This is a genomic window from Streptomyces sp. NPDC104581, from assembly GCF_055583685.1.
The window spans coordinates 1-57,671 of the sequence record NZ_JBVJNN010000037.1 but is presented as its reverse complement, the minus strand read 5'-3'; the positions used below and the strand labels follow the sequence as shown (position 1 = coordinate 57,671).

At 71.8% G+C, this 57,671-nt stretch carries 49 protein-coding genes and 1 pseudogene (1 of these 50 running past the window's edge); 25 read left to right on the top strand and 25 right to left on the bottom strand.

Translation table 11 applies throughout. The features are described 5' to 3' along the window. The 3 genes in view from ACZ61E_RS25565 to ACZ61E_RS25555 are tightly spaced (at most 1 nt apart) and all read left to right on the top strand, a layout consistent with a single transcriptional unit that may run on beyond the window. Positions 1–114 carry the end of a sulfite oxidase-like oxidoreductase gene (locus ACZ61E_RS25565; protein WP_469702202.1) on the top strand. The gene continues 486 nt to the left of window position 1, outside the view, so the window shows 114 of its 600 coding nt (coding positions 487–600); its start codon lies beyond the left edge, outside the window; its stop codon occupies positions 112–114. After that, entirely contained in the window at positions 84–848 is a 765-nt protein-coding gene (locus tag ACZ61E_RS25560; RefSeq protein ID WP_469702201.1) for a ferredoxin reductase, read from the top strand. The genes ACZ61E_RS25565 and ACZ61E_RS25560 overlap by 31 nt, the downstream gene beginning before the upstream one ends. A 1-nt stretch (position 849) precedes the next feature. After that, positions 850–1,140 carry a DUF6510 family protein gene (locus ACZ61E_RS25555; RefSeq protein WP_469702200.1) on the top strand — a complete coding sequence of 97 codons (291 nt, stop codon included), beginning with the start codon at positions 850–852 and terminating at the stop codon, positions 1,138–1,140. Between the two features lie 39 nt (positions 1,141–1,179). On the opposite strand, the gene mmsB is transcribed toward ACZ61E_RS25555, so the two are convergent. The 6 genes from mmsB to ACZ61E_RS25525 all read right to left on the bottom strand — a co-directional run bounded on the left by mmsB (position 1,180) and on the right by ACZ61E_RS25525 (position 8,343). Then, positions 1,180–2,424 (bottom strand): multiple monosaccharide ABC transporter permease, encoded by a 1,245-nt coding sequence (gene mmsB / locus ACZ61E_RS25550; RefSeq protein ID WP_469702199.1) that lies wholly within the window; start codon positions 2,422–2,424, stop codon positions 1,180–1,182. A gap of 5 nt (positions 2,425–2,429) precedes the next feature. Then, positions 2,430–3,971, bottom strand: coding sequence for a multiple monosaccharide ABC transporter ATP-binding protein (mmsA, locus tag ACZ61E_RS25545; protein ID WP_469702198.1), 1,542 nt, complete (start codon positions 3,969–3,971; stop codon positions 2,430–2,432). Continuing rightward, the gene (gene chvE, locus ACZ61E_RS25540) at positions 3,968–5,077 is read right to left on the bottom strand and encodes a multiple monosaccharide ABC transporter substrate-binding protein (protein WP_469702214.1); all 1,110 of its coding nucleotides are present in this window, start codon (positions 5,075–5,077) and stop codon (positions 3,968–3,970) included. The genes mmsA and chvE overlap by 4 nt, the downstream gene beginning before the upstream one ends. An 18-nt stretch (positions 5,078–5,095) precedes the next feature. Next, a complete protein-coding gene (locus ACZ61E_RS25535; protein WP_469702197.1) occupies positions 5,096–6,061 on the bottom strand; it encodes a hypothetical protein in 966 nt (321 codons plus the stop codon). Positions 6,062–6,169: 108 nt separating this feature from the next. Beyond that, the gene (locus ACZ61E_RS25530) at positions 6,170–7,183 is read right to left on the bottom strand and encodes a zinc-dependent alcohol dehydrogenase (protein WP_469702196.1); all 1,014 of its coding nucleotides are present in this window, start codon (positions 7,181–7,183) and stop codon (positions 6,170–6,172) included. After that, positions 7,180–8,343: a mandelate racemase/muconate lactonizing enzyme family protein gene (locus tag ACZ61E_RS25525; protein ID WP_469702195.1), complete on the bottom strand. Its 1,164-nt coding sequence runs from the start codon at positions 8,341–8,343 to the stop codon at positions 7,180–7,182. Before ACZ61E_RS25525 ends, ACZ61E_RS25530 begins: the two co-directional genes overlap by 4 nt. Before the next feature lie 166 nt (positions 8,344–8,509). Between ACZ61E_RS25525 and ACZ61E_RS25520 the strand changes: the two genes are divergently transcribed. From ACZ61E_RS25520 to ACZ61E_RS25505, 4 genes are all read left to right on the top strand, one after another. Next, the gene (locus ACZ61E_RS25520; protein WP_469702194.1) at positions 8,510–9,277 is read left to right on the top strand and encodes an IclR family transcriptional regulator; all 768 of its coding nucleotides are present in this window, start codon (positions 8,510–8,512) and stop codon (positions 9,275–9,277) included. A gap of 1,256 nt (positions 9,278–10,533) precedes the next feature. Next, positions 10,534–13,560, top strand: a complete 3,027-nt coding sequence (locus ACZ61E_RS25515) for a 3-keto-alpha-glucoside-1,2-lyase-like domain-containing protein (protein WP_469702193.1) — start codon at positions 10,534–10,536, stop codon at positions 13,558–13,560. Between the two features lie 116 nt (positions 13,561–13,676). After that, a complete protein-coding gene (locus ACZ61E_RS25510; RefSeq protein WP_469702192.1) occupies positions 13,677–14,687 on the top strand; it encodes an SPFH domain-containing protein in 1,011 nt (336 codons plus the stop codon). Then, a complete protein-coding gene (locus ACZ61E_RS25505; RefSeq protein ID WP_469702191.1) occupies positions 14,684–15,586 on the top strand; it encodes a hypothetical protein in 903 nt (300 codons plus the stop codon). The genes ACZ61E_RS25510 and ACZ61E_RS25505 overlap by 4 nt, the downstream gene beginning before the upstream one ends. 103 nt (positions 15,587–15,689) lie before the next feature. Here ACZ61E_RS25505 and ACZ61E_RS25500 read toward each other — a convergent pair whose 3' ends face one another. The 4 genes from ACZ61E_RS25500 to ACZ61E_RS25485 form a co-directional block, all read right to left on the bottom strand. Next, complete coding sequence (locus ACZ61E_RS25500; RefSeq protein ID WP_469702190.1) at positions 15,690–17,375, bottom strand: glycoside hydrolase family 99 protein; 1,686 nt, start codon at positions 17,373–17,375, stop codon at positions 15,690–15,692. 345 nt (positions 17,376–17,720) lie between these two features. After that, positions 17,721–18,002 (bottom strand): hypothetical protein, encoded by a 282-nt coding sequence (locus ACZ61E_RS25495; RefSeq protein WP_469702189.1) that lies wholly within the window; start codon positions 18,000–18,002, stop codon positions 17,721–17,723. 113 nt (positions 18,003–18,115) lie between these two features. Next, positions 18,116–18,487 (bottom strand): hypothetical protein, encoded by a 372-nt coding sequence (locus tag ACZ61E_RS25490; protein WP_469702188.1) that lies wholly within the window; start codon positions 18,485–18,487, stop codon positions 18,116–18,118. 95 nt (positions 18,488–18,582) lie between these two features. Further along, complete coding sequence (locus ACZ61E_RS25485) at positions 18,583–19,455, bottom strand: SDR family oxidoreductase (protein WP_469702187.1); 873 nt, start codon at positions 19,453–19,455, stop codon at positions 18,583–18,585. Between the two features lie 413 nt (positions 19,456–19,868). Here ACZ61E_RS25485 and fusA point away from each other — a divergent pair, with 413 nt between their 5' ends. Beyond that, positions 19,869–21,992 carry an elongation factor G gene (fusA, locus tag ACZ61E_RS25480; protein ID WP_469702186.1) on the top strand — a complete coding sequence of 708 codons (2,124 nt, stop codon included), beginning with the start codon at positions 19,869–19,871 and terminating at the stop codon, positions 21,990–21,992. Positions 21,993–22,109: 117 nt separating this feature from the next. Here fusA and ACZ61E_RS25475 read toward each other — a convergent pair whose 3' ends face one another. The 5 genes from ACZ61E_RS25475 to ACZ61E_RS25455 form a co-directional block, all read right to left on the bottom strand. Beyond that, a complete protein-coding gene (locus ACZ61E_RS25475) occupies positions 22,110–23,696 on the bottom strand; it encodes an AbgT family transporter (protein WP_469702185.1) in 1,587 nt (528 codons plus the stop codon). Between the two features lie 28 nt (positions 23,697–23,724). Further along, positions 23,725–24,735, bottom strand: a complete 1,011-nt coding sequence (locus tag ACZ61E_RS25470) for a CE1 family esterase (RefSeq protein WP_469702184.1) — start codon at positions 24,733–24,735, stop codon at positions 23,725–23,727. Positions 24,736–24,929: 194 nt separating this feature from the next. After that, positions 24,930–25,730: a creatininase family protein gene (locus tag ACZ61E_RS25465; RefSeq protein ID WP_469702183.1), complete on the bottom strand. Its 801-nt coding sequence runs from the start codon at positions 25,728–25,730 to the stop codon at positions 24,930–24,932. Continuing rightward, positions 25,727–26,554 carry a FadR/GntR family transcriptional regulator gene (locus ACZ61E_RS25460; RefSeq protein WP_469702182.1) on the bottom strand — a complete coding sequence of 276 codons (828 nt, stop codon included), beginning with the start codon at positions 26,552–26,554 and terminating at the stop codon, positions 25,727–25,729. Before ACZ61E_RS25460 ends, ACZ61E_RS25465 begins: the two co-directional genes overlap by 4 nt. Positions 26,555–26,871: 317 nt before the next feature. After that, positions 26,872–27,360: a hemerythrin domain-containing protein gene (locus tag ACZ61E_RS25455; protein ID WP_469702181.1), complete on the bottom strand. Its 489-nt coding sequence runs from the start codon at positions 27,358–27,360 to the stop codon at positions 26,872–26,874. A 271-nt stretch (positions 27,361–27,631) separates the two neighbouring features. On the opposite strand from ACZ61E_RS25455, the gene ACZ61E_RS25450 reads away from it, so the two are divergent. The 4 genes from ACZ61E_RS25450 (at position 27,632) to ACZ61E_RS25435 (ending at position 30,185) form a co-directional block, all read left to right on the top strand. Further along, positions 27,632–28,096: a DUF5709 domain-containing protein gene (locus ACZ61E_RS25450; RefSeq protein ID WP_469702180.1), complete on the top strand. Its 465-nt coding sequence runs from the start codon at positions 27,632–27,634 to the stop codon at positions 28,094–28,096. 21 nt (positions 28,097–28,117) lie between these two features. Next, a complete protein-coding gene (locus ACZ61E_RS25445) occupies positions 28,118–28,789 on the top strand; it encodes a DNA polymerase ligase N-terminal domain-containing protein (protein ID WP_469702179.1) in 672 nt (223 codons plus the stop codon). After that, a complete protein-coding gene (locus ACZ61E_RS25440; protein ID WP_469702178.1) occupies positions 28,782–29,156 on the top strand; it encodes an MmcQ/YjbR family DNA-binding protein in 375 nt (124 codons plus the stop codon). Before ACZ61E_RS25445 ends, ACZ61E_RS25440 begins: the two co-directional genes overlap by 8 nt. Before the next feature lie 84 nt (positions 29,157–29,240). Continuing rightward, positions 29,241–30,185 (top strand): alpha/beta fold hydrolase, encoded by a 945-nt coding sequence (locus ACZ61E_RS25435; protein ID WP_469702177.1) that lies wholly within the window; start codon positions 29,241–29,243, stop codon positions 30,183–30,185. Positions 30,186–30,237: 52 nt separating this feature from the next. On the opposite strand, the gene ACZ61E_RS25430 is transcribed toward ACZ61E_RS25435, so the two are convergent. Beyond that, the gene (locus tag ACZ61E_RS25430; protein WP_469702176.1) at positions 30,238–30,843 is read right to left on the bottom strand and encodes a DJ-1/PfpI family protein; all 606 of its coding nucleotides are present in this window, start codon (positions 30,841–30,843) and stop codon (positions 30,238–30,240) included. A gap of 50 nt (positions 30,844–30,893) precedes the next feature. Next, the gene (locus ACZ61E_RS25425) at positions 30,894–31,865 is read right to left on the bottom strand and encodes a GlxA family transcriptional regulator (protein WP_469702175.1); all 972 of its coding nucleotides are present in this window, start codon (positions 31,863–31,865) and stop codon (positions 30,894–30,896) included. A 181-nt stretch (positions 31,866–32,046) separates the two neighbouring features. Between ACZ61E_RS25425 and ACZ61E_RS25420 the strand changes: the two genes are divergently transcribed. Next, positions 32,047–33,234, top strand: a complete 1,188-nt coding sequence (locus ACZ61E_RS25420) for a S8 family peptidase (RefSeq protein WP_469702174.1) — start codon at positions 32,047–32,049, stop codon at positions 33,232–33,234. A gap of 165 nt (positions 33,235–33,399) precedes the next feature. Further along, positions 33,400–33,744: a hypothetical protein gene (locus ACZ61E_RS25415; RefSeq protein ID WP_469702173.1), complete on the top strand. Its 345-nt coding sequence runs from the start codon at positions 33,400–33,402 to the stop codon at positions 33,742–33,744. 182 nt (positions 33,745–33,926) lie between these two features. On the opposite strand, the gene ACZ61E_RS25410 is transcribed toward ACZ61E_RS25415, so the two are convergent. Continuing rightward, positions 33,927–34,874 (bottom strand): FkbM family methyltransferase, encoded by a 948-nt coding sequence (locus ACZ61E_RS25410; protein WP_469702172.1) that lies wholly within the window; start codon positions 34,872–34,874, stop codon positions 33,927–33,929. Positions 34,875–35,087: 213 nt separating this feature from the next. Between ACZ61E_RS25410 and ACZ61E_RS25405 the strand changes: the two genes are divergently transcribed. After that, positions 35,088–35,975 (top strand): LLM class F420-dependent oxidoreductase, encoded by an 888-nt coding sequence (locus tag ACZ61E_RS25405; protein WP_469702171.1) that lies wholly within the window; start codon positions 35,088–35,090, stop codon positions 35,973–35,975. Between the two features lie 195 nt (positions 35,976–36,170). Here the strand turns inward: ACZ61E_RS25405 and ACZ61E_RS25400 are convergent, their stop codons facing one another. Together ACZ61E_RS25400 and ACZ61E_RS25395 are read right to left on the bottom strand one after the other, a co-directional pair. Beyond that, a complete protein-coding gene (locus ACZ61E_RS25400; RefSeq protein WP_469702170.1) occupies positions 36,171–36,575 on the bottom strand; it encodes a nitroreductase family deazaflavin-dependent oxidoreductase in 405 nt (134 codons plus the stop codon). 396 nt (positions 36,576–36,971) lie between these two features. Next, positions 36,972–37,367 (bottom strand): annotated as a pseudogene (locus ACZ61E_RS25395) (hypothetical protein); the annotation flags it as partial. A 618-nt stretch (positions 37,368–37,985) separates the two neighbouring features. Here ACZ61E_RS25395 and ACZ61E_RS25390 point away from each other — a divergent pair. Beyond that, complete coding sequence (locus ACZ61E_RS25390; RefSeq protein WP_469702169.1) at positions 37,986–39,539, top strand: hypothetical protein; 1,554 nt, start codon at positions 37,986–37,988, stop codon at positions 39,537–39,539. Between the two features lie 52 nt (positions 39,540–39,591). Here ACZ61E_RS25390 and ACZ61E_RS25385 read toward each other — a convergent pair whose 3' ends face one another. The 4 genes from ACZ61E_RS25385 to ACZ61E_RS25370 are packed head-to-tail and all read right to left on the bottom strand — an operon-like array spanning position 39,592 to position 44,904. Then, positions 39,592–41,553 carry an amylo-alpha-1,6-glucosidase gene (locus ACZ61E_RS25385; RefSeq protein ID WP_469702168.1) on the bottom strand — a complete coding sequence of 654 codons (1,962 nt, stop codon included), beginning with the start codon at positions 41,551–41,553 and terminating at the stop codon, positions 39,592–39,594. After that, positions 41,550–43,025, bottom strand: a complete 1,476-nt coding sequence (locus tag ACZ61E_RS25380; RefSeq protein ID WP_469702167.1) for an MGH1-like glycoside hydrolase domain-containing protein — start codon at positions 43,023–43,025, stop codon at positions 41,550–41,552. The genes ACZ61E_RS25385 and ACZ61E_RS25380 overlap by 4 nt, the downstream gene beginning before the upstream one ends. After that, positions 43,022–43,822, bottom strand: a complete 801-nt coding sequence (locus ACZ61E_RS25375; RefSeq protein ID WP_469702166.1) for a sugar phosphate isomerase/epimerase family protein — start codon at positions 43,820–43,822, stop codon at positions 43,022–43,024. The genes ACZ61E_RS25380 and ACZ61E_RS25375 overlap by 4 nt, the downstream gene beginning before the upstream one ends. A gap of 11 nt (positions 43,823–43,833) precedes the next feature. After that, complete coding sequence (locus ACZ61E_RS25370; protein WP_469702165.1) at positions 43,834–44,904, bottom strand: zinc-dependent alcohol dehydrogenase; 1,071 nt, start codon at positions 44,902–44,904, stop codon at positions 43,834–43,836. A 193-nt stretch (positions 44,905–45,097) separates the two neighbouring features. Here ACZ61E_RS25370 and ACZ61E_RS25365 point away from each other — a divergent pair, with 193 nt between their 5' ends. From ACZ61E_RS25365 to ACZ61E_RS25330, 8 genes are all read left to right on the top strand, one after another. Beyond that, positions 45,098–46,498, top strand: a complete 1,401-nt coding sequence (locus tag ACZ61E_RS25365) for an ABC transporter substrate-binding protein (RefSeq protein WP_469702164.1) — start codon at positions 45,098–45,100, stop codon at positions 46,496–46,498. A gap of 31 nt (positions 46,499–46,529) precedes the next feature. Further along, entirely contained in the window at positions 46,530–47,558 is a 1,029-nt protein-coding gene (locus tag ACZ61E_RS25360; protein ID WP_469702163.1) for a carbohydrate ABC transporter permease, read from the top strand. Next, positions 47,558–48,439 carry a carbohydrate ABC transporter permease gene (locus ACZ61E_RS25355; protein WP_469702162.1) on the top strand — a complete coding sequence of 294 codons (882 nt, stop codon included), beginning with the start codon at positions 47,558–47,560 and terminating at the stop codon, positions 48,437–48,439. Before ACZ61E_RS25360 ends, ACZ61E_RS25355 begins: the two co-directional genes overlap by 1 nt. Positions 48,440–48,471: 32 nt before the next feature. After that, the gene (locus tag ACZ61E_RS25350; RefSeq protein ID WP_469702161.1) at positions 48,472–49,668 is read left to right on the top strand and encodes an ROK family protein; all 1,197 of its coding nucleotides are present in this window, start codon (positions 48,472–48,474) and stop codon (positions 49,666–49,668) included. Positions 49,669–49,736: 68 nt separating this feature from the next. Then, a complete protein-coding gene (locus ACZ61E_RS25345) occupies positions 49,737–50,636 on the top strand; it encodes a Gfo/Idh/MocA family protein (RefSeq protein WP_469702160.1) in 900 nt (299 codons plus the stop codon). A gap of 85 nt (positions 50,637–50,721) precedes the next feature. Beyond that, positions 50,722–52,779: a bifunctional aldolase/short-chain dehydrogenase gene (locus ACZ61E_RS25340; RefSeq protein ID WP_469702159.1), complete on the top strand. Its 2,058-nt coding sequence runs from the start codon at positions 50,722–50,724 to the stop codon at positions 52,777–52,779. A gap of 112 nt (positions 52,780–52,891) precedes the next feature. Next, the gene (locus tag ACZ61E_RS25335) at positions 52,892–54,364 is read left to right on the top strand and encodes a rhamnulokinase (protein WP_469702158.1); all 1,473 of its coding nucleotides are present in this window, start codon (positions 52,892–52,894) and stop codon (positions 54,362–54,364) included. A 522-nt stretch (positions 54,365–54,886) separates the two neighbouring features. Further along, complete coding sequence (locus ACZ61E_RS25330) at positions 54,887–55,852, top strand: TauD/TfdA dioxygenase family protein (protein ID WP_469702157.1); 966 nt, start codon at positions 54,887–54,889, stop codon at positions 55,850–55,852. A gap of 40 nt (positions 55,853–55,892) precedes the next feature. Here ACZ61E_RS25330 and ACZ61E_RS25325 read toward each other — a convergent pair whose 3' ends face one another. Further along, a complete protein-coding gene (locus ACZ61E_RS25325; RefSeq protein ID WP_469702156.1) occupies positions 55,893–56,177 on the bottom strand; it encodes a hypothetical protein in 285 nt (94 codons plus the stop codon). A gap of 176 nt (positions 56,178–56,353) precedes the next feature. Between ACZ61E_RS25325 and ACZ61E_RS25320 the strand changes: the two genes are divergently transcribed. Beyond that, positions 56,354–57,553, top strand: coding sequence for a PP2C family protein-serine/threonine phosphatase (locus ACZ61E_RS25320; RefSeq protein WP_469702155.1), 1,200 nt, complete (start codon positions 56,354–56,356; stop codon positions 57,551–57,553). Positions 57,554–57,671: the final 118 nt, after the last annotated feature.

Sequence of the window (57,671 nt, the reverse complement as noted above, 5' to 3'; positions counted from 1 at the left end):
AAGTGGGTGCGCGGGATCGATCTGCTGCTCGACGACGAGCCCGGGTTCTGGGAGGGCCTGGGCTATCACTCCTACGGTGACCCGTGGCGCGAACAGCGGTACCAGGGCGACTAGGGCATGTCCCCGGACGGCTTCGCTGGCTGGTGGCGGAGCTGGTGGAGCGGCGTGCCGAGTCGCCGACGGCCCGGACGCTGGTGTTCGACGTGCCCGGCTGGCCGGGACATCTGGCGGGCCAGCACGTCGACGTGCGGCTGACGGCCGAGGACGGGTACAGCACACAGCGCAGCTACTCGCTGGCGTCCGCTCCCGACGGGCGGCGTGTCGAGCTCACCGTCCAGCGGGTGCCGGACGGTGAGGTGTCGCCGTATCTGCTGGACGGGCTGGAGCCCGGGGACCCGGTGGAGCTGCGCGGTCCGGTCGGCGGCTGGTTCGTCTGGCGGCCGGAGCAGCGCGAGCCGGTGCTGCTGGTGGCCGGCGGCTCCGGACTGGTGCCGCTGATGTCGATGGTGCGGGTACGCGGCGCCGTGGGCGGGGTGGCGCCGTTCCGGCTGCTGTACTCCGTACGCGAACCGGACGATCGGCTCTATGGGCCCGAACTGCGCCACGCGGCTCCCGGGCTCGGCACCGCGTATCTCTACACGCGCGCCGCTCCGCCCGGACACCCCAGGCCGGTCGGGCGGTTGAGCGCGGACGACCTGGTGCGTTCGGGCTGGCCGGCCGATCTGCGGCCGACGTGTTACGTGTGCGGGCCGACCGGCTTCGTGGAGTCGGCCGCCTCGCTGCTCATCGGCCTCGGCCACGCACCCGACCGGATCAGGACCGAACGCTTCGGCCCCAGTGGAGGTTGAGATGAACGCCGACGGAAATCTCGATCAGGCGTACGAGGACGGCAACGCGCTGGGCGGCCCGCTGTCCGAGATCTTCGCGGTCGACCTGACCGCCGCCGTCGGCCGGTGCGCCGGGTGCGGGGCCACGGGCCCGATGGCGCGGCTGCGCGTCTACGACCGGGCACCGGGTCTGGTGGCCCGGTGCCCGGACTGCGGGCGGGTGGTGCTGCGACTGGTCCGGGGGCCCGACACCGCGTGGCTGGACCTCCAGGGGGCCTCCTCGCTCGCTATCCCCCTCGGCCCGCCGTCCTGACCGCCCCGGCAACGTTGTTGACGCCTCGTCAGCAACCGGTCAGGCACCCACCCTGCGTTTGTTCCAGACGTCGAACCCGACGGCGGCCAGCAGCACCAGACCCTTGATGACCTGCTGGTAGTCCGTGCCGATGCCGACCAGCGACATGCCGTTGTTGAGCACACCGAGGACCAGTCCGCCGATGATCGCGCCGAACACCGTGCCGACGCCGCCGCTCATCGACGCGCCGCCGATGAACGCCGCCGCGATGGCCTCCAGTTCGAAGTTGACGCCGGCCTGCGGGGTGCCCGCGTTGAGGCGCGCCGCGTAGACGATCCCGGCCAGTGCGGCCAGCACGCCCATGTTGACGAAGACCAGGAAGGTGACGCGCCGGTCCTTGACCCCGGAGAGTTTCGCCGCAGCGCGGTTGCCGCCGAGCGCGTACACATGGCGGCCGACGACCGCGTTGCGCATCACATAGCCGAAGCCGATGAGGAGCGCGGCGAGCAGCAGCAGGACGACCGGGACACCGCGGTAGCTCGCGAGGGTCATGGTGAAGGCGAGGACCGCCGCGGCGAGCGCCGCGCACTTGGCGAGGAAGAGGTTGCGGGGCAGGACCTCCAGCTCGTACTCCTTCTGGCGGCGGCGGTCGCGGACCTCCTGGACGAGTGCGAAGGCGAGCAGTACCAGCCCCAGCAGAAGGGTCAGGTTGTGGTAGTTGGTGGCAGGCCCGATCTCCGGGAGATAGCCGGTGGAGATCTTCTGGAAGCCCTCGGGGAACGGGCCGAGCGAGCGCGAGCCGAGGAAGATCTGCGTGCCGCCGCGGAAGAGCAGCATCCCGGCGAGGGTGACGATGAACGACGGGATGCCGACGTACGCGATCCAGAAGCCCTGCCAGGCCCCGGCCACCGCGCCGATGGCCAGGCCGAGCACGAGTGCGAGCACCCAGGGGATGTCGTGTTCGACCATCATCACGGCGCAGGCAGCCGAGACGAAGGCGGCCAGGGAGCCGACGGAGAGATCGATGTGACCGGCGATGATGACGATCATCATGCCGATGCCCAGCACGAGGATGTAGCTGTTCTGGAGGACCAGATTGGTGACGTTGTTGGGCTTGAGGAGTACGCCGTCGGTCCATATCTGGAACAGCACGACGATCAGCGCGAGCGCGATGAGCATGCCGTACTGGCGCATGTTGCGCCGCGCCGCGTCCAGCAGCAGTTCCCGGGTCGCCGAGGGGCGCGGGCGGGCGGGCTTCGGCGGTTCGCCCTGGGGCTTGGAGAGGTCGGTGGTGGCCGGACCCATGTCTGCTACCTCGTGTTCCTGGTCATGTGGCGCATCAGCACTTCCTGGGTCGCGTCCGCGCGCCGGATCTCACCGGTGAGCCGGCCGGCGGCCATCGTGTAGACGCGGTCGCACATCCCCAGCAGCTCCGGGAGTTCGGAGGAGATGAAGACGACGGCCTTGCCCTGCGCGGCGAGCCGGTCGATGACGGTGTAGATCTCGTACTTGGCGCCGACGTCGATCCCGCGTGTGGGCTCGTCGAGCAGCAGCACATCGGGCCCGGCGAAGATCCACTTGCTGAGGACGACCTTCTGCTGGTTGCCGCCCGAGAGCCGGCCGGCCTGTTCGAAGACGGTCGGTGCCTTGATGTTCATGCCGGTGCGGTACGACTCGGCGACACGGGTCTCCTCGTGCTCGTCCACGATCCCGCGCCGCGCGACCTTCGGCAGGGCGCTCAGGGTGATGTTGCGGCCGATGGTGTCGATGAGGTTGAGCCCGTACTGCTTGCGGTCCTCGGTGACGTACGCGATGCCGTGCCCCACCGCCTGGGGCACGGTCCTCGTGACGATCTCCCGGCCGTCCTTGAACACCGTCCCGCTGATGTTGCGGCCGTAGGAGCGCCCGAAGACGCTCATGGCGAGTTCGGTACGGCCGGCGCCCATCAGACCGGCGATGCCGACGATCTCGCCGCGGCGCACATGGATCGAGACGTCGTCGACCACCTTGCGCTGCTGGTCGATCGGGTGGTGCACGGTCCAGTCGCGGATCTCCAGTGCGGGCCGCGCCCCGGGGTCACCGTCGTACGGGGTGCGTTCGGGGAAACGGTGGTCGAGGTCACGGCCCACCATTCCCCGGATGATGCGGTCCTCGGTGGTCGAATCGGCTCGCACGTCGAGGGTCTCGATGGTGCGTCCGTCGCGGAGGATGGTGACGGAGTCCGCGACCTCGGCGATCTCGTTGAGCTTGTGCGAGATGATGATGGAGGTGATGCCCTGCGCCCGCAATTCCTTGATCAGAAGCAGGAGTTGGGCGCTGTCCCCGTCGTTGAGCGCGGCGGTCGGCTCGTCGAGGATGAGCAGCTTCACCTCCTTGGCGAGGGCCTTGGCGATCTCCACCAGCTGCTGTTTGCCCACGCCGATGTCGGCGACCCGGGTCTGCGGGTGCTCGGCGAGTCCCACCCTCTTCAGCAGCGCGGCGGCGTGCCTGAGCGTCTCGTTCCAGCTGATGATCCCGCGCCGTGCGTGCTCGTTGCCGAGGAAGATGTTCTCCGCGATCGACAGGTACGGGACGAGGGCCAGCTCCTGATGGATGATCACGATGCCGCGCGCCTCACTGGCACCGATGTCCTTGAAGGCGCACGGGGCGCCCTGGAAGAGGATCTCGCCCTGGTAACTGCCGTGCGGATGGACCCCGCTGAGGACTTTCATCAGCGTGGACTTGCCCGCGCCGTTCTCGCCGCAGATGGCGTGCACCTCCCCCGGGGCGACGTTGAGCGTGACGTCGGAGAGCGCCCTGACCCCGGGGAAGGTCTTGACGATGGAGCGCATCTCCAGGACGGGTGCGGTCACTTCAGGTCACTCGCCTTGATGTAGCCGGAGTCGACCAGGACGGACTGGTAGTTGGCCTTGTCGACGCTGACCGGGTCCAGGAGGTAGGACGGGACGACCTTCTTCTCGTTGTCGTACGTCGTCTCGTCGTTGACCTCGGGCTTCTTGTCGTTGAGTACCGCGTCGGCCATCTGCACGGCCTGTTTGGCCAGCGCCCTGGTGTCCTTGTACACGGTCTGCGTCTGCCGTCCGGCGACGATCGACTTGACCGAGGCGACCTCGGCGTCCTGGCCGGTGACGACCGGGTACGGCTTGGCGGCGGTGCCGTAGCCGTCGGACTTCAGAGCGGAGAGGATGCCGATGGAGATGCCGTCGTAGGGCGAGAGCACGGCGTCCACGTCCTCTGAGCCGTACGACTTGGTGAGCAGGTCGTCCATCCGCCGCTGCGCGGTGCCGCCGTCCCAGCGCAGGGTGGTGATCTGGTCGAGCTGTGTCTGGCCGCTCCTCACGACGATCTTCTTGTCGTCGATGTACGGCTTGAGGGTCTTCCAGGCGCCCTGGAAGAAGTAGCGGGTGTTGTTGTCGTCCGGCGAACCGGCGAACAGCTCGACGTTGAACGGGCCTTCGTCGCCTCCACCGGCCTTCAGACCGAGCTTGTCGACGATGTACGTCGCCTGGAGGACGCCGACCTTCTCGTTGTCGAACGACGCGTAGTAGTCGACGTCGGGGCTGCCGAGGATGAGCCGGTCGTAGGAGATGACCTTGATGCCCTGGTCGGCGGCCTGACCGAGTACGTCGCCGAGGGCCCGGCCGTCGATGGAGGCGACGACGAGGACGTCGACCCCCTTGGTGATCATGTTCTCGATCTGGGAGACCTGCTGGTCGACGTCGTCCTCGCCGTACTGGAGGTCGGTCTTGTAACCGAGCTTCTTGAACTCGGCGACCATGTTGCGGCCGTCGGCGATCCAGCGTTCGGAGGATTTGGTCGGCATCGCGATGCCGACGGTGGAGCCCTTGCCGCCCTTCTTCTCCTCCTTGCTCCCGCCCTCGCTGCTCTGACCGCAGGCGGTCAGCGCGAGGGCGAGCGAGGTGACGACGACGGTGAGTGCGGCGCGGCTGGTGCGCATGGTCATCAGTCCTTGTCCTTAAGGAAGCGGGAATCGGTTGAGCGTTCCGGGGTGGCGGGAGCCGAGCGGCGACATGCCGCCGCCGGCGCCGTGCCGGGCGAGCAGATCGAGGACGAGCCGGCCGCGCCGTACGCGTTCGCGGGCGGTGGCCAGGGTGATCTCGCGCAGATGGCCGCCGTACGGGTAGATACCGGGGGCCTTGGCGAGACCGAACTTCAGATACAGGGGCGCGCCGCGCCGGATCAGTTCGGCGGTCTCGTACATGCGGACGTAGCCGCCGAGGTCGTCGGGTGCCTCGATGTAGAGGTCCATCGGGGCGCGGCTGGCCCGGCGGATCTCGGTGATGTGGGCCAGCGCGAGATCCGAGGGGATGTTCAGGGAGTCGGCGCCGAGGCGCTCGTAGACCGTGTACGAGGCGGGGTTGACCGGTCCGATGAGCGCCGACACCTTCAGGGTGGTGTCGGCGGGCAGGACGCCCCGGGTACGGAGCCGGTGCAGCGACCAGAGCACGCCCTCGTCGGCGACGAGCAGGCACTTGACGCCCAACTCGGCGGCGCGCAGGGCGTCTTCGACACAGCCGGCGACGGCGTCGTGGCCCCGGGCGCGCAGACCGGCGCCGCCGGAGTCGGTACGGGTGGCGGCTCCGGTGTCCCAGGTGCCGCGCGGCCCGGTGAACAGGCACAGTTCGATGTCGCGCGCCGCGCAGGCGCCGGCCATCTCGGTGATCTCGTCGTCGGTGAGCATCCAGACGCCGCTGCCCTGGCTGATCCGGTGGATCGGCACATCGAGGCGGGAGGACTGCTTGAGGACTTCGGTGAGGGCCTCGGGGCCTTCGACGGAGGGGATCTCGGTGCGCCAGGTGCCGCCGTCGGGGAAGGCGTGCGGGGACGCGTCGGCGGGGTGGTCGTCGGGAGCGGCGAGGTCGAGCGCGGCGAGCGCCCGCTCACCTGGGCGGCGGGGGGCGGGGGCGGGTGCGTCGGTCAACGGACATGTCCTTCGGTCGCTGCCTGTCGGCGCTTTCGATGTTCGGTACTTCGAACCGCGTTCGGCTCTCGCGGTGCGGTGACACCGCGGGGGCGTCCGTCCGGCGGGTCAGGGGCGCAGCAGCACCTTCCCCGTGCCGGGGTCGCCGCCGCCGACGAGCTCGACCGCCTCGGCGTACCGCTCCAGCGGGAACTCGTGGGTGATCAGCGGACCGGGATCGAGCAGTCCCGCAGTGAAGGCGCGCACGGCGAAGGACCAGGCGGCGGACGGGGCGCCGAAGACACTGCGTACGGTCAGCTGGCTCAGCGACAGATGGACCGGGTCGATCCCGGTCGCACCGGCCGCGAACATCCCGGTGAGTACGACCCTGCCGCCGCGCCGCGCCAGCAGGCAGGAGGAGGCCGCGGTGGTGGGCGCGCCCGCCGTCTCCAGCACCAGGTCGTAGTGGCCTCGCCGGTGTTCGGCCGCCGTGGGGCTGATCACCTCGTGCGCGCCGGACTCGGGGGCCAGGGCGGCGCGGGCCGTACGCGGTTCGACCACGGTCAGCTCCCCGGGCGCGTACGCGGCGAGGAACTGTACGGCGAGCAGGCCGAGCGTGCCGGCGCCGACCACGGCGACCCGCTCACCGGGCTCCGGGCACCCGGCCCGTACGGCTCCGGCGACGACGGCGGCGGGCTCCAGGAGCGCGGCGGCCCGCAGGTCGGCGTCGTCGGCCAGAAGGTGCAACAGCCGTGCGGGGACGGCGACATGGTCGGCGAAGGCGCCGGGCCGGGTGAAGCCCGTCTCGTCGTAGCCGCCGGCGCAGAGCGACGTGTCGCCGGCCCGGCACCGGTCGCAGACGCCGCAGGCGCGGAAGCCCTCGGCGACGGTACGTCTGCCGACGAGCGCCGGGTCGACGCCCTCGCCCACGGACTCGACCGTGCCGGACCATTCGTGGCCGGGGGTGACGGGGTAGCGCACATACCCGGGGGCACGGCGGCCCGCGTACACCTCGCGGTCGCTCAGACAGATCCCGGCGGCGGCGACCCGTACCAGCACCTCGCCGGGACCGGGCACCGGCCGCTCGCCGACGGCGAGCCGATGGGTCCCGGGCCGGTCCACGACGATGGCCCGGCCGCTCACCGGGACCCCTTGGGGTCCCGCTTCTCCCAGCCCTCGGCCCAGAGGTCGAACCGGGCCTGCTGCTGGGGGAATTCGGCCGCCGCGTCCGCGTCGAACCCGATACCGAGACCGGGCGCGTGGGAGATCTCGAAGCAGCCCGTCTCCGGGTCGACCTCGGGCGCGCCCGTCACGATCTTCTTGATCTCCGCGTCCGCGAAGTCGTTGAAGTGCTCAAGGATCTTGAAGTTCGGTGTGCAGGCGGCCAGCTGGAGACTGGCCGCCGTCAGCACGGAGCCGCCGACGTTGTGCGGGGCCAGCAGCACGTAGTGCGTCTCGGCGGTGGCGGCGAGCTTCCGCGCCTCCAGGATGCCGCCGATGTGGCCGACGTCCGGCTGGATGATGTCGGCCGCCTGGGACTCGAACAGCTCACGGAACTCGATGCGGTCGTGGACGCGTTCGCCGGTCGCGACCGGGATGTCGACCTTCCCGGCGACCTTGCTCAGCGCCCGGAGGTTCTCCGGCGGTACGGGCTCCTCCAGCCAGGCCGGGTCGTACGGGGCCAGTTCGCGCGCCAGCCGTACCGCCGTCGCCGGACTGAACCGCCCGTGCATCTCCAGCATCAGCTCGGTGTCGGGGCCGATCGCGTCCCGTACGGCCTCGATGAGCGAGACCGCGTAACCGGTCCCGGCCCGGTCCAGTTCGTAGTGACCGGTACCGAAGGGGTCTATCTTCAGGGCGCGGTAGCCGCGCGCGACGACGGCTTTCGCGGCCTGGTGGTACGCCTCCGGGGTGCGTTCCGTGGTGTACCAGCCGTTCGCGTACGCCTTGACGCGGTCGGTGACCTTGCCGCCGAGCAGCTGCCAGACCGGAACCCCGAGGGCCTTGCCCTTGATGTCCCAACAGGCCATCTCCACCACGGCGATGCCCGACATCACGATCTCGCCGGCCCGCCCGTAGTCGCCGTACTTCATCCGGCGGACCAGGTCCTCGACGGCGAACGGATCGGAGCCGGCGATGTGGTTGGCCTCGGCCTCCCGCAAATAGCCGACCAGCGCGTCGGTCCGGCCCAGCATCCGCGTCTCACCGACACCGGTCAGCCCCTCGTCGGTGTGGACGAGAACGTAGGTGAGGTTACGCCAGGGCGTACCGACGACATGGGTGCTGATTCCCGTGATGCGCACTGCGTTACCCCTGACGTCTGTCTGTTCGATATTTCGTCACGCGTTCGAAATGCTGGCGTGACCGTAAACAGGTAGCCGAGGGGTGTCAATGGGTCACGCGACCGTTAGCCTGTTCGTCATTCCGGTCGTTGGCCGGAGTACCGAACAAGAGGGCGGGTGGACGGAGATGGGGCGACTGGTCCCCGCGGTGACGCGGGCGTTCGACATTCTCGAACTGTTCCTGGAGGGCGACGGGAAACTCTCCGCGCCCGATGTCATCCGCCGGCTCGGCCTGCCGCGCACCACGGTGCACGAACTGCTCACCACCCTCGCCGCGCGCTCCTATCTGGAGGCGATCCCGGAGCAGCCCGGCCGGTACCGGCTCGGGGTACGGGCCTACCAGCTCGGCAGCCGGTACGCGGAACAGCTCGACCTGGCCGCCGAGGGCGGGCTGGTGGCCCGGGACATCGCGGAGACCTGCGACGAGACGGTGCATGTCGCGATCCTGGAGGACCTCGACGTCATCTACATCGCGAAGGTGGACTCGACGCACACGGTCCGGATGGTGTCGGCCGCGGGCCGCCGGCTGCCGGCGCACTGCACCTCGGTGGGCAAGATGCTCCTGGCGTCGCTGCCGGAGCCGGAACTCGACGCGCGACTTGCGGACGGGGAGCTGTCCGCGATGACGCCGAACAGCATCACCGACCCGGCTGTGCTGCGGGTGGCGCTCGCCGAGATCCGGCGGCGGGGTGTCGCGGTCGAGCACCGGGAGTCCAACTCGGACGTGAGCTGCGTCGCCGCGCCGGTCCGGGACCGGCGGGGGCAGGTGGTGGCCGCGCTGTCCATCTCGGTCCCGATGATCCGCTGGACGGAGTCCCGTGAGGCGGAGCTGGGGCACTTGGCGTCGAAGGGCGCGGAAGCGCTGTCGGCCCGGCTGGGCCACCGCTCGGCCTGACGCGGAGGTCCCTCCGGGGGGGGTTGCGGGTGGGCTTGCGGGTGGGGCCCGGTCCGGGGGGCGGGGTTTGCGGTTGTGGTTGCGGTTGCGGTTGCGGTTGCCGGTGAGGGTCGGGGTGCGGGGCCTCCGGAGGCGCATGTCCGGACGGCGTGATTTACGGCGCGTGCCCCGTTCGTTGGACCCGCTGACCCATCTTGTCCACGCACCACAAATCAGCCTGAGTGTCCGAACACGCACCTCCTCCGACCCCGCCCCCCTCCCGCCGCCACCCGCGACGGTCACCGACCTCCGGGTCCCGTTCCTGCGGCGTCACGAGGCCGGTACGGCCCGGGGCCGCCTCCTGCGGGCAATCCTGGCGGTCGCCTGCCCCGGCCCCCGCGAGGGGACTCGCAGGGGCCGCCCCGGGGTCCGCCGCCGTCACCCGTAACGGTCACCGTCCCCCGGGTGCCCCTCCTGCGGGGCGATCCCGGCGTTCACCGGCCCCCGGGTCCCGCTCCTGCGGCGCCACGACACCGGCACGGCCCGGGGTCGCCTCCGGCGTGGTGATTCCGGCGGTCACCGACCCCGGCCCCCGGCTCCAGCGGGTGATCCTGGCGGTCGCCTGCCCCGATCCGCCTCGCGCCGCGAGGGCACCGGCACGGGCCGACCCCGTCTCCACCTCCCGCAGGTGACCCCGCCTCCCGCAGAGACAGGTCGTCCCCTTCCCGCGGGAGGGAAGGGGGACGCGCAGGGGTCGTGGCCGGACACTTGGGCTGATTTGTGGTGCGTGGACAACCCGGGTCGTCGGGTCCAACGAACCCTGCACGCGCCGTAAATCACGCCGTCCGGGCATGACCCCGGAGCGGCACCCGGCAACCGGCCCGCACCACCCAAGCCCGGCCGGCGATTGAGGCCACCCCACCGGCACCCCACCCCGGCCCGCAGGGACAGCACCCCGGCCCCGGGCGCCAGCCCGCAGACGCAGCCCGGCCGGCGATTGAGGCCGAACCCCGGCCCGCCACCCAACCGCACCGCGAGGACTTTTCACTCGTGCGTGACAAAGTATTTACGATCTCGACAGAAGTCTCTACTGTTTCGCTCAACGCGTTGATTGGTGGCGTACATGACAGGCCATCAGCCAACCCCGCACCGCCCGAACGCAGCATCCGCATCCGTTTTCAGACCTCCGTATCCGGATCGAAGGGCTCGCGCCCGGCGGTGAACGCCGCCCACGGGCCAGGGTGTTCTTCCCGGTGCGCGAAGTGCCAGGAGGAAGAATGGATCAAAGACCGAGCCGCCGGCTGCGCAGATGTCTGCTCAGCCTGCTCGCCGTCTCGTTCCTCACCACCGGACTCGTGTCGACCCCGGCCACCGCCGCCGACCCCGACGCCGTCGCGGCCGATCCCGTCGCCCGCGAACTCCCCCCGCAGGAGCCGGGCGTCACGCTGCGCGTCTTCGACGTGCAGGTGCCGCTGGACAAAATCTGCACCCTGAAACCCGGTCAGACCCCGAACGTGGACAAGCTGATGCCCACGATCGACTGGTCGTCGACCGAGGACTTCGGCGGGATCGGGGACAACTTCGTCTCCCAGGTCATCGGCAACGTAAACGTCCCGCAGGACGGCGACTACACGTTCCGGCTGACCAGTGACGACGGCTCACGTCTGCTGATCGACGACAAGGTCGTCATCGACCACGACGGTCTGCACGGCGCCGACCCCAAGGACGGTGCCGTCACCCTGACGGCAGGTCACCACGCTCTGCGTATCGACCACTTCGACCGTACCGGCGGTCAGAACATCACTCTCTCCTGGCAGCCCCCCGGCGCCTCCGGCTTCGCCGTCGTGCCCAACTCCGTGCTCAGCACGGACGCCGACGTCGTACGGGTGACGGCTCCCGGACGCAAGGAGTGCGAGGGTGTCAAGGACTCCCCCGGCGACGGTCTGCCCCTGACCGACGTGCACCCCAACTACACGCTCACCGATCTGCGGCCCAGCGGCTTCGAGCCGCAGGTCACGGCGATGGACTGGCTGCCCGACGGCCGCCTCGCGGTCACCACCTGGGGCGGCACGGACAACGAGACCGGCGAGGTCTACCTCCTCAGTGACGTCACGGGCAGCACCGGGCCGGAGAAGGTCAAGGCCAAGAAGGTGGCCGAGGGCCTCAAGGAGCCGCAGGGCATCAAGTACGTCGACGGCTCGCTGTACGTGTCGCAGAAGGACGAGCTGACGGAGCTTCAGGACACGGACGGCGACGACGTCACGGACACCTACCGGAAGGTCGCGACCTGGCCGTTCGGCGGGAACTTCCACGAGTTCGCGTTCGGGCTGCTCTACAAGGACGGCTTCTTCTATCTGAACCTGTCGGTCTCGATCAACCTCGGCGGGGCGACCACGGACCCGCAGCCCGCCAAGAACCGCGGCTCCACCATCAAGGTGAACAAGGAGACCGGCGAGGTCGGTTACGTCGCCGGTGGCCTCCGTACCCCCAACGGCATCGGCTGGGGTCCCGAGGGCGACATCTTCGTGACCGACAACCAGGGCGGCTGGCTGCCCTCGTCGAAGCTCGTGCACATCAAGCAGGACCGCTTCTTCAACCACTACACGAACCCCGCCGGCCCGTTCGACAACCAGCCGGTCACCAAGCCCGTGCTGTGGCTGCCGCAGAACGAGATCGCCAACTCCCCCAGCACACCGCTGCTGTTGGAGGAGGGACCGTTCGCCGGACAGATGGTCTTCGGTGACGTCACCTACGGCGGTCTCCAGCGCGGCTACCTGGAGAAGGTCAAGGGCGAGTACCAGGGCGCCGTCTTCCGTATGACCCAGGGCCTGGAAGCGGGAGTCAACCGCATCAGCATGGGCCCGGACGGTGCCATCTACGCGGGCGGTCTGGGCGCCGGCGGCAACTGGGGCCAGGAGGGCAAGCTCTCCTACGGCCTCCAGAAGCTGACGCCCAACGGCGACGACGCGTTCGACATCCTGGCGATGCGCGCGAAGCCGGGCGGCTTCGAGCTGGAGTACACCAAGCCGCTCTCCGCCGAGACCATCGCCGAACTGGTCGACCGCTACGAGGTCGAGCAGTGGTACTACGCCCCGACGCCCGACTACGGCGGCCCCAAGATCGACGAGGAGACGCTCGAGGTCCGGTCGGCCACCGTCTCCGCCGACGGCAAGAAGGTCACCCTCGCCATCGACGGACTCAAGTCCAACCGCGTGGTGCACGTGCGTTCGCCCCGGCCGTTCAGCGCCGAGGGCGGCGAGACGCTGTGGAGCACCGAGGCCTGGTACACCCTCAACTCGCTCGCCGGGGCCGATGAGCCGGTGAAGACGCTGTACGAGGCGGAGGAGGCCGCGCTGACCGGCGGTGCGCGGGTCGACACCGAGCACGCGGGCCACTCGGGCGGCGGTTTCGTCGACAGTTACGGCGAACAGGGCGCCATCACCACGTTCGACGTGCGGACGGAGCGGGCGGGCAAGTACGACGTGGCGCTGCGCTATGCCAACGGCCCGAATCCGTTCGTCGGCGACAAGACGGTGAGTCTCTATCTCAACGGCCGCAAGATGAAACAGACGGTCCTGCCGAGCACCGGGAAGTGGGACGGCTGGGCGACGGTGACCGAGTCACTGCCGCTGAGCCGTGGCGCCAACACCATCGCGTACCGCTACGACAGCGGTGACACCGGTCATGTCAATCTCGACCTGATCACCGTCCATCCCAAGGACAGCCGCATCACGCTGTTCGACGGGAAGGACCGGTCGCAGTGGCAGCACACCGATGGCAGCAACGTCCGCTGGCCGCTGGCCGACGACGGCGCGATGGAGGTCTGCTGCGGTGACATCCGCACCAAACAGGCGTTCAAGGACTTCAAGTTGCACGTCGAGTTCCGGGTGCCGCAACTGCCGCCGGATGTGACCGGCCAGGACCGCGGGAACAGCGGGGTGTATCTCCAGGACCGCTACGAGGTCCAGATCCTGGACTCGTTCGGCAAGGAGCCGCTGGCCGACAACGACGCGGCGGCGATCTATCTGAAGAAGGCCGCGGATCTCAACGCGTCGACGGCGCCCGAGACATGGCAGACGTACGAGATCACGTTCCGTGCCGCCCGCTTCGGCGCCGACGGGAAGAAGACCGAGGACGCCCGGATCAGCGTGGTGTGGAACGGCAAGACCGTCCACGACGACGTGGCCGTCGACGGTCCGACGGGTGCCGGCGCTCCGGAGTCCACCGCCACGGGCGCCATCCGGCTCCAGGACCACGGGAACAAGGTGCGTTACCGCAACATCTGGATCGAGCCGACGGCCTAGCCGGTCCGGACGCTCACCGCTGCGCCCTCCCCCGGTCGGGGAGGGCGCAGCGCTTTCGTCATGTTGACGATATGACGGGTTCTTCGATATCGTCATTACGACGAGAAGAGGTCATCATGGCTGACATCACCAAGCGCCTCGGCCGGCGCCATCTCCGCTCCGCCCCCACCGCCCACATCCGTCACCACCGGCGGGGCCGGCTCGTCCACGACGGTCCGGGGCTGAGCTTCTGGTTCCGTGCGCTGTCCGCCGCGCTCTCCGAAGTGCCGGTCAACGACCGGGAACTGGCGATGGCCTTCCACGCCCGCACCGCCGACTTCCAGGACGTCACCGTCCAGGCGACCGTCACGTACCGGATCAGCGACCCCGCGCTCGCCTCCGCGCGGCTGGACTTCTCCCTCGACCCCGACACCGGCTCCTGGCGCGGCGCCCCGCTCGAACAGATCTCGACCCTGCTCACCGGGACGGCCCAGCAGCACGCGCTGGACGTGCTGGCCCGTACGCCCCTGGCCGCCGCCCTCTCCGACGGCGTCGCCGCCGTACGCGACCGGATCGACGCCGGGCTCGCCGCCGAGCCCCGGCTGCCGGCCACCGGGCTGGAGGTGGTGACCGTGCGGGTCGTCGCCGTCCGGCCGGAGGCCGAGGTGGAGCGCGCGCTGCGCACACCGGCGCGCGAGCAGATCCAGCAGGAGGCGGACCGGGCGACATACGAACGACGCGCCGTCGCCGTGCAGCGGGAGCGCGCCATCGCCGAGAACGAACTCGCCAGCCAGATCGAACTGGCCCGCCAGGAGGAGCAGTTGGTCGAGCAGCGCGGCACCAACGCCCGCCGCGAGGCCGAGGAGAGCGCGGCGGCCGACGCCGTACGCACGGAGGCCGAGGCGGAGCGTCGGGTCCGGCTGGCCACCGCGGACGCCGAGGCGGCCCGCCGGACCGGTGAGGCACGGGCGGCGGCCCAGGCGCAGTGGCTGCGGGTGCACGGCGAGGCGGACGCGGCGACGCTGCGCGCGCTGGCCGTCGACCGGCTCGCGGAGAATCTGCCCCGCGTCGACAGCGTCACCGTCTCGCCCGATGTGCTGACCGGTCTGCTGGCGACGCTCGGACGGCGGGACGGGGAGCGGGCGTGACGCTCGCGCCGCGGGCGGTGCTCGTCCACCGCACCACCGAGTACGAGGAGTTGCTCGCCCGGCACGGCACCCACGGCCAGGCCGCGTTCTTCCTCTCCTCCCGCGGCCGGGACATCCGCGAGGTGGCCGAGCGGCACCACCGGACGCTGCGCGCGCTCGGCGACGTGGCGGCGGCCGTACCGCACCGGTGGCGGCAGAGCCGGGTCGAGCGCGCGGACCTGGACCGCTTCCTCTTCGGCCCGGAGGACGTCGTGGTGGTGGTCGGTCAGGACGGTCTGGTCGCGAACGCCGCGAAGTACCTGACCGGACAGCCCGTGGTGGGTGTCGACACCGACCCCGGACGCAATCCGGGCGTACTGGTCCGCCATCGCGCCGCCGACGCGGGCGCCCTCCTCAAGGCGGCCGTGAGCGTGGGGCACGGTGTCGAGGAACTCACCATGGTGGAGGCGGTGGCCGACGACAGCCAACGGCTGCTCGCGCTCAACGAGATCTGTCTGGGGCCACCGGGACACCAGACGGTGCGCTACCGGCTGAGCACCGCGGGCCAGGCGCCGCCCGCCCCCGAGGCGCAGGCGTCGTCCGGCGTACTCGTCGGCACGGGCACGGGCGCCACCGGCTGGCTTCGCTCGCTGTGGCACGAACGCTCCAGCACGCTCCCCCTGCCCGGCCCCGCCGACCGCACCCTGATCTGGTTCGTACGGGAGGCATGGCCCTCCCCGACGACCGGAACGTCCCTCGTGTCGGGCGGACTGACCTCCGCCGAACGGCTGCGCCTGACCGTCGAGTCCGATCGTCTGATCGCCTTCGGCGACGGCATGGAGTCGGACGCGCTGACCCTGACGTGGGGTCAGACGGTCGAAGTCGGCGTCTCACCGACGACCCTGCGCCTGCTGGGCTAGGTCGTGTCTGCAAAGTCCCGCCTGGCGACGGACGGCGCTACTTTGCAGACACGACCCAGGGCCGGGGCCCGAGGTCGTCCTCGGGGCCCCGGGGCGGGGCGGCTCAGTCCGCGAAGACGGCCAGACCGGAGAGCTGGCCCGCCGGCCAGCCGGTGTTGGCGGTGATCTGGACCCGCAGGTGGCGGACGGACGCCGGCGAGGCGAGGGTGACCGTCACCGTGTTCCCGTTCGACGGGTCGAAGACACGGGCGGCCGGGGCGCTCAGCGTCGTGAAGCCGGTCGCGTTCGTCGAGCCGAGTACGGACAGCGTCTGGCTGCGGGTGGCCCAGGCGGGGTTCGGCGGCAGCGAGAGGACGACCCGTCGCACCGGCAGGGTGGAGCCGAGGTCGACCTGGATCCACTGCGGGAACGAGTTGTTGGCACTCTCCCAGTAGCTGTGGCCGTCGCCGTCCACGGCGTTGCCGGGCCCGTAGTTCTGTGTCTGGCCGCTCGCGCTCACCGGCCTGCGCAGCGCCAGGTCGCCCGTGGGCGGGTTGGGGCCGCCACCGCCCACGACCGGCGGTGTGGGGCGGGTCGCGGTCAGTGCCAGCTCGCCCTTCAGCATCCGCCCGCCGTCGCCCGTGAGCCGCAGGTAGTAGTCCGCCGAGCAGGCCGTGCCGTCCTCGTCCAGCGCCCTGATCCCGGACCCGGCCGGGACGTGCGCGGCGGTCTCCGCGGTCTTGGCGATCTGGTTGCCCTCGTTGAACTCGTCGAACATCGAGATGTAGATGCCCTGCACGCCGATCCGGCACATGTTGTAGAACTGCCGCCACATGAAGTCGCCGTGGGCGCGGTGCCCCGACTGGAGGTCGCCGGGCAGGACGCACGGCTGGTAGTCGATCCCGTGGGCGTCGCAGTGCGCCTGGTCGGGCGTGTTGACGTTGGCGTGGAAGTTGTCGGCGCCCGCGATGTCCCCGATCCGGCCGACCATCCACGGCGAGAGCATGTCGAAGGCGTGGTACACGTCCAGATATCCGGGCCGTGAGTCCTCGATGCCGCGCCGCCAGTGCGTGGGCACCCCGCCCATCACGTAACAGCCGTCCGCCTTGAACCAGTTGACGACATCGAGGCAGACCGCCGCCGACCAGGTCTTGTTGGGCTCGTTGAAGCCGAAGCCCCAGATACCGACGACCGGTTTGCCGTTCTGCCGGGCGTAGGCGGGGGACGCGGTGAGCACCTTCATCTTGGCGAGCCAGTCCGCCTTCATCTCGGGCTGCATGTCGGTCCACGCGGTGGCGTCGTACATGACGTAGAACTTGCGCCCGTACTTCTCTGCGGCACCGCGGACCTTGAGCGCCATGGCGTCGCGGGTCGCGCCCTCGCCGCCGTTGGGGTTGAAGCGCTGGAGGGCGGCGGTGTCGATGCCGAACTGGCGCATCCAGGAGAAGTGCGTGTCGACGGTCTGCTGGTCGTAGGAGGAGAACAGCGAGGCCGGCTGTCCGTTGCCGAGCGCCGGGTAGGCGGTCCGGTAGGTGCGGGTGTAGTCGCTCAGGTCGGGCCAGCTCACGATCGCCGTGTTGCCGGGGGACGGCGGCTGGCCCCAGTTCTGCGACCAGTGCCACCAGCCGTTGATCGGCGCGCCGTCACCGGAGCAGGCGAACCAGCCCTGGTAGCCGACGGTGATCTTGCCGACGACGTCTCCGGGCGGTGAGGCCGCCGCCTGTGCGGTCCGGGTCTGGGCGGCCAGTCCTGCCGCCGCTCCGGCACCGGCTATCGCGGACGCGATGACGGTACGTCTGGAAAGGGCCACGGGGTTCCTCGCAATCGGCTCTGCGTGTGGAGGTGCGGGGAAGTGCGGCATGCGGCGGCATGCGGGTGCGGCGCGCGGCGCACGCGTCCCGGCGCACGCCGCGGCCCTCCACAACGTAGGGACATGACAGTCCACCGGCAAGACAGAAGGCTGAAATTTCGCGACGGAACCACGTCATGCACTGTCATGGCTAGCGAAATTCCCGCTCAGGCCTGGCAGTTGTCGTTGCCGCACGCCCGCGCACGGCGCAACGGCGCACGACAGGGCAGCGGGACAGCGCGCGGAAGGTCAGTCCGGCGAGATACGGTCGGCACGGTCCGCACCCCCGCCGCCCGAGAGGGTGGGTCAGGCCCACTGCCGCGGAAGAGGCGGACGCGAGTGGTCCTGCCGACGCCGCAGTTCTTCCAACGCGACGCGGTGACGGTGAAGTTGACGGAACGACAGCAACGTGAGCACGGGGAACGCGAGGACACCGGCCGTGCTGGTCAGCAGCGTCTGCTCACCGGGGTGTCCCGCCCACAGGGCGGAGACGAGGCACGCGACGGCCAGCACGGACATACCCGCGTACGCCCATCGCACCCAGGTCAGCATTCCTGCCTGTTCCTCGGTCAACGGATAGGTGGTCATTCGCCTCGCCTACCCGAAAACAACGCGGCTACCCACTCACGGTCGCCGTCACACTCGCCGGCCGCGGCCGATTCAGGTCACCGTCGGAGCGGGCGTTCGAGGCCGGGGCCGCGTCAGACGACCTCGCCCGCGCACGCCCCGTGGGCACCGCACGCGTAGCAGGTGTAGCGCATGCACCCGGTGCACAGGCCGATGTTCTCCAGCCGGTAGGTGTCCCGGCAGCCCTCGCACTCGGCCCGCTCCCGGAGCATGGCCTCCCAGCCCTCCCTGCCGCCGATGAAGTCGTACGAGGCGGCGACGTACTCCGACCACCCGATGTCGTGCTCCGCCCAGCGCCTGCCGTACCAGGAGTACAGCGCGAAGAACGCCTTGCCGGTCACCAGGTGATCGCTGCCGCGGCCGTCGCGTATCCACTCCTCGACCAGCCCGCCGACGCGTTCCTCCAGTGGTGGTCCGGGGCCGAGAACGACGCGGTTGTTCCTCATCGCCGCATTATGCGGTCGGACACGCCTCCCCGACAGGCTCGGAATCAGCCTGCCGGGGAGGCACGTCCGGCCCTCGTACCGGTCGGTGGACCGCGTCAGCGGACGACGTCGGCGAGCGGCGTCGCGGGGCGGCCCGTCAAGCGGGTGACCCCGTCGCCGACCCCGTCCAGTTCGCCCGCCGCGACAGCGGTGTACGTGGAGACCCAGGCGTCGAGCTGCCAGTCGGGGGCGCCGTACGAGGCGCGGGAGAGATACGCCTCCTCGACGGATTCCGGCCGGTAGGTGACCGTGCGGCCGGTGGCCGTCGTCAGGACCGCGGCGATCTCGTCGAAAGTCAGGGCCTCCGGGCCGGTCAGGTCATAGGTGGCGCCGACGTGTTCGGGGGCGCGGGTGAGCACGTTGACGGCGGCGTCGGCGATGTCGTCCTGGGCGACGACGGCGGCGCGCCCCCGGCCGGCCGGGCCGCGGATGACACCGTCGTCACCGACGAGGCCGGGCGTGAAGTCGGCGTACAGGTTGTCGCGCAGGAAGGTGAACGGTACGCCGCTGGCGCGGATGTACTGCTCGGTGTGCCAGTGGTCGCGGGCGAGTGTGAACGTGGCGTCGGGCGCGGCTCCGTAGAAGGAGATGTAGACGAGGTGACCGACGCCGGCCTCGGCGGCGGCGTCGACGAACGCGCGGTGCTGGTCCAGCCGGTCGGCGCTCTCGGAGGCGGACACCATCAGGACCCGGTCCACGCCACGGCCCGCACCCGTCAGCGCGCGGACGATGTCGTCGCGGTCGCCGTAGGCGCCGGGGACAGCCGTGGCGCCCGGCAGTCGCGGGGCGCGGGCCGGGTCACGGGCGATCAGCGTCTGCGTGACGCCGCCGGCGGCCAGCCGGCGGGCGACGCGCCCGCCGAGGCGGCCGGTGGATCCGGTGACGGCGAAGGCGGTGTCCGGCGGGGGGCCGGGCGGGTGGAACGGCATGGTGCTCCTGACACGGGAGGGGCGGGCGGTCGATCCGTACCCCGCAGGAATACCAGCCGCCGGGGAAAACCCGGTGCCCCACCCGTGGTGTCGCTCGTACACTCGCCACGAACTCGCGCGCCGTACACCGCGGGCGTGCACCGTGACCAGTGAGGGGAGACCTGCCGTGCGCCACCGCACCGCTGTTGTCGTCCCCCCGGCACGGTACGAGGTGATCCTGGTGTCTCCCGGCGCCCGGCTCCGGCTGCGCGGCCGGTACCGGATCTCCGTGACGAACGTCTGATTTCCCGTCAACTCGCTGCGTGAGCAGTCTTGTTGGGCCCGGCCCCGGCAACTCACCACGCACCGCGCCACGGGCTTCGTCCGGCAATCGCGACGACCTCTTCCATGGATCATCCCGAAAGGCTCGGGCCGTGCGTACCGACGTGCACCGTCACCCCACCACTCCCCTCACCGATCCGCTCGACGCCGTCCGGAACCTGGGCATTCTCGCCCACGTCGACGCCGGCAAGACCACCGTCACCGAGCGGATCCTCTATCTCACCGGCACCACCCACAGGCGTGGCGAGGTCCATGACGGCACGACCGTCACGGACTTCGACCCGCAGGAGCGCGACCGCGGCATCACCATCTTCGCCGCGGCCGTGAGCTGCTCCTGGGACGGTCACCGGATCAACCTCATCGACACTCCGGGCCATGTGGACTTCGCCGACGAGGTGGAGCGTTCGCTGCGCGTCCTCGACGGCGCGATCGCGGTGTTCGACGCGGTCGCCGGGGTCGAGCCGCAGAGCGAGTCGGTGTGGCGGCAGGCGGACCGGCACGGGGTGCCCCGGATCGCGTTCGTCAACAAGCTGGACCGCGCGGGCGCCGATCTCGACGCGGCCGTCGAGTCGATCCGGGAGCGGCTGCATCCGGCGCCGCTGGTGGTGCAGTTGCCGATCGGTACGGAGGACGGCTTCACCGGCGTGGTGGATCTGCTCCGCATGCGCTCGCTCGTCTGGTCCGGCGGTGACACGGACTCCTGCGAGGAGGGCCCGGTGCCCGACGCACTGGTGGCGGAGGCGCTGCGGCGCCGCGGGCTGCTGGAGGAGGCGGTGGCGGAGCTGCATCCGCTCGCGCTGGAGGAGTTCTGCGCGGAGTCGACGCTCAGCGCGCGGACGCTGGTCCGCGCACTGCGTGATCTGACCCGTACCGGGGAGGGTGTCGTGGTGCTGTGCGGTTCGGCGTACCGCAACCGGGGGATCGAGCCGCTGCTGGAGGCCGTTGTCGCCTATCTGCCGTCGCCGCTGGACGTACCGGCGGTGCGCGGGACGCACGGCGGCGTGGTCCAGGAGCGGTCCGCCGACCCGGCGGGCCCGTTCGCGGCGCTGGTGTTCAAGGTCAACTCGACCTCCACGGGCCGGCTGACGTTTCTGCGCGTGTACTCGGGGTCGGTCGGAAAGGGAGAGGCGGTGCTGGACGTGGGTACGCGGCGTACCGAGCGCGTCGGCCGGATCCTGCGGGTCCGGGCGGACCGCCACGCGGAGGTGGACCGGGCGGTGGCCGGGGACATCGTGGCGGTGGTCGGGGTCAAGGCCGCCCGCGCGGGCGCCACCCTGTGCGCACCGGCGTCCCCGCTGGTGCTCGAACCCACGGCCGCCGCCGATCCGGTGGTCTCCGTGGCGGTCGAGGCACGCAGCCGTACCGATGTCGGGCGGCTGGTGTCGGCGCTGGCACGGCTGGTCGAGGAGGACCCCTCGCTGGTGGTCCGCACCGATCCCGAGACCGGTCAGACGGTGCTGTCGGGGATGGGTGAGCTGCATCTGGAGGTCGCGGTGGAGAAGGTCCGCCGCGCCCACGGGCTGGAGATCGGCGTCGGCAGGCCGAGGGTGGCCTACCGGGAGACCGTCGCGCGGGGTGTGTCGGGTCTGGTGTACCGGCACGTCAAGCAGGACGGCGGGGCCGGGCAGTTCGCCCATGTCGTCATCGACACCGAGCCGTTGGAGGTGGCGGACGGGTCCGGCGCGGGCCCCGGCACCGACGCCCGTGACCACGGGGCCGGCTTCGCGTTCCGGTCGACGGTCGTGGGCGGGCGGGTGCCCCAGGAGTACGTCCGGGCGGTCGAGGCCGGCTGCCGGGACGCGCTCGCCGAGGGGCCGCTCGGCGGTCATCCGGTGACGGGCGTACGGGTCACCCTGACCGACGGGGCCGTGCACTCCAAGGACTCGTCGGAGATGGCGTTCCGCACGGCCGGGCGGCTCGCGCTCCGCGAGGCGCTGCGGGCCGGTGCGATGGTGCTGCTGGAGCCGGTGGCCGAGGTCGCCGTGACGGTCCCCGACGAAGCCGTCGGCGGGGTGCTCGGCGATCTGGCGGCCAGGCGCGGCCGGGTCTCGGGGTCGGCCGCCCGTGCCGGCACGACCGTGGTCACCGCGACCGTGCCGCTGGCCGAACTCTTCGGCTACGCGACGCGGTTGCGCAGCCGGACGCAGGGCCGGGGCACGTTCACGGCCCGCCCGACCGGTTACGCCCCGGCGCCGGCCCCGGTACCGGGCGCGTAGCCGGGCACCGGACCGGACTCCGGCCCCGGCGCGCGGCCGGGGGACACCGCCGGCTTCGGTGGTGTCCCCCGGTGGCCCCGCCCGCGTACGGGCGGGGCCACCCGCTCCGGCGCGTCGTCAGCGCACCGGCGCGCCCGGCCCGAGCGGGATGCCGAGCGCCCACCACGCCAGGAACAGCAGCGTCCAGGCGACGGTCATCGTGACGGCGAGCGGCAGCGTGTACGACGCGAGGGTGCCGATGCCCGCGCTCTTGCGGTACCGCTGGAGGAAACCGAGCGCCATCAGGAAGTAGGGACTCATCGGTGTGATGGCGGTGGAGCCGGAGTCCGCGATCCGGAACAGCGCCTGTGTGGTCTCCGCCGGCACGCTCACCAGCATGAGCATCGGGACGAGGACCGGCGCGGCCAGCGCCCACATCGCCGAGCCGCTGGTGACCATCACGTTCACCAGGGTCAGCAGGAGCAGGATCATCAGGAAGACGACCACGATGGGCAGTCCGCTGGACTGGAGTGCCTCGGCGGCCCTGACCGCGAGGACGTCACCGATGTGGGTCCAGTCGAAGTACGCGAGGAACTGGGCGATCGCGAAGAAGAGCACCAGTACGGGCGCCATCTGCTTGATGCCCTCGCCCATCAGCCTCGGGACGTCGGCGGCCTTCTCGATCGAACCGGAACGCGTGCCGTAGACGATGCCCACCAGGCCGAAGAGGAAGGCGACGACGGCCGCGATCCCGTCGAGGAACGGTGACTCCACGATGCTGCCGCCCTCACCGCGCAGCGGCGACGAGGCGGGCAGGAGCGCCGCGGTCAGCACGACGGCGGCGGCCAGCAGCGTGTACACGGCGCGGCGCAGTGCGGAGCGTTCCCGCTCCGAGAGGCTGAGCTGTCCCAGGTCGTCCAGGTCGGCGTCCGGGTCGGCGTCCAGGTCCGGCCGCTTGCTGAGCACGTACTTGGTCACCAGCGTGATCACGACGGCGAGCAGGAACGAGGAGGCTATGTTGAAGAACCAGTTGCTCAGCGGGGAGACGTAGGCGTCGTCACCGCCGACGATCTGCGCGGCGGCCGTGGTGATGCCCGCGAAGATGGCGTCGTTGGGTGTGGGCAAAGGGCTGGCGTCGTACCCGGAGGCGATCGCGGTGTAGGCGACGACGACGCCGAGGATCGGTGACTTGCCGACCGCGCGGAAGGCCAGGCCGCCGAGCGGCACGAGGATGATGTAGGCGGCGGCGGAGGCGACGTGGGCGACGGTGCCCGCGAACGCCACCGCGAACACGACCCATGACGCGGGGACGCGGGAGACACCGACCTTCATCAGCGCGGCGAGGAATCCGCTGCGTTCGGCGACGGCGACACCCATGATGACGACGACGATGGTCGCCATCGGCGGGAAGGTGGCGAAGTTCTCGATCATCGTCGAGACCGCCATGGCGAGTCCGTCGCCGCTGAGGAGGTTCTGTACGGCGACGGTCTTGTCGTCGGCCGGTGAGACCACGGAGACGTCCGCCGCCGCGAGGACGGCGCTGACGACGGCGAGGATCCCGGACAGGATCCAGAACAGCCAGAAGGGGTGCGGAAGCGCGTTGCCGGCGCGTTCGATGACGCCCATGGCGCGGATGATCAGGGGCAGTCGGGGCTCGGTGGGGGTCTGGCCCGAGGTGCCCGGTGCGCCGGGCGTGCCTGGTGGTGCGGGAGTCGGGGTGCTCATGAGCGGTTCTCCTTACTCGGTTCCCGCGTCAGCGGACGACGGCTCTCGGGGTCCGGTACTGGCGCAGGAACGTCCACATCACCTCGTGCGCCTCGATGGTCTGCGTGGTGTATCCCCCACCGCTGTAGCTGTCGGCGCCGGGCCAGGTGTGCCCGCCGTCGGTGACGGCGACGTGGCGCACCTCGGCGCCGCGGTCGCAGCCGCTGTACCGGGTGGTGGTGATGTCCGGTTCGGTCGTGCTGGTCCTGGGGCGCGAGCGGCAGTCGTTGCGGTCGGCCCAGGCGGCGGTCCAGTCGGGGATCGCGGGCAGTCCGCGCTCGGGGTCGCCCGCGTAGGGGATGGTGACGTCGCCGGTGCCGTGGAAGTCGATGACGGGGACGGGGCGCGAGGGGCGGCAGTTCTCGCCGGTCCCGGGGTAGAAGGCCCCGGCCACGGGGGCGATGGCGGCGATCCGCTCGGACATGCGGCAGGCGAGCAGGCCGGTGAGGCCGGCGCCGTTGGACTTGCCGGTGGCGTACACACGGCGCTCGTCCACGCAGAGGGTGCGCCGCAGTTCGTCGATCAGGTCGCCGGTGAAGGCGACGTCGTCCACGCCGGCCGCGGCGTACGGCGCGCCCTGCCAGGCCTGCCGGTCGCCGTCGCCGGTGCCGATCACGCCGTTGGGGTACGCCACGATCGCGGGCAGGCCGGACAGGCCGGAGAACTCCTCCGTACCGGCGCCGGTGTTGCCGCGGCCGTGGAAGGCGAGCACGACGGGCCAGTCGTGCCGAGGGGTGTAGTCGGCGGGCAGATGGAGCTGGTACGTACGGGAGAGCCCGCCGCTCGCGACGGTACGCGACTCGCTGGTGCCCGGCTGCTGGGGTGCGGGCTGCCGGCAGCCGTCGGCGGACGCGGGCCGGGCGGCGGGAGCGGCGGCCGTCGCCGTGACGGGGGCCAGTGCCGAGCCGACGAGGACGAGTCCGGCCGTGGCCACGGTGGTACGGAACAGGGCGCGGGCACGCCGGTTGGGGCGTCGGCCGCCGAACGGGGTCTGCTTCATCGCAGGCTCCTTCTGCCGTACGGCGCGCGGGCTCGTACGGCTCACTGAGGGACGGGGGTGCGGGTGCGGGGGAACGGGCGCGCGCGGGGCTTCGGCGCGCGGGGAGCGGTGACGGGTGAGGGGCGTGCGCCGCGGGGTGCGGGCGGCACGCGGGGAAGTGGTGGTGCGGGAGGGGGCCTTGGGGGCGGCCCCGCTCAGGCGTCCACCCACTCCTTGACGAAAGCGGCGATGCGGGACACGGCCGTGTCCACCACGGCCTGCCCGGCGGCGGCGGTCGCACGGCGCGGGTCGCCGAGGACGCCGTTGGGGCTGAGGCGGTCGTAGCCCACCGTGAGCGCGGGATGGCCGCGCCGGGAGAGCCGGGAGAGCGGATCGAGGTCGGCGGTGGCCGTCGGTCCGGAGGCGAGCAGTTCGGTGCGCACGAGATGGGGCGCGAGGTGCAGCATCTGTGCGGTCTCGGCCTCGCCGCTGTGTCCGTGCACCTCGCCGACACGCATGTCCGCCACCGCGTCGGGCGCCAGTGCGGTGAGCGGCGTCCACGCGAACTGGAGGTCGGGACGGCTGACGAGGAGGTCCTGCGCGACGGTACCCAGGGTGGCGTTGTTGCCACCGTGACCGGTCACGACGAGTATCTTCCGCCAGCCGTGCCGGTACAGGCTGTCGACGTACTCCCGGACGACGGCGGCGAACGTCGTGGTGGTGAGCGTCACCGTGCCGGCGAAGGCCAGATGGTGCGGGGACACCCCGACGGGCAGGGAGGGGCCGATCACCGCGCGTCCGCCGAGTTCGGCGGCCACGAGGTCCGACACCGCCTCCGCGCGGAGGGTGTCGGTCGCCATGGGCATGCCCGGGCCGTGCTGCTCGAAGGCGCCGGCCGGCAGGATCACCACCGGGCTCGACGTCACGGCGTCGGCCGCCTCGACCGTCGTCATCTCGGCGAGCCGGGTGGGCCGTTCGGACGGCGGGAGGGTCGGGAGGGGCTGTTCGGAGCTCACTGCTGTGCGCCTTCCTGGAGCGTGGCCGAAGCGACCGGTGTGGCCGGGACGGCCGAAGTGGCCGGGACGGCCGAAGTGGCCGGCGAATCACGGCCGTTGCCGGCGCCGCCGTCCGGGCCGCCGTCGCCACCGGTCTCCGGCTCGTCCCCCGGGAAGTCGGCGGCGAGGACGGCCTCCCGGATCGCCACCAGATGCGTACGGGTCAGCCGCTCGGCCGCCGCCGCGTCCCCGTCCCGCACCGCGTCGAGGATCTCCAGGTGCTCGGCGTGGTCCCGGGCCCGGTCGTTGTAGCGGTGCCGGATCTCCACCTGGTCGTGGGCGCGGACCTGGAGCAGCGCCTCGACGGCCTCGCGGAGCAGGGTGTTGCCGCTGGCCGCCGCGAGTGCCACGTGGAAGTGCGCGGCGCGGCGCAGTGATTCCTCCGGCGGGTGCAGCGCGTTGGCCGCGGCCGACTCCAACTCCCGTACGGCTTCGGCCATCCGCACGGTCGCCGCCGCGGCGGCGACCGCCGGTTCGAGCACGAGCCGGGCCTCGACCAGCTCCAGCACGGAGGCGCGGGTACTGCGCGGCAGATGCGGGTTGGCCATCAGCCGCCGCCCGATACCCGGGCCCACGTAGGTGCCGGAACCGTGCCGGAACTCCACCACCCCGGTGGCCTCCAGCCTGCGCAGGGCCTCGCGCACCGTGGGTGTGGTGACGCCGAAGCGGCGGGCGAGGTCACGGGAGGACGCCAGCGCGTCCCCGTGACCGAGGCGTTCCGAACGGATGATCTCGACGATGTTGTCCGCCAGACGCTCGGACAACGACAGCTCACTGCGACTCATAAAGTGAATAGATCACTTGATCTCTGAGGGTGTCAATGGCCGGGACGGCATCAATCGGCCACGATCCACGGCGGACCCGGCGGCAGTGGCGGCCTCGCCACCCTGAGTGATCCCAGAGCGGTGGTGGGGGGGGGGAGAAGGGGGCAAGGGGAGGGGGGGGACGGGGGGGGGGGGGTGGGGGGGGGGGGGGGGGGGGGCGGGGGGGGGGGGGGGGGGGGGGGGGGGCCCCCCCCCCCCCCCCACCGCCGTAAAGAACACGCTCCCCCGAAGGCTTCACGGCGCGAGGGCCGCCCTTGCGCGGAAAGCCGCGCCGGGGCTCATCCGACCTGTTCGCGGACGCTCTCGACACTGCCGCAGTCCGCCGCCAGCTGCCTGGCCCGCTCCTCGGTGAAGGCGACGCCGAGTTCGGCGCGGCGCTCGGCGCCGACGTTCTCACGGGCGCCGTTGAGGATGGTCCGCTCCTCCTCGTCGAGATGGTGCGTCACCGCCTGGACCAGCTTCTCCAGCTTCTCGTCCCACTCCTCCGAACCGACCTCGTCGGTCTCCAGGAGGTCGAGCAGCGCCTCGTTGCCCTCGTCGTGCTCCTCCTCGCCGTGCTCGACCTCGGCGTCGTCGATGTTCTTGAAACGCCGCAGGGCCGGGTAGACCTCCGTCTCCTCGGCGCGGGCGTGGGCGATCAGCAGCCCCGCGAACTCGCGCAGCGCCGCGGCGCGGTCCGCCTCCACACTGCGCATCCGGCGGAACAGGTCCTCCATCGTCCGGTGGTCGCGGAGGATCAGTGCCACGACGTCGTGCTCGGTCTCCATGGGGCTCCCTCTGTCGGCTCGTGTTCCCCTCGTGCCCGCTCATGTGCCCACTCGCGCCCCCACAATCCGTGGCCCCCCAGCACCGAACCACCCAGGGGACATATGGGGCGTATTCTGAAGATCTCTCGTACTGTTCCTGGCCGGGTGCCCGAAATCCCGCCGCCAGGTGTACGAGAGCCGGGCCGGGCACCCGCAGGGGGCGGGCCCCGGAGCCGTCGGACGACGCTCCGGAAGCGCGCACGCTGGAGCCCCTTCTGGAAAGGATCGAGTCATGGCCGACGAGTCACGAGGCGACGACGTCTACCAGCCCGAGAACTCGGACGTGCGAAACGGCCCCTCCGACGATCTCGATCTGGAGAACGTGATGGACGAACGCGGCCTCGACGACATGATGACCGAGGGATACTCCCCGCCCGAGCGCCCTCTCGGTGTCGACAAGTACGGAGTCACCGACGAGGAGCAGCACGAGGGCGAGTCCCTGGACCAGCGGCTCGCCCAGGAGGCCCCGGACGTGCGGCCGGAGCCGGGCGACGAGGTCGGTGACGTGCCCGGCGGGGAGGGCGAGCCCCTGGACCCGGAGGCCGGAGACGTACGGGCGGGACGACTGGAGGCGGTGGACGACATCGCGCCCCGCCGCCACTCGCACGTGTCGGCCCGCGACGTCGGGATCGACGGGGGCGCGGCGTCGGCCGAGGAGGCCGCCATGCACGTCTCGCCCGACGAGGACATGCCGTAGGACAGCCACCGAGGAGTCGACGTGGCGGACAGGGACGACGCGGACCGATTGGCGCGGTATCACCGCAAGCGCCGGTTCGACACCACGGACGAGCCGCGCGGCGAGACCGCGCGTCCCGCCGGCGAACCGTCGTTCGTCGTCCAGATCCATGACGCGCGCCGGCTGCACTTCGACTTCCGGCTGGAGGTGGACGGCGTACTCAGGTCCTGGGCGGTGCCGCGCGGCCCGTCCACCGACCCGGGTGACAGGCGCCTGGCGGTGCCCACCGAGGACCATCCGCTGGAGTACCGCGAGTACGAGGGCGTCATCGCCGGCGGCGAGTACGGCGCCGGCCCAGTCATCGTCTGGGACCAGGGCACCTACCGGCCGCTCGGCGGCGGCGCCGCCGACTTCGCCGCGGCCCTGGACAGGGGCCACGCGTCCTTCCGCCTCGACGGTACGAAGCTGCGCGGCGCCTACGCGCTCACCCGCTTCCGCGACGGCCGGGACGGCTCCGCCGAGGCATGGCTGCTGGTGCGGAAGACCGGCCCCGGCAGCACCCGCTCGGGTCCGGCCACGCCCGATCCCCGGCGGGCCCGCTCCGCGCGCTCCGGACGGACACTGAGCCAGGTCGCGCGGGGTACGCCGGGGCGGAACATGCCCGATCATGGAGGCAGCAGCGTCCCCCGATCCGAAAGCGGCGACCATGCTTGACGCAGACCCTGACACCGGCCTCGGCGCGGACCTCGACGCGGAGGACGTCCGCCGTATCGCGCTGTCCCTGCCGCGGACCGTGGAGAAGGAACTCTGGAACATCCCCACCTTCCACGTCGAGGGGCGGATGTTCGTCACGGTGCCCGACGACGGTACGTCGTTCGCGGTCCGCTGCCCCAAGTTCGAGCGCACGGAGCTGATCGCGGCGGAGCCGGAGAAGTTCTGGGTGCCGCCGCACGAGGCCAACTCCTCATGGGTACGGGCCCGGTTGGCCGCTCTGGAGGACGAGAAGGAGCTGTACGACATCCTGGTCGACTCCTGGAAGCAGGCCGCGCCCGCCGAACTCACGGAGTCGTTCGAGCACTGATCGGCCGGAGCCGGCCGATGAGTTCCGGGGCGTCCGCCGGTCCGAACCGGGGACAGTGAGAACCACCGAGCACAGGAGCCCCGCATGATCCCCGATGACGCCGTCACCGGCCGGCCCGCCGCCGGGGGCGGTCCGGCCGGCCACGCCGTACCCGGTGGCGAGGTGCCCGGCGGTCCCGCGCGCCTGGTCGAGGCCAACGGCGTGCCCCTGTGCGTCCAGACCTTCGGCAGCCCCACCGACCCGGCGATCCTGCTGATCAGCGGCGCGGGAAGTCCGATGGACGGCTGGGACGAGGGGTTCTGCGTCCGGCTCGCGGCCGGCGGGCGCCATGTCGTCCGCTACGACCACCGGGACACCGGCCGGTCCGTCAACTCCCCGGCGGGCGCCCCCGGCTACACCTTCTCGGCCCTGCTGGCGGACGCCGTGGGCGTGCTCGACGTCCTCGGCGTGGCACGGGCCCATGTGGTGGGCATCTCCATGGGCGGAGGTCTCGCGCAGTGCCTGGCCGTCGCGCATCCGGAGCGGGTCGTGACGCTCACCCTGGTCTCCACCAGCCCGGCGGGTCCCACCGAGCGGGAGCTGCCGCCCCCGTCGGACTCCCTGCGCGCGGCGTTCGCCGATCCCGCCCCCGAGCCGGACTGGTCGGACCGCGCGGCGGTGATCGCGTACATGGTCGAGGCCGAACGGCTCTTCGCCGGTTCGGCGCCGTTCGACGAGGACGCGGTACGCGAGGCGTCGGACCGGATCGTGGACCGCACCACCGACATCGAGGCGGCCCTGAAGAACCACTGGGCGCTCCCGGACGACGGTGAGCCGCTCACGGTCCGGCTGTCGGAGGTGACCGCGCCCACCCTCGTCCTGCACGGCACCGAGGATCCGCTCTTCCCCCTCGACCACGCGCGGGCGCTGGCCGAGGGCATCCCCGACGCCCGTCTGGCCGCCCTGGACGGGGTCGGTCACCAGGCGCCGCCGGCGAGGGTGTGGGACATCGCTGTTCCCGCCGTACTCCACCACACGGACCGGAACTGAGAGATCGCCGGCGGACGGGCCGAGTCGGCACGCCGGTGGCGGAGTCGCCGGGTCACCCCGGCAGTGGCTCGTCGGCGAGGTAGGGCGGCGCGGGCTCGTACTGGATGTACCGGCGGACCGCGCGGGCGTGGTCGCGTCCGTGGAGCCGGCCGACCAGCCACAGGGCCATGTCGATGCCCGCGGACACGCCCTGGCTGGTGACCAGGTTCCCGTCCACGACATAGCGGGCGTCGCGGACGACGGTGATGTCTCCCCGGGCCTGGAGCTCGTCCTCGAAACCGTGGTGGGTGGCCACGCGCCGGCCGCGCGCCGGGCCCGCCTCGTGCAGCAGCAGCGAACCGGTGCACACACCGGTGACCCAGTCGGCCCCGGCGGCCGTCACGCCGATCCACCGTGTCAGCGTGACGTTGTCGACCTCGCGGCGGGTGCCCCCGCCACCGGGGACGAGCAGCACGTCGAGGGGCGGGCAGTCACCGAATGTGTGGTCGGGCAGGACCCGCATGCCCTTGTTGCACCGGACGGGGCCGGGGCGCTCCGCCACGAGGACGGCGGTGTCGGCCCGGTCGCGCAGCATGGCGGAGACGGTGAACACCTCCCAGGGGCCGGCGAAGTCCAGCTCCTCCGCGCCGTCGAAGATGAGCAGTCCGTAGGTGGTCATGCGCGGTCCTCCGTGGTCGGGGATGGTCGAGCCGGGCACCGGTCCGGCGGTCAGGCGTGTCCGCCGGTCGAGCGGAACCGGTCGCGGTAGTCGCTGGGCGTCACCCCGCAGTGGCGGTGGAACGCCCGCCGCAGCGACTCGGAGCTGCCGAGTCCGCAGCGGCGCGCGATGGTGGTGACCGGTTCGTCGCCGCCGGTCAGTGCCCGCTGCGCGGCCTCGACCCGTACGCGTTCCACGTACTGGGCGGGCCCCACCCCCAGCTCCGCGGTGAACCGGCGCTGGAGGTGACGGGGGCTCAGTCCGGCGCGGTCGGCCAGGTCCGCCAGGGTGTGCGGCGCACCGGGGTCGGCGTGAACGGCGGTCACGGCGGCACGGATCGGGTCGGAGACCGGCTGCGCGGACCAGAGCGGCACGCTGAACTGGGCCTGGCTGCCGGGTCTGCGCAGGAAGAGGACGAGCCACTGCGCCACGGCGTGCGCCGCCTCCCGGCCGAGGTCGTCCTCGACGAGCGCGAGGGCCAGATCCATCCCGGCGGTCACTCCGGCCGAGGTCCAGACCCGTCCGTCGCGGACGAAGACCGGCCGGGTGTCGACGGCCAGCGCCGGGTACTCCCGCCGCAGCTGGGCGTCCCGGCTCCAGTGGGTGGTGACGCGGCGGCCGGTGAGCAGCCCGGTGGCGGCGAGCAGGAACACGCCACTGCACACGGAGGTGACCCGGCGGGCCGTGGCCGCCGCCGCGGCGATCCACTCGACGAGGGCGGGGTCGCGCGCGGCGTCGTCGACCCCTTGGCCGCCGGACACGACCAGGGTGTCGATCCCCGTGGGGTCCAGGTCACCGATCCCGTGGTCGGCGTGGACACGGAGCCCGCCGGCGGAGCGCACGGGGCCGGCGGCGGGGGCCACGGTCCGGCAGTCGTAGGCGCGCCCCGGCCGGCCCGCCTGCTGGAACACCTCGAAGGGTCCCGAGAGGTCGAGCGACTGGAATCCCTCGAAGACCACGAAGACGACGCGTCGCTGTTGCACGCCGTCCAGCCTGCGGGCCCGGTGATCGCGTCGTCAACGACGTACGGCCCACACATCACGCCATGGTCGCGGGCCATGGCCGGGAGCACCTCTGCCGCCGGGCCGGGCGCGGGAATTCGGTTGGGTGAACCTCCGCCCCGCCTGACCATCAAGATAATTCGATCATGTTTGAGTACCTTTTATGAGAAATCGCCTGAAACTCAGCATGTTCCTCGTCGCCACGAGCTCCCTCGCGGTGGCGGCAGGCCCGCTGCCCACCCCCCAGGAGGCCACCGCCCAGCCCTACACCGCGCCGCTGCACCGCTCGGAAGCGCCTCTGCTGGACCGCTACATCGTGTCCGTCGACGCCGCCTTCGACGCGAGCAGGCTGCTCAACCGGGCCGGGGTGAAGCCCCTGTTCACGTACAGGAGCGTGCTGAGCGGGTTCGCGGCCGAGCTGAGCGCCGCCCAGCTCAAGACCGTCCGGGCGACGCCGGGCGTGACGGCCGTCGAGCAGGACTCCGAGGTGAAGGCGCTGGAGACCGTGGACGGCGGCGGGCGCGCGGCCGCCTCGTCCTGGGGCCTGGACCGGATCGACCAGCGGGCGCTGCCGCTGGACGGCCAGTACACGGCGGAGCAGAAGGGCAAGGGCGTCACCGCGTACGTCATCGACACGGGCATCGAGTACGGCCACGACGAGTTCGGCGGTCGCGCCGAGCCGGGCTACGACGCGATCGGCGACGGCCGGCAGGGCAAGGACTGCCAGGGCCACGGCACGCATGTGGCGGGCACGGTGGCCGGCCGTACGTACGGTGTGGCTCCCGAGGCGGACCTGGTGAGCGTCCGCGTGCTGGACTGCACGGGCAAGGGCACCTGGTCGGGGATCCTGGCGGGCTTCGACTGGGTGGCCGACAACGCCAAGCAGCCGGCGGTGCTGAACGGCTCGCTCGGCGGTCCGAAGTCCACCGCCGTGAACAGCGCGGCGACGGCGCTCTCGAAGAAGGGTGTCCTGCCGGTGATCGCCGCCGGCAACGACGCGGTCGACGCCTGCTCCGTCTCACCGGCCTCCGCCGACGGCGTCGTGACGGTCGGCGCGACCGACCGGGAGGACGAGCAGGCCGATTTCTCCAACCACGGGAAGTGTCTGTCGCTGTACGCGCCGGGCGCCGCGATCGTGTCGGCCAAGCTCGGCGGCGGCAGCGCCTCGCTGAACGGCACCTCGATGGCCTCTCCCCATGTCGCCGGGGTGGCCGCCCTCTACAAGGCGCAGAACCCGGACGCGACGCCGGACGAGATCGCGAACTGGCTCGGCGGCTCGGCCACCCGGGACAGGCTGTCCGCCGTCAGCGAGGGCTCGCCGAACCGGCTGCTGTTCACCAACGGGCTCTGACCCCAGGGGCGCCGACGGCCGGTGGAGACCCACATGGCGCACGAAGAAGCGATTCTGCAACCGGCTGATCGAGGGATCGGCCGGACTGTCCGGAGAAGGTCCGCGCGGCCGGGGACAGGCTCTCGACGTCCTGTCACGCACCGTCCGCTTCACAAGGAGTTCCCTGTGCGACTTCGTTCCAGTGTGGCCGCCACAGTCGGCGCCCTCGCCCTCGTCATCACCCTGCCGGCCTCGGCCGGCGCGGCCGAGGGTGACTTCACCTACCAGCACGTCGACCAGGCGGGCGTCGCGCAGACGTCGAGTCTGGTGGACCCGCGGAGCCGTGAGTGCATCACGCTGCCCGAGGTCGGGGACGAGCGGACGGAGCCGGCGCACTCCCCGCGCAACAACACGGACGCCACGGCGACCGTCTTCGCGGGCGCCGACTGTGAGGGCGCGCACTTCTCCCTTCGGCCCAACGGGGGCAAGGCCTCCGAGCGGCTGAAGGTCCGTTCGGTCGTCTTCAGCTGACGGGCTGAGTCACCGGCCCACCGACCGGTGGGCCCCGCCGGCCGCCGAGCCGGCCGGGTCCACCGACCAGCCGCCCCGCCACGAGCGTCCGCGCACGTGCCGGGGCGGCGCCATGCGCGGGCGCTGACGGCTGACGCGTGCGCCCCGCGGTCGTGCGGTCGTGCGCCGGGGTGCGGACGCCGTCAGGCGTACTCCCTCTCCCTCGGCGTGAAGATCAGGTTGCGGCTCTTGTCGGGGCGGTCCCCGGTGATGGGCACGAGGCTCCCGTCCGACTCCGAGATCCACCGGAACGTGTAGTCGAGTCCCGCGAAGGGCTCGGTCAGCCTGCCGAGGAGCGTCTTGTGCAGGGCTTCGAGAATGATGACCGGCCGGTCGCGCTCGATAGCGCGCCGGGCTCCGGCCAGCACGCTCGGTTCATGGCCCTCCACGTCGATCTTGATCAGGTCGACCGGGGTCTCCCCCAGGGTCTCGTCCACGGTGAGCAGCTGGACCCGGGTGGTGAACGCGCTGGCCACCGGCTTGGTGAACTCCTCCAGCGAGGAGCCGGTGGAGAGCAGGTTCGACAGCGGGAAGCGGATGTTGATGTCGGCGGTCCCCACGCGGTCCGAGACGCCGTTCTGGTGCGGCACGAGATTCCGCAGACCGTTCGCCCGGTGGTTGACGGCCAGCCTCGCGTGGATCGGCGGCACCGGCTCGAAGGCGTGCACGGTGGCCCCGGGAGCGGCCAGGGCCGCGATCATCGCGTAGTAGCCGACGTGCGCGCCGATGTCGAGGATCGTACGGCTGGTGGCCGCGAGCCGGCTCCAGTGGCGCAGGCTCGCCGACTCGTAACCGAAGCGGCCGTTCCACACGGTGTCGAGGGCGACGGCCTCGTCGTTCGCGCAGAACATGACGAACGGCGGGCAGTGCTCGGAGTCGATCTCGACCCAGCCGTGGTGCGGGAAACCCTTGCGGTGCGTCGTGAGGATGTCGGAGGTCTTGACGGGCCTGATCCGGGCCGCCTCCCGCGCCGTCCGCCGGTTCGTCTCCTCGAGATCGCGGATCCGGGTCCCGGCCCGTCCGCCGGCCGGCCGGCCCGGCTGCGGCTTCCCGGCGCTCGCGACTGATGAGATCTTGCGGAGGATCTTCACTGGGCTCCTTGATGTCGTTCAGGTGGCCGGGGGACGGGCCGATGGTGTCGACACCGGGTGAGCGGCGGATGTTGGCGCGGTGAACGCGCGGGGAACCATCCCGTCCGGTGCGCGGACCACGCGCCGCCCGCTCGCTCGCGGTCACGGCGGGCGCGGTGCGACGGCCGGGCGCGGTGGGCGGGGTGCCGCCGGGAGCCTGGGTTAGCGTGCGGTATGCCCTCTGACAACAGCACACGTTTCGGCAGGATCGGCATCTGGAGTTCGGCCCTGCACGCCTCCGGCCCCGACGGTGCCGCGGCGGTCTCGACGGCGGTCGCCGAACTCGACGCACTGGGATACGGAACGGTCTGGATGGGCGGCAGCCCATCGCTCGGCCAGGTGGTTCCGGTCATCGAGGCCACCCGGCACATCACCGTCGCGACCGGCATCCTCAGCATCTGGGAGCACGAGGCGCCGGCCGTCGCCGAGCGGACGGCGCGGATCCAGCGGGAGGCGGCGGGGCGCTTCGTCCTCGGACTGGGTGTCAGCCACGGCGGATTCACACCGAACTACGCGCGGCCCTACTCGACCATGGTCGAGTACCTCGACGCCCTGGACGCCGCGTCCGAACCGGTGCCGGAGTCCGGGCGCGTCCTCGCCGCGCTCGGGCCGAAGATGCTGAAGCTGTCGGCGGACCGCGCGGCGGGTGCGCACCCCTATCTCGTCACGGCGGAGCACACGGCGGAGGCGCGCGCGACACTCGGGCCCCACGCGCTGCTCGCGCCGGAGCTGACCGTCGTACTGGACACGGACATCGACCGGGCCCGTACGGTGGCGCGCGGGATGCTGTCGACGTATCTCCAGCTGCCCAACTACACGAACAACCTGCTGCGGCTCGGCTTCACCGAGGGCGACTTCGCGGACGGCGGCAGCGACCGGCTGCTGGCCGCGCTCTTCGCACTGGGCGACGCAGGGACGGTACGTACCCGTGTGGCCGAGTACAGGGACGCAGGTGCCGACCATCTGGCGCTCCAGGTGCTGACGGGCGACCGGGCCCGGGACCTGCCGCTCGCCGAGTGGCGCACGCTCGCCGAGGCGCTGGAACTGACGCCGCGGAGCTGACCGCGCGGGACTGACACCATGTCATGAGCCCGCCGACGTAGCTGAGTTGACGTCGGCGGGCTTGGTTCGCACCGGTTCCGTCCTGTCGTCGGACACCGAGTGCGGGGGCGCGACGGACGGCGAGGAAGACGGGCTTCACGGAAGCGAAGAACCCGCCTCCGCCGGTCGCCGGCCCGGAGCGTACGGCCGGAGCGGTCAGACGCGTTCCAGGACGACCACCGGGATCACCCGGTCCGTCTTGGTCTGGTACTCGTCGTACGCGGGCCAGACCTCGGCCATCCGGCGCCACATCTCCGGCTTCTCCTCCGGGGTCGCGGTGCGGGCGCGGGCGGTGAAGCGATCGCCCTTCACCTGTACCCGGACCTCGGGGTCGGCCTGGATGTTGAGGTACCAGAGCGGCGGCGAGTCGTCGCCGCCCTTGGAGGCGACGACCAGCAGGTCGTCGCCGTGGGTGCGGTAGATGAGGGGGGTGCTGCGCTGCTCGCCGCTCTTGCGGCCGGTGGTGGTGAGGATCAGCGTGGTCGTGCCGTTCTCCCAGTCGTGCCCCACCTCACCGTCGGTCTCCTGGTAGCGCTTCACATGCTCTTTGCCGAACAGCATCTGCCGTCTCCTTAGGTGGGTCTCGCTCCGCCCGGGGCACCCCGCGTACGGAGGTCCCGGGTCCGTGCGCATCCGACCGTAGCAACGTCCGCGCGGTGGCGGAGGTCGCACGGCGCGCGCCACGCGGCGCTTGTCCGATTCCGTCAACAGGGGTGCGGAGGCGGTTATTCCGGCGTACCGGTCCCGTGATTAGCGCGGCAGTCTGCCCAGTTGCAGTGTGTCGGCGAAGGAGTCCTCCCACGTACGCCATTTCCCGGGGACTTCCGATGGCTTTACATATGCGTACGCGTAACCGTACTCACCCTCGTACTCGTGCGCCGCCGCGACGGGAGTACGCCCGCGCGCATGACCGCCGGCAGCCGCCCCCTCGTAACGGTCGTGAATTTCCGACTCGTCGATCAGAGAGGGGCTGGCGCGGTCCATCCGCAGGGCGTCGACGGATTCCGCGAGCAGTTCGTATTCCGTGGTCTCGTCTCGCGTGGCGACTCGAATGAGATGACCCGCCGCCAGATGTTCAGCGACACGGTCCTGATGGTCTTGATTGTCGCGCCAGGCACGCAGCAGCTGGGGGACGTCGGGGACGTTGTCGGCCAGGGGGGCGAGCGCGCGGGCGGGGAATTTGTCGCTCTCGGGGCTCGGATCGAGGCGTTCGGCAATCCAGGTCGCCCGGTCCCGTAACCACCACAGTGCAAGTGACAGAGTGGGGGCGCGGTACGTTCCCAGGGGTACGCCTATACGCTGACCGCCACTGACTCCGTAGGCGGTGACATGGCACAGGAATTCATCATGCACGGCCGCTCTCCTCGCGCCGTTCATTGGTGGCCCGGTGGCCTGGGACGTAATGCTGAGTGGTGACCGTACGCGGTGGCGGGGCGATTCCCGTGGGGGCGGAATGAATGATCTTTTGGGGGGCGCCCGACGTTTTATTATGTAGTTCTCCGACGCACTGTCACGCCATCATTCTGGCCAGAGTTGGAGGGTGCTAATCCATCTCCCCGGCGGAAATTCCGCACGGCGGCGGGATGCCCCGCCGACCCCTGCGGGCGTGCCGGCCGTCGCCCAACCGCCTTGCACCGCACCGACCTTGACGTTCACTGTATGGAGTAGCAGCGAAACGCTGCGGAACCAGGACAGCAGGGGGGGCACATGGCGACGGGGAGAGACAGTGACGAGAAAGAGACGGGTCCGGACGGTGGCGGGGAGCCGGTCACGGACACGGGTGCGGACACGGGTGCGGAAGCCGACGGACCCGCCGACGCGTTACCGCCTTCGGTCCCGGCGCGACCGCTGACACCGCCGCCGCCGGCCGCACCGCCCGCCGCACCCCCTGTACAGCCTCCGGTGACACCGCCGCCGCCCGAGCCGTCGGCCTTCGGTCCTCCTCACCCCGCCTCTCCCCCACCGCCGCCGGTGCCCACCGGTCCTCCGGCCGCGGCCGGACATGTGGCCGCCGTCGCGCTCCTCAACCTCACCGGCCTCGGCCTCGGTTACGTACTGATCCGCGACTGGCTCCGTCTCGGTGCCGGCCTGGCGGCGACCGCGGTGTTCCTGATCCTCCTTCTGCCCGCCGACACCGACGGCGCCCCGGGCCCGCTCGTGGCCCTCTACGCCCTGGTGCTGATCGGCGCGGCCCTCGACGGCGCCCGGCGCGCGCGTGGTCCGGCCCCACGCCCGGCGCTGGTGCTCCCCGCCCTGCGGCCCGCACTGGCCGTCGCGCTCGCTCTCGTACTGCTCGCGATTCCGGTGGGCGGCGCCGTCGCCTACGAGGCGGCGCGGGACGAGGCGGTCGAGCGGATGCTGCTCGACCGGCTCGCCGAAGCGGACAAGCAGGTCGAGGCGCTGCGCGTCAGCGACCGGAGCGACAAGACCGCGGGTTATGTCTCCGCCCTCGGTGTCTACCGTGAAATCGGCGAGAACGAGGGCGGTTCGAGGGCCGGGAGGCTCGTGCCGGAGCGGCTGGAGAGGTTCTACGACGCCGTCTCCCGTCCGTACACCGAGAAGAGGTACTGCGAGGCCGTCGGCCCGCTCAAGTACCTGCGTGAGGTGCCCGATTCGATCGACGCGGAGCTGCTCGGCAATCTGGCCGCGTGGCCTGACGAACCGTTGGCCGTCTCGCTCCTCGCGTGCGGACGGACCGGACTGGCCGCGGGCGCGGGCGCGTCGGGCACCGACGGCGGCGAACTCGCCGAACTCCTCTCCGCGTTCCCCGACTCGGCTCAGGCGGCGGCCGTGGTGCCCGCTGTCGACGCCGCCATCGGCGAGCGCCGGAAGAAGCTGGGCGGCGGCGATCCGTGCACGTCCACCACGGAGTTGGAGAACATCTCCGACCTGGTGAAGTCCTTCGAGACGGACACCGCGGCCCTGACGAGGAGCGCGGCGTCGGCCGTGGAGTCCGGGACCTACGCCTGCGGCGTGGACCAGTTCAGGGACAAACGCTTCGACCTGGCGCTGGAGACACTGACGTCCTTCCGGTCCACGTACAGGAACAGCGACCGCCGGGACCGTGCCCGGGACATCGCCATCGCCGCCGAGATCGCCGGGGAGCGCGCGGCGGCCGGCAAGCGGCTGCCACCCGAGAAGGCGCCCGGCGGCCCCCGGCTGGAGGTGGTGATCAGCAACGACGCCTCGGACGCGGTGGAGATCCTCTACACGGGGCCCGTGACCGGCACGGTCGAGATCAAGGCGTGCGGCGGGTGCGAGAACTACTCCAGCTACGACGCCGTCGACAGGGCGTGCAAGGACTCCGGCAAGGGCTATCCGAAGAAGACGCTGCGGCTGCCGGTGGGCGACTACCACTTCCTGCTCAAGCACTCCGGGGACGCGGCCGACGACGTGACGAGCACGACGGACGGGATGTCGATCGATCCCGGCTACTCGTACACGTATTGCAGCTATGTGGTCGAGTCGGGTCCGTTCGACTCGATCCGCCCCGTGGACCCGCTGGAGCCGCTGCTGGGCCGTTAGGCCGTGTCTGACAAATTCCGCCTGGCTCGCGGCGCCATTTGTCAGACACGGCCTAGTGCCGTCGGGCGGCGGCCCGGCGGGCCGTCAGGAGGGCCAGTGGGGTGGTCGCCGCCCACGCCTGGGGTGAGCAGGAGTGCGGGTACGGGATGAGTCCGTGGCCGTCCTGTCGTGGGTGGCCGGCGATGACCTCGGGCAGCCGGTGACCGTGGGCCGCCGCCGCGTCGAGGAGGCCGTCGCTGACCCGCGCGGCCTCCTCGTGCAGTCCGTGGCGGGCCAGCCCGAGCACGATGACGGCGTTGTCGTGCGGCCAGATGGAGCCCCGGTGGTAGGAGAGCGGGTGGTACGGGGCCTGGCCGGCCGCGAGGGTGCGGACGCCCCAGCCCGAGAAGAAGTCGGGCTCCAGGAGCCGGCGGCCGACGGTCCGGCCGCGCTCGTCGTCGAGGATGCCCGACCAGAGCAGGTGTCCGGCGTCCGAGGCCAGCGCGTCGACCCGGCGCCCCGCCCCGTCGAGGGCGAGGGCGGGAAAACCGCGGTGGGGCATCCAGAAGTCGTCGTGGAAGCGGGCCCTCAACCGGGCCGCCTCCGCGTCGAGCCGGTCTCCCCGGGCCGGGTCGTCCCATGCCGTGCGGGCGAGGGCAGCCGCGCCCCGCAGGGCGTCGTACGCGTAGCCCTGGGCCTCGGCCACGGCGATGGCGCCCGTCGCCTGCGTGCCGTCGGCGAAGCAGACCGCTCCGGCGGAGTCCTTCCAGTTCTGGTTGAGCAGGCCGGCGGGGTCGGAGGCGTAGACGAGATAGCCGTGCCGGTCGAGTCCGCCGTGTTCGAACATCCAGCGGACGGCGGCGCGGGCGTGCGTCCGCAGGCGGCGCGCGAGGGTGAGGTCCCCGGTCTGCCGCGCGTGGGCGGCCAGGAGCGCGACGAAGAGCGGGGTGCTGTCGACGGAGCCGTAGTAGCGGCCGTAGGGGACCTGCCGGAAGTGGGAGAGCTCGCCGTGCCGGATCTCGTGCACGATCTTGCCGGGCTGGGCCACGGCCGCCGGGTCGTGGGTGGTGGCCTGGGTGGCGGCGAGCGCAAGGAGCGTCGACTCGGCGACGTGTGGCAGATGGGGCAGGGTGAAGAACGAGGTGAGAAGTGAGTCGCGGCCGAACAGGGTGAGGAACCAGGGGACGCCGGCGCCGGGGACGTTCAGGTCCTCACCGTCCGGGCCGGTGGCCGGGATGTGGAGCAGGGCGAGGTCGGCGAGACCTCGGGCGACGGCCCGGCCGAGCGGGGTGGTGTCGCCGGTGGGGAGCGCGGTCGCGGTGTCGGCCGGCACGGCGAGGAGGCGGGAGGTCTCCCGCCGTATCCGCTTATCGGCCCCCTCGGGCCCGGACGGGGCGGGCGGTGGTGCGGCGGCGCCGTGGGCGCGCGCCGTGACGGTCAGGGTGAGTTCGGCGCTGCCGTGGGCGGGCAGTGTCAGCTGCCAGGTGAGGTGGCGGCCGGCGCCGTGGCCGGTGACGGTGGTCGGCGCGGGGCTCGCGGTGACCGTGGTGGACGAGCGCCACTCGCCGCGCCGGTAGGTGAACTCGACGCCGCCGGGGACGGGCCGGGCGTCCCGGCGGGCGCCGGGCTTGTCGTACGTACGCCGGTCGCCCCGCAGTTCGAACTGGTCGGCGAAGTCGGCGCCGGCCTCGACGGTGACGGTGAGGGCGGTGTCCTCGGCGATGTTGCTGATGATCCGTACGCCCTCCACCAACCGGCCCCGGGCGAGGGCCTGTCGGCGCAGCAGTGTCCAGTCGGAGGGTTCGTCGCGGGTGCTGCTCGCGGTGAGGACCGCCGTCGTGCCGCCGGTGGGGTCGCCGGGGACGAGGGTGGTGGGCCGGGCTCCGTCGACGGTGAGCCGCCAGCGGCTCAGGTGGCGCGCGTCGCGGACGAAGAGTCCGTCGGGTGATCCGCCGCGGGTGCCGGTGATGTCGCCGCTGCCGTCGAGCGCGGCGAACGTGCCCGCGTGGACGAGGAGTTGGGGTGCGGTGCTCATCGGGCCACGTCCTGGCCGGGGTCGCCGGCGCGGGCGAGCAGGTCGAGCACGACGGCCGCGGTCCAGCTGAAGTCGGTGGTGCCGCGCGCCCGTCCGGTGCGCGGGTCGACGTACTCGGCGAAGCCGGAGGCACCGGCCGAGGTGAGGATCGCCAGCCGCAGGGCGTTGGCGCTCCGGTGCGCACCGTGCCGGCGGAGTCCGCGCTCCAGGGCCCAGTTGGTGTTGAACCAGGCCGGTCCCCGCCAGTAGCGGGAGGGGTCGAAGGAGGCGCCGCGCAGATCGTAGCTGGGGGCGAGGGCCGTGGTGGAGCCGAGTCCGAAGTGGTCGCCGGACGCGGTGCGCAGCAGGGTCTCCACGATGTCGCCGGGCAGGTCGGGCACCAGGAGCGGGAGCAGACCGGTGACGCTCTTCTCCTCGATGGGTGTGCCGGTGCGCAGGTCGTGGCAGAGGAACAGCCCGGCCTCTTGGTGCCAGAGCCGGGCCACCAGGGCGGTGGTGAGTGCGCGGGCGCGTTCCCGGTGGGGTTCCGGGTCCTGACCGAGGGTCAGGGCGATGGCGGCCAGGGCGTGTTCGGAGACGATGAGGAAGGCGTTGAAGCCGGGGTCCTCGACGATGAACTCGTGGGGTGGTCGGATGCCCGTGCGGTCGGTGCGGCCGGCGCGACCGCGCTCCGTGCCGCTGCTCCCGGTGCCGGTGTCCCGGTCGGTGCCGGTGTCCTGGTCGGTGTAGCCGCGGTCGCGGTAGCGGGTCGCCAGGCGTACGTAGCGGCCGTAGTCGAGGTCGGTGGGCCGGTCGGCGGCGGCACCGTGCGTGAGGTCCGCCCGGCGGAAGGAGGTGGCGGGCGCCGGGTCGACCCGCTCCAACGGCCGGTCCCAGCAAGGGCTGTTGTCCATGCCGGGTTCCCACGGGTGCAGTACGGACACGAGCCCGTGGCCACCGAGGTCGCGGTTGGCGTGCAGATAGCCGTGCCAGGCGGTGAGCCGTGGGTGGACCCGCTCCAGGAAGCGGCGGCGCCCGGACGTCTCGGGGTCGCTCTCGTGGACGAGCCAGGCGGCGAGGGCGTGTACGGGTGGCTGGACGATCCCGGAGGTCTCGATGTCCACGGGCGCCCCCACCGCGGCTCCGGCGGTGCTGGAGCGCCAGAAGTCGGGGCTCGGGAAGTACGCCTCGTGCGGCACGGCCGGGTTGAACACGATGTGCGGGATCCGGCCGTCGCCCCACTGGGCGCCGAGGAGGGTTTCGAGTTCGCGCTGGGCCCGGCGGGGGGAGAGGCGGGCCAGTCCGATGGCGATGAAGGCGGAGTCCCAGCTCCACTGGTGCGGGTAGAGGGTGTGGGAGGGCACGGTCGAGGCGCCGGTCCAGTTGGCCAGCAGAACACGGGACGCGGCGGCGCGCAGGGCCCGGTGGCCGGGCAGCGTCCCGTACCCGTCCTCAACGGGCGGCGCGGCCGGGCCCGCGGTGGCGGCGGTCACGCGCCCGACCTTCGCAGCAGGGTGGGGATGGAGCGTACGGCTTCGACGGGGTCGCCGGTCAGCCTGCACTCGACGGCGAGCCAGCCCTCGTACCCGACGGAGTGGAGCGCGGCGAGCCAGGCGGGCCAGTCCAGATGGCCGGCGCCGGGCTGGAACCGGTTGGAGTCGCTGACCTGCGCGTGCCCGATCCAGGGCGCGGCGGCGAGGATGGCGCCCGCCGGGTCGGCCTCCTCGATGTTCATGTGGTAGCTGTCGATGCCGATCCGGACGGAGTCGAGGCCGACCGCGCGGATCAACTCGGCCGCCTGGTCGAGCCGGTTGACCATGTGGTCCTCGTAACGGTTGAGCGGCTCCAGGAAGAGGGAGACGCCTTCCCGGCGGGCGTGTTCGCCGAGTTCCGTGAGTCCGTCGAGCAGTACGGCGCGCTCCTCATCGGCGCCGCGCGGCGGTTCGAACGGCGGCAGGCGGCGGGAGAACATGCCGTACGACGCGGGGGTCTGGGCGCCGAGTCCGCCGAGTTCGGCGATCACGGAGAGCTGGGACTTGAGCTGCGCGATCGCGTCGCGGCGCCGGTCGGCGTCGAAGTCCCCGAAGAAGTGGAGCATGTCGACGCAGACGGTCGGCATGACGACGCCGTCCCGCAGCGCGGCGCGGAGTTCGGGCAGGCGCCGCTCGAAGTGGAGGTCGCCCTTGGCGCGCAGTTCGATCCCGTCGAACCCGGCGTCCTGGGCGAAGTCCCACTTCTCCCGCAGGGTCTCCCCCGGAAGCAACTGCTCCTGGCAGGCGGTCTTGAGCATGGGGAAGCCTTTCAGAATTCCAGGACGATCTGGAGGGCGTCGGCGGGGCGTTCGTCGAGGAGCGCGTAGGCGTCGGCGGCCTCGGCTGCGGGGACGACATGGCTGACGAGTGACGCGACGTCGACACGGCCGTCGGCGACGAGCGCGAGGAAGGTCCGCTGAAGCCGTTCCACGGTCCAGCGGCCGACCAACTGCGGTGGCACACCGCCGATCTGAGAGCTGATCAGCTGGACCCGGTTGTGGTGGAACTCGTCGCCGAGCCGCAGTCCGTCGCCGTCACCCTGGTAGAAGCCGGAGGCGACGACACGACCGCCGACGGTGACGGAGCGCAGAGCCTCGTGCAGGGCGCGGTAGGCGCCGCTGATCTCGATGGCGACATCGGCGCCCCGGCCGTCGGTGGCTTCGCGTATGGACTCGGCCACGGCGTCGTCGAGGGCGTTGAGGGTGCGGCTCGCACCATGGGCCCGTGCGGCGGCGAGGCGGCCGTCGAGCGCGTCGACGGCGGTGACGTCGGCGCCGTTGAGCTGGGCGAGACGGGTGGTGAGGAGGCCGATGACGCCCTGGCCGAAGACGGCGACGTCCTCACCGACGTGGATGTCGGCGGCGAGAACGGCGTTGTGGGCGATGGCGCCGACCCGGGCGAAGGCACCGGCGATCGGTTCGAGACCCTCGGGAAGGGTGTGGCCGGCCAGCCGCTCGGCGGGGACGATGCCCTCGCTGCGGTGGCCCCAGATGCCCCAGACGAGGTCGCCGACGCGGGGCAGCCCGGCCGGTCCGCCGCTCTCCCCTCCGCGTGCGGCTTCGAGTTCGGGTGAGACCTCCGTGACCTCGCCGACCTCCGAGTAACCCCAGCCCGCGACGGGGTACTCGATCCCGGCCGCGCCGTCGCGGAAGATCCGCGCCCGGGGGTCCCAGGTGCGGGTCAGATACGGGTTGGTGCCCCGGTAGGCGGTGAGTTCGGTACCCGCCGAGATGCCCGAGTAGCGGGTGCGGACCCGCAGATGGCCGGGTGGCAGCGGGGCGCTGGCGTGCGCGGCCACTTCGACGTGCCGTGGGGCGGTGAACTGGACGACGCGTTCCACGTGAGGACTCCGAGAGGTCGATCGGTGGTGAGGGTCCGGAAGGGCGGCGCCTGACACCGGCCCCGGACTTAGGTCGAACCTATCTCAGACTTATGTCTTGTCAATACGCAGAAGTAGTGCTGAGATGCCGCTATCCAAAACATAAGGCGCGATGATCCGAGCAGTCCGGGATCCAGGTAGGTGAGGGCGAGCCATGCGCAGAAGGATCCGGCGGTCGAGGACGATCGCGGCCGGCCTGGCGGCGGTGCTGGGTGCCGGTGTGCTGGCGGGCTGCTCCGCCGACACCGGCCCGGCCCGCGCGGACAACAGGATCACGGTGTGGTCGCAGGAGAACCTTCCGCCGCGCATGGCGGCCACCAACAAGATCATCGACCGGTTCGAGAAGGACACGGGGGTCCAGGTGGACCTGGTCGGTGTGTCCGAGGGGCAGTTGCCGCAGCTGATCATGTCGGCGGCGGCAGCGGGCAAGCTGCCCGATGTCATCGGGGCCGTACCGATGGGCCAGGTCTGGCAGATGTACAGCAACGGCCTGCTCGACACGGAGGTCAGTGGCCGGATCGTGAACAGCCTCGGTGCGGACACCTTCGCCGACAACGCCCTGCGCCTCACCTCCGACGCGGACGAACAGCTCGCCGTCCCCTCCGACGCCTGGCTCCAGCTGCTCCTCTACCGCCAGGACCAGCTCACGGAGGCGGGGCTTGCGGTACCCGATACGTACGACAGGCTGATCGAGGCCGCCGACACCCTCGACAGGGAGGGCCGGGACGGCATCTCCGTGGCCACCGACCCCGGCGACGTCTTCACCCAGCAGAGCTTCGAGAACATCGCGCTCGCCAACAACTGCCGTCTCGTCGACGACGCCGGTGACGTGGCGCTCGACTCCCCCGCCTGCGATACGGCCTTCGACACCTACGACAGACTCGGGCGGCAGTACGGTCCGGCCGGCACCCAGTCCGTCGACTCGACGCGCGCCACCTACTTCGCGGGGGGCTCGTCCATGATCGTCTGGTCGTCGTTCATCCTGGACGAGCTGGCGGGGCTGCGCGAGGACGCGCTGCCGAGCTGCCCCGAGTGCAAGCAGGACGGCACGTTCCTCTCCGACAACAGCGGGATCGTCACCGCGCTCGCGGGTCCCGACGGATCGCCCGCGCAGTTCGGCGAGGTGACGTCGTGGGCGGTGACCAGGACGGCGGAGACCGCCGCTTCGGCGAAGTTCATCGAGTACATGATGGACAAGGGGTACGAGGACTGGTTCGGCATGGCGCCCGAGGGCAAGATCCCGGTCCGCCGGGGAACGGCGGAGGAGCCGGCGAAGTACCAGGACGCCTGGCGTGCCAGCACCGCCGGCGTCGACACCCGTAAGCCCATGAACGAGGTGTACTCCGACGACCTGCTCGGCCAACTGGCCGACGGCGTCGACAACATGAAGCGCTGGGGCATCACCGAGGGCCAGGGCGCCCTCGTCGGCGCCACCAACGGAGAACTCCCGGTCCCCAAGGCGATCGGCGCGATGACCGGCGGTCAGATCTCCTCCCGCCAGGCCGCCCGCGAGGCGAACGAGGAAGTCTCCGCCCTCCAGAAGTCACTCCAGTAGCCGCCGCCCGGCGCCCCGTCGAGGAATCCATATGAGTACTGCACCGAGCGGCGCGACGACGCGCCGCGCACCCACCGGGAACCGTCCGCCCGCCGACCGGGAGCCGAGTCCGGCCGGGCGCCGTCCGGTCACCGCCGGACAGCGCGAGAACCGCGCGGGACTCGCCTTCGTCACCCCCACCTTCCTGGTGGTGCTCGTCGTGGTGATCGTCCCGATCCTGTGGACCGTGCTGCTGGCCTTCCAGCACGCCAGACTGGTCGACATCCAGGGCATGGGCCTGTTCGGCAACTGGACCCTGGACAACTTCGCCGCGGTCTTCGGATCGGCCGGATTCTGGTCCAGCCTCTCCACCACGCTTCTCTACACGGTCGGTTCGACCGCGGGCTCCATCGTCCTCGGACTGATCGCCGCGCTCGCCCTGCGCAGACCGTTCCGCGGCCGGGGACTGCTCCGCGGCTCGATGCTCCTGCCGTACGTCGCGCCCGTCGTCGCGGTCGCCTTCGTCTGGCAGGTCGCGCTCAGCCCCCAGTACGGCGTCGTCAACGAGTGGGGCGGCAAGCTGCTGGGCTGGGACGACCCCATCGCCTTCCTCTCCACCCGCTCCCACGAAGTGGGCCTGTTCGGCCTGCACGTCGAGATACCCCTCGCCCTGCTCACCGTCATCGCCTTCGAGGCATGGCGCTACTTCCCCTTCGCCTTCCTCTTCCTGCTGGCCAGGCTCCAGGCCGTACCGGACGGGCTGGAGGAGGCGGCGCGGGTGGACGGCGCGACGCCGTCGCAGAACTTCCGCCATATCCTGCTTCCCCAACTGATGCCCGTGATCGCGCTGTTGAGCGTTCTGCGGTTCATCATGACGTTCAACAAGTTCGACGACGTCTATCTGCTGACCGGCGGCGGCGCGGGTACGGACGTCGTCGCCGTACGCGTCTACGACTTCCTCACCGCGCGCTTCGACGTGGGCGCGGCGGCGGCCCAGGCGCTCGTACTGGCCGCCGTGCTGATGGTGCTGCTCGGCATCTACTTCACGTTCTTCGCCAAGAAGGTCCAGGAGGAGGCGTGATGACCCGCGCGCAGTTCACACGCACACAGTTCGAGGAGCGCTTCTTCGGCGTCGCCCGCTGGGTGACCCTCGCGTTCCTGGCCGCGATCACGATCGTGCCGTTCTACTACATGCTCCTGCTGTCGGTGAAGCCGATCGACGCCCTGCTGCTCGATCCCGGCTCGCTCTGGGTGGCTGCCGAGGACTTCACCGTCGACACCTACCGCAGCGTGCTGAAGCCGACCTCCGAGGGTGGGCAGGGGTTCCTGCGCATGCTGCTCAACTCGGCGGCCGTCGCCCTCGGTACGGTCCTGCTCACCCTCGCCGCGTCGGTCCCGGGCGCGTACGCCATCAGCAGGCTCAGGTTCTTCGGGGGCCGGCACGTCAGCGCGATGTTCCTGGCCGTCTATCTCTTCCCCGCGACGCTGCTGGCGGTGCCGCTGTTCGTGATGTTCGCCAAACTCGGCCTCTCCGGGAACCTGGTGGGCCTGGCGATCGTGTACATCGCGCAGACCGTGCCGGTGTCCATCTACATGATGAGGAACTACTTCACGACCATCCCGCGCAGCATCGAGGAGGCGGCGGCCCTGGACGGCTGCTCACGGCTCCAGACCGTACGGAAGGTGATCCTGCCGCTCGCCCTGCCGTCCCTGATGGCCACCGGGCTGTACGTGTTCATGATCGCGTGGAACGAGTTCCTCTTCGCGCTCCTCTTCCTGGCCGCGTCGCCCGACGACTGGACGGTCTCCCTGGGGCTCCAGCAGCTCGCGGGCGGCATCGAGGTCTCCAAGACCGTTCTGATGGCCGGTTCGGTGGTCCTCACCGTCCCCGTGGTACTGCTGTTCTTCGCCGCCGAACGTCTGCTGACCGAGGGCCTGACCAGCGGCGCGGACAAGAGCTAGGGCCTCAGAGAGAACGAGGAGCATTCACGAACATGCCGGCCAACCAGGCGAGCCCCGGGCATCTGCTGCGGCTGATCCGTGACGGACAGGCCACCACCCGCGGCGAGTTGCAGCACGCGACCGGACTCTCCCGGTCCACCATCGGCAACCGCCTCGACCAGCTGTTCGCGGCCGGCTGGCTGCGCGACGCGACGGGCACCTCGACCGGTGGACGACCCTCCGCACGCCTGGAGTTCGACTCCGGACACGCCGTGGTCATCGCCGTCGACCTGGAGACCCGGCACAGCCGCGCCGCCGTCCTCGACCTCGCGGGGCGGATCCTGGCCGAGCGCTCGGAGCCGCTGCTCATCTCCGACGGGCCCGACAAGGTCCTCGACACCCTGGCCGGCTGGTTCCCCGGCCTCCTCGAAGCGGCCGGTGCCGAACCCACCCGGCTGTGCGGCATCGGCCTGTCCGTCCCCGGGCCGGTCGACTGGGCCACCGGCCAGGTCATCCAGCCGCCGATCATGCCCGGCTGGGACCAGTACCCGATCCCGGAGCGCATGCAGCAGGCGTACGCGCGCCACGCGCCGCGAGCCACGACAGGGCCGGTGCCGGTGCTCGTCGACAACGACGCCAATCTGATGGCGTACGCGGAGCAGCGCGTGCACTACCCGGACTGCTCGGCGTTCGTGCTGGTCAAGGTGTCGACGGGGATCGGCGCCGGGGTCGTCGTGGACGGGGAGCCGTACCGGGGCATCGACGGCGGCGCGGGCGACATCGGGCACATCCGGCTGCACGACCGGGCCGACGCGCTGTGCATGTGCGGCGCGTACGGCTGTCTGGCCGCCGTCGCCAGCGGGCGCGCCATCGCCGGACAGCTGACGTCGGCGGGTGTCCCGACCACCTCGGGGTCCGACGTACGGGAACGTCTGGCGGACGGTCAGCCCGACGCCGTACGGCTGGCGAGGGAGGCCGGACGGCGGGTGGGGGAAGTGCTCGTGACCGTCGTGACGCTCCTCAACCCGGGGGTACTCGTCCTCGCCGGTGACCTCGCCGGCACCCCGTTCCTCACGGGCGTACGGGAGTTGCTGTACCAGCGCGCCATGCCGCGTACGACCGCGCATCTGAACGTCGTGACATCGGGTCTCGGCGACCAGGCCGCGCTCACCGGCGCCGCGACGATGGTGGTCGAGCAGTTGTACGCGCCGGACCGGGCGGACCAGCGGCTGGCCGCGATGAACGGGTAGCGGGCGCGGCCTTCCCCGTACCACCTTCCCCCTCTCGACCACCGATTCCGACCCCTGTGGAGCAGACCGTGCCGTACGACCCACGCCCCTCGAACGACCCCGGCCCGGTCCGGGTGGGACTGGTGGGGGCCGGACCCTGGGCCCGGACGATGCACGCCCGGATGCTCGCGGCGGGGCCCGAGACGGCGCTCGCCGCCGTATGGGCGCGCCGGCCGGAGGCGGCGCGGGAGACCGCCGAGGCGTACGGCGCCGCCGTCGCCGGGTCGTTCGAGGAGCTGCTCGACCGCTGCGAGGCCGTGGCCTTCGCCGTACCTCCGTCCGTGCAGGCCGAGTTGGCCGTACGCGCGGCGCGGGCGGGCCGTCCGATGCTGCTGGAGAAGCCGCTCGGGCCCGATCTCGGCGCGGCGCGACGGGTGGCCGACGCGGTGGCCGAACACGGCGTCGTCACCCAACTCGTCCTCACCAAGCGGTACCACCCGGCCACCAGGGAATTCCTGCGCCGGGCGGCGGAGTTCGAAGTCACCGGCGCGCGATCCTGCTATCTGCACGGTGCCTTCCTCGCGGGTGAACTCGCCACACCCTGGCGCCTGGAGCAGGGTGCGCTGCTCGACCTCGGACCGCATCTGCTCGATCTGCTGGACACCGCCGTGGGACCGATCGCCTCGGTCCACGGCTCGGGCGACCCGCGCCGCTGGTCGGAGCTGACCTGTGAGCACACCAACGGCGCGGTCAGTCAGTCCTCGCTCTCCGGATCGGTGGGACTCCAACGGGCCCGTACGCGCGTCGAGCTGTACGGACCGACCGGTGAACTGACCTACGACACAGCCGAGTTGGACCACGAGGAGTGCTGGCCGGTGCTGCGCCGGGAGTTCGCCGCTGCGGTCCGCTCGGGCGCCGCGGGGCCCCTCGACGCCGCACGCGGGCTGCGGCTCCAGGAGCTGATCGCGATGGCGCATCCGGCGACGTGACCTCCCTTGACACGCGTCCGCAGCGCCGCCTACCTTCTCAATGAATCGATTCATTCATCGATCAGGGATCGAAGGAAGCCTCTTGATGACGCCCTCCCCCGAAGCCGCCCGGCACTCTCACGCCGCCGAACTCCTCGCGCGTTCCCACCGGCTGGGCGCCGACCCGCGCAACACCAACTACGCGGGCGGCAACACCTCCGCCAAGGGCTCGGCCCCCGATCCGGTGAGCGGCGCCGACACCGAGCTGATGTGGGTGAAGGGCTCCGGCGGGGACCTGGGGACGCTCACCGAACCGGGGCTGGCGGTGCTCCGGCTGGACCGGCTGCGCGCGCTCGCCGAGGTGTACCCGGGCGTGGAGCGCGAGGACGAGATGGTGGCCGCGTTCGACTACTGCCTGCACGGCGGGGGCGGCGCCGCGCCCTCCATCGACACCGCGATGCACGGTCTGGTGGACGCGGCACACGTCGACCATCTGCACCCGGACTCCGGGATCGCGCTCGCCTGCGCCGCCGACGGCGAGGCGCTGACGGCGGAGTGCTTCGGCGACCGCGTGGTGTGGGTGCCGTGGCGCCGGCCCGGCTTCCAGCTCGGCCTGGACATCGCCGCGGTGAAGGAGGCCAACCCGCGGGCGATCGGCTGTGTGCTCGGCGGCCACGGCATCACCGCGTGGGGCGACACCTCGCGGGAGTGCGAGGAGAACTCGCTGACCATCATCCGTGAGGCCGAGCGTTTCCTCGCCGAGCGCGGCAAGCCGGAGCCGTTCGGCCCGCCCCTGGAGGGGTACGGGCCGCTGCCCGGGGAGCAGCGGCGGGCGCGCGCCGCCGCGCTGGCCCCGCTGCTGCGCAAGCTGGCCTCCACGGACCGGCCGCAGGTGGGGCACTTCACCGACAGCGAGCCCGTGCTGGATTTCCTGTCCCGCGCCGAGCACCCCCGGCTCGCGGCCCTCGGCACGTCGTGCCCCGACCACTTCCTCCGTACGAAGGTCCGCCCGCTGGTCCTCGATCTGCCCGCGTCCGCGCCGCTGGACGAGGTGACGGCCCGGTTCACACGGCTCCACCAGGAGTACCGGGCGCGGTACGCCGCCTACTACGACCTGCACGCCGACGCCGGCTCGCCCGCGATGCGCGGCGCCGACCCGGCGATCGTCCTGGTGCCGGGCGTGGGCATGTTCTCGTACGGCAAGGACAAGCAGACGGCGCGGGTGGCCGGCGAGTTCTACCTCAACGCGATCAACGTGATGCGGGGCGCGGAGGCCGTCTCGTCGTACGCGCCCATCGACGAGTCGGAGAAGTTCCGTATCGAGTACTGGGCGCTGGAGGAGGCGAAGCTGCGTCGGATGCCCGCCCCGAAGCCGCTGGCCACCCGGGTCGCGCTGGTGACGGGAGCCGGCTCGGGCATCGGGAGGGCCGTCGCGCACCGGCTCGCGGCCGAGGGTGCCTGTGTGGTCGTGGCCGATGTGAACGCGGCGGGCGCGGCGGAGGTCGCCGGCGAACTGGGCGGCGCGGACCGGGCGGTGGCGGTCACCGTCGACGTGACCGACGAGGAAGCGATCACCGCGGCCTTCCGCGCGGCGGTCCTCGCCTTCGGCGGGGTGGACCTGGTGGTCAACAACGCCGGGATCTCCCTCTCGAAACCGCTGCTGGAGACGACCGCGCGGGACTGGGACCTCCAGCACGACATCATGGCGCGCGGTTCGTTCCTGGTCTCGCGGGAGGCGGCGCGGGTGATGACCGGTCAGGGGCTGGGCGGCGACATCGTCTACATCACGTCGAAGAACGCGGTGTTCGCCGGACCCAACAACATCGCCTACTCGGCCACGAAGGCGGATCAGGCGCATCAAGTGCGCCTGCTGGCGGCCGAGTTGGGTGAGCACGGGATCCGGGTCAACGGCGTCAACCCGGACGGCGTGGTGCGCGGGTCGGGGATCTTCGCCGCGGGCTGGGGCGCGCAGCGGGCGGCGGTGTACGGGGTGCCGGAGGAGGAGTTGGGCGAGTTCTACGCCCGGCGGACACTGCTCAAGCGCGAGGTGCTGCCGGAGCATGTGGCGAACGCGGTGTTCGCCCTGACCGGCGGCGATCTCACCCACACCACCGGGCTGCACATTCCGGTGGACGCGGGTGTCGCAGCGGCGTTCCTGCGCTGAGGTGGGGAGAGAGCGGGGAGCCGAGAGAACAGGGGTCAGCACCGTGCCGCACACCGAACCCCCGATGTCCCCGGGCCCTTCGGCCTCCCCCGGATCTCCCGCCTCCCCTGCGATGCCCCAGGCTTTCGTCGCCGTCGACCTGGGCGCCACCAGCGGCCGGGTGATGGCGGGACGGGTGGGCCGGGAAGGGCGGGGGACCCTCGAACTGACCGAGGTGCACCGCTTCCCGAACCGGCCGGTCCGGCTGCCGGGGAGTCTGCGGTGGGACGTACTGGCCCTGTACCAGGGGGTGCTGGACGGGCTGGGGCGCGCGGCACGTACGTACGACGTCGCGTCGGTCGGTATCGACAGCTGGGCGGTGGACTACGGACTGCTCGACGCGGACGGGCAGTTGCTCGGCAATCCGCACCACTACCGGGACGCGCGCACCGAGGGCGTGGCGGAGCGTGTCCGGGCCGCGGTGCCGGCGGCCGAGCTGTACCGGATCACGGGGTTGCAGCATCTGCCGTTCAATACGGTCTACCAGCTGGCTGCGGCCTCCGGCAGCGCTCAACTGGCGTCAGCCAGGACGCTGTTGATGATTCCGGATCTGCTGACGCACTGGCTCACCGGCGGTGTCGGCGCCGAGGCCACGAACGCGTCCACGACGGGGCTGTTCGACGCCCGTGCGGGCGACTGGTCGACCGGCCTGATGGACCGGCTGGGAATCGACCGGCGCCTGTTCCCGCCGATCCGGCGGCCGGGTGACGCGGCGGGCACCCTGCTGCCGTATGTGGCGGCCGAGACCGGGCTGCCGCGTACCACGCCCGTCACTGCCGTGGCGTCGCACGACACGGCGTCGGCGGTGGCCGCCGTCCCGGCGACCGGGCCCGGTTTCGCTTATCTCTCCTGCGGTACGTGGTCTCTGGCCGGGCTCGAACTGGCCGAGCCGGTGATCACGGAGGCGTCCAGGGCGGCGAATTTCACCAACGAGCTGGGACTGGACGGCAGTTACCGCTTCCTGCGCAACGTCATGGGGCTGTGGCTGCTGTCGGAGAGCCTGCGCGCCTGGGCGGACCGCGGGCTGTCCGCGGAGCTGGGCCCGCTGATGGAACAGGCGGCGCGGTCACGGCCGTTCGCGGCGCTGGTCGACCCGGACGACCCGGTGTTCCTCGCACCGGGCGACATGCCGGGCCGGATCGCGGCGTACTGCGGGCGCACCGGCCAGCGACCGCCCACCGACCGGGCGGCGACGGTCCGTTGTGTCCTGGAGAGCCTGGCCCTGGCGCACCGCGCCGCGCTGCGCACGGCGGCAGCGCTCTCGGGCACCGAGATCCGTGTGGTGCATCTGGTGGGCGGCGGCAGCCGTAACGAACTGCTCTGCCAGCTGACGTCGGACGCGACGGGACTGCCGGTGGTGGCGGGCCCGGCGGAGGCCACCGCGCTGGGCAACGTGCTGGTCCAGGCACGGACACGGGGTCTCGTGGGCGACCGGGCCGAGATGCGCCGGCTGGTGGCGCGTACCCAGCGGTTGCGCCGCTACGAGCCCCGGGGCGACGGCCGGGCCTGGTCGTCGGCTGCGGCGCGGGTGGGACTCGACGGGTAGCCGCCGGCGGGACGGGTGACCGGGGGATGTCAGTACCCGGCGAGCGGAGCCGCCGCGTGGCTGACGGGGGCGGTGCGGGTGATCCACGGCGTGCCCGCCGGCGGATGGAGGAGGAACGGCATGCTCGGGCAGACGGCCCGGGGACCCCTTCCCGCGGGGCCGCCCTCTCGGCGCCGGGCGCCGCGTGCCCTCCCCCGGCCGTCAACCGCCCCTGTCACACGGCCTGTCACTGCGGTACGGTGCCGCCATGGGTCCGTACTCGAACCACCGTGCAGAGGAGCCGCGCCGCAGCGGCCCCCGCGGTGAGTGCGCGCCCCGCGGCCTCAGCTTTCTGCTGCGCCGCGGCCGGGTGGGATCCCCGCCCGTGTGTTGCTGTCGCTGTCACTGACCTTCGGTAGCGCCCCGCCCCGGCCGGTCCCGTCACGGACCCGACGGCCTCGACGGCCCCCTCGCCGGTATCGCCCCGGCGCTCCGATCCCGTCCCGTCCCACCCCCATCGGTTCGTCTCTCCCGAGGAGCCCCGTGACCACCGCCGCCACATCCCCCTCCCCCGATTCCCTCGTCTCCCCCGCTTCCGCGCCTCCCGCTCTGCGCGCTCCCCATGTCCCCGCCGACGGCCTGTACGAGGGGCACCGGGAGCTGCGCCGCGTTCCCGAGGGCTGGGCGGACCGGCCGTACGAACTCTTCGGGCTCGTCCCGCAGTCGCGCACCATCGGTGCCGAGATCCGCGGTCTGGATCTGTCGGTCCCGCCGTCACCCGCCGTGCGGGACGAGCTCAACCGCGCGCTCCTGGAGTGGAAGGTGCTCTTCTTCCGCGGACAGCGCCTGACCTCCGACGCGCAGCGCGCGTTCGCCCTCAACTGGGGGCCGCTGGAGACCAATCCCCTGCTGACGGCCGGGGACTCCGAGGACGTGGCACGCTTCGACCGTACGGCCGTCCCCTCCTTCGAGAACGTGTGGCACACGGATGTCACGTTCCGGGAGCGCCCGGCGCTGGGTGCCGTGCTGCAACTGCGCGAGGTGCCGCCCGCCGGCGGGGACACCATGTGGGCCGACATGGCCGTGGCGTACGACAATCTGCCCCGGGAGGTGAGGGAACGGATCGACGGCGCGCGTGCCGTGCACGACTTCGTGCCGGGCTTCGCGCGCTTCTACCCCGCCGAACGGCTCGCCCCGTTCCAGGACGTCTTCCCGCCGGTGGAGCACCCGGTGGTGCGCACCCACCCGGAGACGGGGCGGCGGACGCTGTTCGTCAACGCGTCGTTCACCACCCGGATCGTGGGCCTCGGGCGGGCGGAGAGCGACCGGCTGCTGCGGCTGCTCTTCCAGCAGGCGCACGTGCCCGAGTACCAGGTCCGGTTCCGCTGGCAGGCGGGCGACATCGCCTTCTGGGACAACCGCGCCACCCAGCACTACGCGGTCGCCGACTACGGCACGCACCGGCGGGTCGCCGAGCGGGTCGCGATCGCCGGCGACCGCCCGTACTGATCCGCCCGAGGAGGCGTAGGACCGCTCCGGCGGAGCGGTCCTACGCCTCCTCGGTGAGGCCCGCGATGCGCTCGCGGTAGGCGGTGATCTCGCGTTCCGTGAGGGCGAGGCGCCCGGGGCCCGCCTGGTCGGCGGCGAGGAGGGTCGCCTGCTCCATCGCGCGGTACAGCGGTCCGGGCAGATTCAGCAGGAGCTGGCCGTGCTCGGCGGTCTCGATCACCATCCATGAGTTCCGGTCGGCGGCACCCTCCCCGACGACGTTCGGCTCGATGGTGCTGGCGGCGACGACGGTCAGGACCGGGGGGATCGGGGTCTCTTCACTCATGTCCTCCTCCCTATCAGGGCGGCTCCGGCGGTGCCCAGGGATCGCGGCGAGTTCTCCCGCACACAGCCCGTCCGGCCGACCTCGTGGCCCGCGCCGGCCGGCCGGCCGCTCCGCTACTGCCGAGCGCCCGGACCTGCGATGCTGGAAGGAGCCCGCCCCGTGAGGAGGCGTCCGCCGTGCCGAGTGAGAGCGTGGCCCCCGACCCCGGTGAGCGACTGCTCGAAGTGCTGCTCGCCGAGGCGCACGCCGCGGCTCCGATGGACCTTCCGTGGCTGGTCAACAGATGTGCCGCGGCGATCGGCCTGGAGCGGATCGTGGTGTATCTGGTCGACATCCAGCAACGCCACCTGGTCCCGCTCACCAGCGGGATGCCCGGCCTACGGGTCGACGCCACGACGGGCGGACGGGCGTACCGCACCCTTGAGCTGCGGATCGAGGAGTCGGAGAACGGCGTCCTCACCGCCTGGCTGCCACTGGTCGACGGAGCGGAGCGGCTCGGCGTGCTCGCCATCCGGGCGGCCGTCCTCGACGCGGAGCGGCTGCGCCGCTGCCGGATGATCGCGTCGGTGCTCGCGATGGCGATCACCTCGAAGAGGGCGTACAGCGACAGCCTGGCCCGGTACGCCCGCACGGAGCCGATGCAGCTCCCCGCCGAGATGCTGCGCGCCTTTCTGCCGCCCAGGACCATCGGCAACGCCCGCGCCCTGTCGACGGCCGTGCTGGAACCGGCGTACGAGATCGGCGGCGACGCCTACGACCACTCGATGACCCGTTCGACGCTGCACGTCGACATCTTCGACTCGATGGGCCACGACCTGGCGGCGGGCATGACCACGGCCGTGGCGCTGGCGGGCTGCCGCAGCACCCGCAGGGACGGCGGAGATCTCACGGAGCTGGCGGACACGGTCGACCAGGCGCTGGCGCGCTGGCTGCCCGAGCAGTTCTGCACCGGGATCATCAGTCAGCTGGATCTGGCGGGCGGTCTCTTCCGGTGGTGCAACTGCGGGCATCCGCCACCGCTGCTGATCCGGGGGAACCGCGTACTGACCGGGGCCCTGGAGCGGCAGCCCCAGCCGCCGATGGGACTGCGCGCCCGGTTCTGCGAGACGGCCCGTACGGTCCACGAGGAGCAGTTGGAGCGCGGGGACCGGGTGCTGCTCTATACGGACGGCGTGGTCGAGTCACGGGTCGGGGACCGCACCGAGTTCGGGCTCGACCGGTTCACCGACTCCATCATCCGGGCGACCGCGGCCGGGGAACTCGCCTCCGAGACGCTGCGCAGGCTCATCCACTCGGTCCTCGACGCCCACGACAACCGGCTGCGCGACGACGCGACGCTGCTGCTGGTGGAGTGGCGGCCGCCGCCCGTGAGGTGAGAGCGCGCGGTGTGGGCCGGGAGCGGCGGGGGGGGGGGGGGGGGGGGGGGGGGGGGGGGGGGGGGGGGGGGGGGGGGGGGGGGGGGGGGGGGGGGGGGGGGGGGGGGGGGGGGGGGGG

Bases quoted from the DNA above. Each gene is read 5' to 3' on its own strand.
- ACZ61E_RS25555 (WP_469702200.1), top strand. From the start codon at position 850: ATGAACGCCGACGGAAATCTCGATCAGGCGTACGAGGACGGCAACGCG.
- mmsB (WP_469702199.1), bottom strand. From the start codon at position 2,424: ATGGGTCCGGCCACCACCGACCTCTCCAAGCCCCAGGGCGAACCGCCG.
- chvE (WP_469702214.1), bottom strand. From the start codon at position 5,077: ATGCGCACCAGCCGCGCCGCACTCACCGTCGTCGTCACCTCGCTCGCC.
- ACZ61E_RS25520 (WP_469702194.1), top strand. From the start codon at position 8,510: ATGGGGCGACTGGTCCCCGCGGTGACGCGGGCGTTCGACATTCTCGAA.
- ACZ61E_RS25515 (WP_469702193.1), top strand. From the start codon at position 10,534: ATGGATCAAAGACCGAGCCGCCGGCTGCGCAGATGTCTGCTCAGCCTG.
- ACZ61E_RS25510 (WP_469702192.1), top strand. From the start codon at position 13,677: ATGGCTGACATCACCAAGCGCCTCGGCCGGCGCCATCTCCGCTCCGCC.
- ACZ61E_RS25495 (WP_469702189.1), bottom strand. From the start codon at position 18,002: ATGACCACCTATCCGTTGACCGAGGAACAGGCAGGAATGCTGACCTGG.
- ACZ61E_RS25490 (WP_469702188.1), bottom strand. From the start codon at position 18,487: ATGAGGAACAACCGCGTCGTTCTCGGCCCCGGACCACCACTGGAGGAA.
- ACZ61E_RS25485 (WP_469702187.1), bottom strand. From the start codon at position 19,455: ATGCCGTTCCACCCGCCCGGCCCCCCGCCGGACACCGCCTTCGCCGTC.
- ACZ61E_RS25475 (WP_469702185.1), bottom strand. From the start codon at position 23,696: ATGAGCACCCCGACTCCCGCACCACCAGGCACGCCCGGCGCACCGGGC.
- ACZ61E_RS25470 (WP_469702184.1), bottom strand. From the start codon at position 24,735: ATGAAGCAGACCCCGTTCGGCGGCCGACGCCCCAACCGGCGTGCCCGC.
- ACZ61E_RS25460 (WP_469702182.1), bottom strand. From the start codon at position 26,554: ATGAGTCGCAGTGAGCTGTCGTTGTCCGAGCGTCTGGCGGACAACATC.
- ACZ61E_RS25455 (WP_469702181.1), bottom strand. From the start codon at position 27,360: ATGGAGACCGAGCACGACGTCGTGGCACTGATCCTCCGCGACCACCGG.
- ACZ61E_RS25450 (WP_469702180.1), top strand. From the start codon at position 27,632: ATGGCCGACGAGTCACGAGGCGACGACGTCTACCAGCCCGAGAACTCG.
- ACZ61E_RS25440 (WP_469702178.1), top strand. From the start codon at position 28,782: ATGCTTGACGCAGACCCTGACACCGGCCTCGGCGCGGACCTCGACGCG.
- ACZ61E_RS25435 (WP_469702177.1), top strand. From the start codon at position 29,241: ATGATCCCCGATGACGCCGTCACCGGCCGGCCCGCCGCCGGGGGCGGT.
- ACZ61E_RS25430 (WP_469702176.1), bottom strand. From the start codon at position 30,843: ATGACCACCTACGGACTGCTCATCTTCGACGGCGCGGAGGAGCTGGAC.
- ACZ61E_RS25420 (WP_469702174.1), top strand. From the start codon at position 32,047: ATGAGAAATCGCCTGAAACTCAGCATGTTCCTCGTCGCCACGAGCTCC.
- ACZ61E_RS25405 (WP_469702171.1), top strand. From the start codon at position 35,088: ATGCCCTCTGACAACAGCACACGTTTCGGCAGGATCGGCATCTGGAGT.
- ACZ61E_RS25400 (WP_469702170.1), bottom strand. From the start codon at position 36,575: ATGCTGTTCGGCAAAGAGCATGTGAAGCGCTACCAGGAGACCGACGGT.
- ACZ61E_RS25385 (WP_469702168.1), bottom strand. From the start codon at position 41,553: ATGAGCACCGCACCCCAACTCCTCGTCCACGCGGGCACGTTCGCCGCG.
- ACZ61E_RS25375 (WP_469702166.1), bottom strand. From the start codon at position 43,822: ATGCTCAAGACCGCCTGCCAGGAGCAGTTGCTTCCGGGGGAGACCCTG.
- ACZ61E_RS25365 (WP_469702164.1), top strand. From the start codon at position 45,098: ATGCGCAGAAGGATCCGGCGGTCGAGGACGATCGCGGCCGGCCTGGCG.
- ACZ61E_RS25360 (WP_469702163.1), top strand. From the start codon at position 46,530: ATGAGTACTGCACCGAGCGGCGCGACGACGCGCCGCGCACCCACCGGG.
- ACZ61E_RS25355 (WP_469702162.1), top strand. From the start codon at position 47,558: ATGACCCGCGCGCAGTTCACACGCACACAGTTCGAGGAGCGCTTCTTC.
- ACZ61E_RS25350 (WP_469702161.1), top strand. From the start codon at position 48,472: ATGCCGGCCAACCAGGCGAGCCCCGGGCATCTGCTGCGGCTGATCCGT.
- ACZ61E_RS25340 (WP_469702159.1), top strand. From the start codon at position 50,722: ATGACGCCCTCCCCCGAAGCCGCCCGGCACTCTCACGCCGCCGAACTC.
- ACZ61E_RS25335 (WP_469702158.1), top strand. From the start codon at position 52,892: ATGCCCCAGGCTTTCGTCGCCGTCGACCTGGGCGCCACCAGCGGCCGG.
- ACZ61E_RS25325 (WP_469702156.1), bottom strand. From the start codon at position 56,177: ATGAGTGAAGAGACCCCGATCCCCCCGGTCCTGACCGTCGTCGCCGCC.